This is a genomic window from Agrobacterium sp. 10MFCol1.1 (assembly GCF_000381165.1).
Classification (GTDB): Bacteria; Pseudomonadota; Alphaproteobacteria; order Rhizobiales; family Rhizobiaceae; genus Agrobacterium; species Agrobacterium tumefaciens.
On record NZ_KB906073.1, the window covers coordinates 690,320 to 747,990 of the forward strand.

The window sequence follows — 57,671 nt, forward strand, 5'->3', positions numbered from 1 at the left end:
GTCGATCTTGTCGCCGATATGACGGTTTACAATCCGTTCGATTTCTTCGTTGAGGAAGAGGCGACCAAGTGGCCGTTCGATTATCCGCAGGAGCTGCGGGAAGATCTGTCCATCTACATGAAACCGGAACCGACCGGCCCCCTGCTTTCCGCCTTCATGGCCACCGTGGACCACACACCCGGGCAGCCGACGGTGGATATGGTCGTTGGCCTCAATGCCCGTCTGCAGCAGGAAATCGGTTACGTCATCCGCATGGAACCGGGTGTTCAGACGCCGGAAGAAACGCTGGCTTCCGGCAAGGGTTCATGCCGCGACACCAGCTGGCTGTTCGTCCAGATCTTGAGACATCTCGGCCTTGCCGCACGTTTCGTGTCGGGATACCTCATCCAGCTGACACCGGATCTCAAGGCATTGGATGGCCCGTCAGGGACAGAGGTCGATTTCACCGATCTGCATGCCTGGGCCGAGGTCTATATGCCGGGCGCCGGCTGGGTCGGTCTCGACCCCACTTCGGGGCTTTTGACCGGCGAGAGCCATATTCCGCTGGCGGCAACGCCGCATTTCCGCAATGCCGCACCGATTTCCGGCGGTTATTTCGGCGAGGCCAATACGGAATTCGCTTTCGACATGCAGGTTCGGCGCGTTGCCGAGACCCCGCGCATCACCAAACCCTTCTCCGATGAGAGCTGGGAGAGCCTCAATGCACTCGGCGAAAAGGTCGATCAGGTTCTGAACGCCCATGACGTCAGGCTGACCATGGGCGGCGAGCCGACCTTCGTTTCCATCGACGATTTCGAATCCGAGGAATGGAACACCGGCGCGGTTGGACCGACGAAACGCGAAAAAGCGGACGTGTTGATCCGCCGCCTGCGCGAACGTTTCGCGCCCGGCGGCTTCCTGCACTACGGGCAGGGAAAATGGTATCCGGGCGAAAGCCTACCGCGCTGGACATTTTCGCTCTACTGGCGAAAGGACGGTCTGCCGATCTGGCAGAACCCTGCGCTGATTGCCGAAGAAGGCGCAAATACCGGTGTTGCGGCCGACGACGCGCAAAAGCTACTGAGCGGTATCGCCACTCATCTCGGTGTGGAGCCGGATCTGGTGCTTCCGGCCTATGAGGATCCGGCCGAATGGATCATCAAGGAAGGTAGTCTTCCCGAAAATGTCGATCCGTCCAACTCGAAACTGAAAGACCCGGAAGAACGCAATCGCCTTGCCCGCGTGTTCGAACGCGGGCTGACGACACCGACGGGTTATATTCTTCCGGTGCAGGCGTGGAACGCTAAGCCCACCACAGACAAACGCTGGGTCAGCGAGAAATGGAAAACACGGCGCGGCAAGATTTTCCTCGTTCCGGGTGATAGCCCGGTAGGCTACCGCCTGCCGCTTGGCACCCTGCCCCATGTGCCGCCATCCGCTTATCCTTATATCCATGAAGCTGACCCTTCGATCCCGCGAGGGCCGCTTCCCGAGAAATTCCAGCCCTCCGGACGCACCATGCCGGAAGCGTCTTTCCATGCGGATGAGGCATCCGGCCAGGAACGCATCGAGCAGACGCTTGGTGAAATCGGCGGCGCGGTGCGCACAGCCATGTCGGTGGAACCGCGCGATGGACGGCTCTGCGTCTTCATGCCGCCTGTCGAACGCATCGAGGATTATCTGGAACTGGTCGCAGCGGCAGAAGCGGCAGCGGCCGAGCTCGGGCTGCCCGTCCATATCGAAGGTTATGCTCCACCGCATGACGAGCGTATCAATGTCATCCGTGTCGCGCCCGATCCCGGCGTCATCGAGGTCAACATCCACCCGGCCGCAAGCTGGAAGGATTGTGTCGACATCACCACGGCGGTCTATGAAGAGGCGCGACAGACGCGTCTGGGCGCTGACAAATTCATGATCGATGGCCGTCACACCGGCACCGGTGGTGGCAACCATGTGGTCGTGGGCGGGGCCAACCCGAATGACAGCCCTTTCCTGCGCCGTCCCGACCTTCTGAAAAGCCTTGTCTTGCACTGGCAGCGGCACCCGTCGCTTTCCTACCTGTTCTCCGGCCTGTTCATCGGACCGACGAGTCAGGCGCCCCGCATCGACGAAGCCCGCCACGACAGTCTTTACGAACTGGAGATCGCGCTGGCGCAGGTGCCTGCCCCTGGCCAGGGTGCGCCGCCGCTGCCATGGCTGGTCGACCGCCTGTTCCGCAACCTCCTGACGGATGTGACGGGCAACACCCACCGCGCCGAAATCTGCATCGACAAGCTGTTTTCTCCGGATGGGCCGACCGGCCGCCTTGGCCTTGTGGAGTTCCGCGGCTTCGAAATGCCGCCGAATGCCCGCATGTCGCTCGCCCAGCAATTGCTGGTGCGCGCCCTCATCGCCCGTTTCTGGAAAAACCCCGCCGCCGGCAAATTCGTGCGCTGGGGCACGGCACTTGCAGACCGATTCATGCTGCCGCACTACATCTGGGCGGACTTTATGGACGTGCTCGGAGACCTGAGGGAAAATGGCTTCGACCTGAAGCCGGAATGGTTCACAGCCCAGCAGGAGTTCCGTTTCCCCTTCTTCGGTGAGGTGGAATACGAAGGCGCGAAGCTGGAATTGCGCCAGGCTCTGGAGCCCTGGCATGTTATGGGCGAACAGGGTGCCATCGGGGGAACCGTGCGTTTTGTCGACAGCTCCGTCGAGCGTATGCAGGTCCGCCTCGAAACCTCCAACCCTGCGCGCTATACCGTGGCGTGCAACGGTCGCGCCGTTCCGCTAACTCCGACGGAAAACCGAAGCGTTGCGGTCGCCGGTGTTCGTTTCAAGGCGTGGCAGCCCTCTTCCGGCCTGCATCCCGTTCTGCCGGTCAATTCGCCCTTGACCTTTGACATTTATGATACATGGTCGGGACGATCGATCGGCGGATGCATCTACCATGTTGCTCATCCGGGTGGTCGCAATTACGAGACCTTTCCCGTCAACGGCAACGAGGCCGAGGCACGCCGCCTTGCCCGTTTCGAACCATGGGGACATACGGCCGGGCAATATCCGTTGATGGCGGAAACCGTGTCGCCAGAATTTCCGCTGACGCTCGATCTGCGCCGGCCATACGGAGTGTAAATTGTCCAAAGCCCCGGCCACGGAACGCAAGACGGAAACGAGCGCGCAATCGCGCGGGCTTGACTACTCCACCTTGCCCGGCGTGGCCGATGAGATGCTCGATACCAACGGCAAGGTCAGACCGGTCTGGAAAACCCTGCTCGGTGCCCTGTCGCGCATGTCGGAACGCGAACTGCATGAGCGCTTTGCCCGCACCGACCGCTATCTGCGCGATGCGGGCGTGTTTTACCGCGATTACAGCAAGGGCAGCAGCGAAAGAAACTGGCCGATCTCCCATATTCCGGTGCTGATCGACGACAAGGAATGGACGGTTCTTTCCGAAGGGCTTAAACAGCGCGCCAATCTTCTGGAAGCCATGGTCGCCGATTTTTACGGCGAAAACCGGCTGGTGAAGGAAGGTTACGTACCGCCGGCACTGATCGCCTCCAATCCGGAATATCTGCGGCCGATGGTCGGCGTAAAACCGGCAAGCGGCCATTATCTGCATTTCTGCTCGTTCGAGATTGGACGCGGACCTGATGGCAACTGGTGGGTACTGGCCGACAGGACACAGGCGCCTTCCGGCGCAGGCTTTGCGCTGGAAAACCGGGTGGCGACCACGCGCGCGCTTTCCGACATCTATGCCGAAACCCATGTTCACCGTCTCGCTTCATTCTTCGGCGCTTTCCGCGACACTTTGCAGTCGCACAGAAAACATCCGGATGACCGCATCGCCGTGCTGACGCCCGGCCCCGCCAACGAAACCTATTTCGAACACGCCTATATCGCCCGCTATCTCGGCTTCATGCTGCTAGAGGGTGAGGATCTGACCGTGGTCAACGGCCGCGTGATGGTAAGGACCGTGGCCGGACTGAAACCGATCGGCGTGCTTTGGCGGCGCCTCGATGCCTCCTATTCCGATCCGCTGGAACTGAACCAGCAATCCCACATCGGTACGCCCGGCATGGTGCAGGCGCTGCGCAATGAAGCACTGACAATCGTCAACGCGCTCGGCACCGGCATTCTCGAAACACGGGCCCTGCTGTCTTTCATGCCGCGCGTCTGTCGCCACCTGCTTGGCGAAGACCTGAAACTGCCGTCCATCGCGACCTGGTGGTGCGGACAGGAATCCGAGCGCCGCCACGTTGCCGGCAATATCGAGGGCATGGTCATCGGCCCGGCCTATTCCCGGCTGCCCTTCTTCGAAGACAACGGTCAGTCCGTGCTCGGCTCGTCCTTGCGTGAAACGGCGAAGGAATCGATCAGCGACTGGCTCGCTTCCGATGGCCACAGGCTTGTCGGCCAAGAGGTGGTGACGCTTTCCACCACGCCGGCCTATATCGACAACAAGCTCGTGCCGCGCCCGATGAGCCTTCGCGTTTTTGCCGCCCGCACCCAGGATGGCTGGCAGATCATGCCGGGCGGCTTTGCGCGGATCGGCAGCGGCAACGATGTATCGGCCATCGCCATGCAATCAGGCGGCAGTGCCGCGGATGTCTGGATCGTCAGCGACAAGCCGGTGGAACGCACCACGCTTTTACCGGCGGAAGAAAGCTTCACCCGCAATATGCCGGGCAGCCTGCCAAGCCGTGCGGCGGACAATCTCTTCTGGCTCGGCCGCTATATCGAACGTTCGGAAGGCGCATTGCGCATCTTGCGCGCCTGGCACGGACGTTATGCCGAATCCGCCGACCCACGTCAGCCCTTGCTTGCGCATGTGACGCGTTATCTCGAAGCGCTGGATGTGGAAATGAACGATGCCGTGCCGGAAAGCCTGCTGAACAACATCAACAGCGCGCTCTATTCCGCCAGCAACATCCGAGACCGTTTTTCGCCGGACGGATGGCTTGCTCTAAATGACCTTGCCAAGACTGCCCGTCGGTTCCACGCAAAGGTTTCGCCGGGGGACGACGCGACCCATGCCATGACGATCCTCCTTCGCAAGCTTGCAGGCTTCGCCGGTCTCGTGCACGAAAACATGTATCGTTTCACCGGCTGGCGTTTCCTGTCGATCGGCCGCTATCTCGAGCGTGGCCTGCATATGACAAGGCTTCTCGGCCATATGACCGGACCGGATGCGCCAGATGGATCCTATGACATGCTGCTCGAAATCGGTGATAGCGTCATGACCCATCGCCGCCGCTACAATGTCAGCACGGCGGGTCTGACCGTCACCGATCTTCTGGCGCTCGATCCGCTCAACCCACGGTCCATCCTGTTTCAGCTGAACGAGATTCGTACTGAGGTGGAGCAGCTGCCGAACGCCTTTACGAACGGCCAGATGTCGCCCTTTTACCGCGAGGCGATGCGGCTGCATTCCGGCCTTGCCGTCATGACGCCGGAAAACATGAACGGCGCGATCTACCGACAGCTCGAAACGGACATGGAACATCTCTCCGATGTTCTGGCCCAGACATATCTCGGATAACCCGATGCTTTATGACCTTTCCCTGCATATGGGTTACACCTACGACACGCCGGCCCATGGCGCGCGCCACATCATCCGCGTGCTGCCCCTGTCGATCCCGGGCCGTCAGCGCTTCATCGCCGGCACCATCGATGTTTCGCCGGTGCCGGAAGAACGGGCGGTCTTTGAGGATTTCTTTCATCAATCGGCCACCTCAGTGCATCTGCGCGCACCGCACGAAAAGCTGGATATCCGCATGCAGGCGCGTGTGATGGTGGAGGCACCTGCGCTGACGGCAGATTTTTCACCCGAGCTTTCACGCCTGCCGCAAGACCTTGCCGACGTCTGGTCGGTCGACTTCCAGTCACCGCATCACTTCATCGGCGCCAGCCCGAGACTGGGGACGGATACGGCGATATCGGCCTATGCGCGGGAATTGCTGAAGCCCGGAATGACCATTCGCGAAATCGCACTCTCGATGTGCAAACGCATACACAAGGACTTCACCTATGACGGTGAAGCGACGACTGTCGATACGACACCGTCGGAAGCCTTCAAGCTGAAACGCGGCGTATGCCAGGACTTTTCGCATATCATGATCATGGCGCTGCGCAGCCTCGGCATTCCCGCCGGTTACGTCAGCGGCTTCCTGCGCACCATCCCCCCGACGGGCAAGGAACGTCTGGAAGGTGCCGATGCGATGCATGCCTGGGTTCGCGTATGGTGCGGTGAGGCTGCCGGTTATCTGGAGCTCGACCCCACCAACGATATCGTTGCCGGCAGCGACCATATCGTCGTTGGCTATGGCCGGGACTATTCCGATGTCGCGCCGGTGATCGGCGTATTGAAGAGCTACGGCAACCAGCAGATCAAACAGGCCGTCGACGTCATTCCCGTCCAGTAATGATACATTACGTGTTATTATGAGCATACTCGAATTAATACTTGAAAAACTGCACCAATTTGAGCGACGTATAAAATTTAACCGTCTACATTAGTGGATTCTACATCGTTTGCGGGTTTCCTGCGCTCAGTCTAATGTTCTAATTAGTGAGCCCGTTATGATCTCCTCCGCATATCAAAAAATGACGCGCCGTTTCCTTGCCGATACGGGCGGCAATTTTGGCATGATGACGGCAATATTGCTGCCGGTGCTGCTTGGTTTTGCGGGAGCCGGCATGGAGCTGGCGAATGTGATGCAGGTGAAAGCGGACCTGCAGAACACGGCGGATTCGGCGGCTCTCGCGGCGGCGACCGAGGCCCGCTTGAAAGAAGGCGCTCTGACGGACGAACAAATCAAGGAAATCGCCAAGGCCTTCATCGCCAGCCAGATGGAAAAGACCCTGACCGAGGAGGAGAAGAAGGCGCTCGAGAAAAACTCTCCAGTCAATATTGGCACAACGGACGATGCGCGCGGCAAGACCTACACCATCCAGACCACGATAAACTACCAGATGCAGCTTAATCCGCTCTTGGGGTTCTTCGGGGCGAAAACACTCGATCTTGCCGCGACAGGCACCGCGGTAAGCACTGTCAACAAGGGCGCGCCGATCTCCATGTATCTGGTGCTCGACCGCTCGGGTTCGATGTCCTTCAAGACCGATACGCTCAACACCAAGAAAACGTCGTGCCAGAACTACACGGTCGATAACTGGGGGAGTTATCCCAATCTCAAAAATACATCGCCCTGCTACGTCAACAAGGCTACTTCACTAAAAACCGCGGTCGGCTATCTCGTCGCGACGTTGAACAAGGCCGATCCCACTTATACCGCCAACGGCGGTTCCGAACTGGTTCGAACAGGAGCCTCGGTCTATACGCATGAGACCTACGCGGCCCAGCCTATCACCTGGGGTACTAGCAGCGTTGCCACCTATGTCGACAAACAGATCCCGGAGTTTCCGTCTGGCGGTACGGATGCCCGCAGCAGTCTGAATGCCGCATACAACGCCCTTAAAAAAGCGAATATCGTTGAAGCGAAAGAACACAAGGACAAGAAAAGCGAATCCTTCGAGCGATACATCGTTCTCATGACGGATGGCGAAATGACGGGGAACAGCTCCTCCTGGAGTTCCAGCATCGACCAGACCGTGCGCAATACCTGCGATACGGCCAAGAAAGACGGTATCAAGATTTTCAGCGTCGCGTTCATGGCGCCGGACAAGGGCAAGTCGCTGCTGCAACATTGTGCGTCCAGTCTCGACAATTATTACGCGCCTGAAAATATGGAGCAGATCGTTACCGCCTTCGGCGAAATTGCCCGCAAGGCTGCCGGCAGTTTGGCAACGCTGACCAATTAACGGAAAATCAAGCCAGCTTCCCCGGAAACGACCTCGCTTCCGGGGAGCAATGTTCCCGGGGCGACCTTGCCGGGTTGCATGGCTGGCACGGCGTGCGCGGCAGGTGACAGCGCCGGCGACACATGGCATAGGAGAGCCGCTCCCATTCACAGGCCCCTGTCATGATCCGCATCGAAAATATCAGCAAGTCGAACAGTCACCGCATTCTCTACATCGAGGCCTCCGCTGCGCTCAATCGCGGCGAGAAGATCGGCCTTGTCGGCCCGAACGGCTCTGGCAAGACCACACTGTTCCGAATGATGACCGGCGAGGAACAGCCCGACGAGGGACAGGTCGTCGTCGAAAAGGGCATGACGGTCGGTTATTTCAACCAGGACGTCGGCGAAATGTCCGGCCGTTCCGCCGTGGCCGAAGTCATGGAAGGCGCCGGCCCGGTCAGCGAAGTCGCAGCCGAACTCCGGCAGCTGGAAGCCGCCATGTCCGATCCCGACCGGATGGACGAAATGGATGCCATCATCGAGCGTTACGGCGAAGTGCAGGCGCGGTATGAAGAACTGGACGGCTACGCGCTGGAGGGCCGCGCGCGCGAGGTTCTGGACGGGCTGAGCTTCAGTCAGGAAATGATGGATGGCGACGTCGCCAAACTTTCCGGCGGCTGGAAGATGCGCGTAGCGCTCGCCCGCATCCTTCTGATGCGCCCGGACGTGATGCTGCTTGACGAACCATCGAACCATCTCGATCTCGAAAGCCTGATCTGGCTCGAAGATTTTCTGAAGAACTACGACGGCGCGCTTTTGATGACCTCGCACGACCGCGAATTCATGAACCGCATCGTTACCAAGATCATCGAAATTGACGCTGGCAACCTCACCACCTATTCCGGCGACTACGGCTTTTACGAACAGCAGCGTGCGCAGAACGAAAAGCAGCAGCAGGCGCAGTTCGAACGCCAGCAGGCGATGCTCGCTAAGGAAATCAAGTTCATCGAGCGCTTCAAGGCGCGTGCCTCGCATGCCTCACAGGTGCAGAGCCGCGTCAAGAAACTCGAAAAGATTGACCGCGTCGAGCCGCCCAAGCGGCGCCAGACGGTCGCTTTCGAATTTGCGCCGGCGCCGAGATCTGGCGAAGATGTCGTCGCGCTGAAGAAAGTGAACAAGGCCTATGGCAGCCGCACGATCTATGGCGAGTTGGACTTCATGGTGCGGCGCAAGGAGCGCTGGTGCATCATGGGCGTCAATGGTGCCGGAAAATCCACCTTGCTGAAACTCGTGACTGGCACGACCACGCCGGATTCCGGCAATGTCACTCTCGGCGCCAGCGTCAAGCTTGGTTATTTCGCCCAGCACGCCATGGATGTTCTGGACGGCGACAGCACCATTCTGGAATGGCTGGAGGAACGTTTCCCGAAAGCCGGGCAGGCACCGCTGCGCGCCCTTGCCGGCTGCTTCGGTTTTTCCGGTGACGATGTGGAGAAGCGCTGCCGCGTTTTGTCCGGCGGTGAGAAGGCCCGTCTGGTCATGGCTGCCATGCTGTTCGACCCGCCGAATTTCCTCGTGCTGGACGAGCCGACGAACCATCTCGACCTCGACACCAAGGAAATGCTGATCAAGGCCCTGTCGGAATATGAAGGCACGATGCTTTTCGTTTCGCATGACCGCCATTTCCTGGCCGCCCTTTCCAACCGGGTGCTGGAACTGACGCCTGACGGTATCCACCAATTTGGCGGCGGATATACGGAATATGTAGAAAGCACCGGACAGGAAGCGCCGGGCCTGCGCAGCTGAGGCAGCTTGACGGACGTATGAGACGCAGAATTCCCGGGACAGGTTTCATCTTTTAACGTTTGCAGAGCGGATCGGTGGACTAACAAATGCAACTTAAAGACTGCTACAATTTCCACGATTTTCGCCGAATGGCAAAACAGCGTCTTCCCGGACCGATCTTCAACTACATCGACGGTGCTGCCGACGATGAGGTGACGTACCGGAGAAACACGACCGCCTTCGACAATTGCGATCTCGTTCCCGACGTGTTGCGGGGCGTGGCCGATGTGGACATGTCTGTCACCGTCATGGGGCAGAAGCTGGCGATGCCGGTCTATTGTTCCCCGACGGCGCTTCAGCGTCTCTTCCACCATCAGGGGGAGCGGGCGGTTGCGGCCGCAGCCGGAAAATTCGGCACGATGTTCGGCGTTTCTTCACTCGGCACCACCAGCCTCGAGGAAGCGCGCCGGATCAGCGGCGGCCCACAGGTCTATCAGTTTTATTTCCACAAGGACCGTGGTCTCAACCGCGATATGATGGCGCGCGCCAAGACTGCGGGTGTGCAGACGATGATGCTGACGGTGGACAGCATCACGGGTGGGAACCGTGAGCGCGACAAGCGCACCGGTTTTGCCATTCCGTTCAAGCTCAATCTTTCCGGCATTGCGCAATTCGCCATCAAGCCGGCCTGGGGGATCAATTATCTGACGCATGAGCGCTTCAGCCTGCCCCAGCTCGACGGCCACATCAAAATGGACGGCGGCGCGCTCTCCATCAGTCGCTATTTCACCGAAATGCTCGACCCATCCATGACATGGGACGACGTCGCACAGATGGTGCGTGAATGGGGCGGCCCTTTTTGTCTGAAGGGTGTCATGTCCGTGGAGGACGCCAGACGCGCCGTCGATATCGGTTGCAGCGGCATCGTGCTTTCCAATCACGGCGGTCGCCAGCTCGATGGTTCGCGTAGCGCCTTCGACCAACTGGCCGAGATTGTCGACGCAGTCGGTGACCGTATCGATGTCATGATGGATGGCGGGGTTCAGCGCGGAACGCACGTCCTCAAAGCCCTGTCTCTGGGGGCGAAGGCCGTCGGGCTTGGCCGCTATTACCTTTTCCCGCTTGCCGCCGCCGGACAGCCGGGTGTCGAGCGGGCGCTTGAGCTGATGCGCATCGAAATCGAGCGCGGCATGAAGCTGATGGGCTGCACCACCGTCGACCAACTGACACGCCGGAACCTGCGGTTTCGTAACTAGAGCGGTGTCAGCGCGAGAAAATCGAGGCCTGTCGAGCTTATCGACAATATAGTCGGATAATCACCCGTACCGAATGAACCCTTTGATACCACCAGCGGTTTCGAGAGGTTTTCACGCTATCGGCGCTGCGCAGTGGTGACCTTGGCAAGACCGATCGAATATGATTATGGTTGCATGATGCAACCATAATGGATTTTGGCATGTCCGAAAGACCCTTTCCCATAAACGATATCCGCTCCACCTCGCGTCGGCTCGTGCGCGAACTCGGCTTCATGGGTGGAGACTTTGCCGGCACCGATCTGCCGCCCTCCGCCGTGCACGCCCTGATCGAGATCGAGGCATGCCCACGCATTTCCGCACGCGATCTGGGAAAGATGCTTCGGCTTGAAAAGTCGAGCATCAGCCGCATGCTTCGCAAACTGGTTCTTTCGGGCGATGTTCTGGAAGAAACGGACGAAGAGGATAGTCGTATCAAGCGGTTGCGCCTCGCCGGGCGAGGGCAGAAGCGGGTCGAAGCCATCCACACCTTTGCCAACCGACAGGTATCAAACGCACTGTCGCGGCTCGCGCCTGCGGATGGCCAAAAAATCCTTGACGGGCTTCGCCTTTATGCCGACGCGCTGGGAGACCGGGCCGACGCCGCGGCTCCCCCGATCGAAATCGTCAGGGGCTACAGGCCCGGCCTTATTGCCCGTATCACGCAAATGCATGCGCTTTATTATGCCCGGACATCAGGCTTCGGCCAGCGCTTCGAATCCGTTGTTGCCGAAGGTCTGGCCTCCTTTTGCAACCGGCTCGAAAGCCCGCAAAATGCGATCTGGGTCGCAATGCGTGGAGACGATATCATCGGCTCCGTCGCAATCGACGGTGAAGATCTGGGACCGGGAACCGCGCATCTGCGCTGGTTCATCGTCGATGATGGCGTGCGTGGCGGCGGCGTCGGGCGAAGGCTGTTGGCAACCGCCCTTGCGTTCACGGACGAAAAAGTATTCGCCGAAACCCATCTGTGGACTTTCAACGGACTTTTGGCGGCACGGCATCTTTACGAGGCCCAGGGTTTTACCTGTGTAGAGGAACGTCCCGGCAGCCAGTGGGGAAGCGAGGTTCTGGAACAGCGCTTCGTCAGGCCGCTTCCTATGGTTGGCGACGCTGAACGTGAAGCGAACTAAACCCCGTGGCGGCCGATCAAGCCGCCTTGAGAGCCCCCCGATGAGCAAGTGCGCCTGAACCCAGCTCGAACTGGCCGAGCAACCGATTCAGCGCATCGACCTCGCCTGCAAGATTGTGGCTTGCGGCGGTCATTTCTTCCACCATCGCGGCATTTTTCTGCGTGTCCTGATCCATCTGATTCACGGCGGTATTGATCTGCTGAAGGCCGGACGACTGCTCTTGCGCGGATTCGACGATCGCGGCGACGTGCTGGTTGATCTCCTGCACTTCGGCGACAATCGCGTCGAGTGCCTTGCCGGTGTCGCCGACAAGATGCACGCCCTCTTCGACCTGCTGGTTCGATTTTGTGATCAGCGACTTTATTTCCTTCGCCGCGCCGGCAGAACGCTGTGCAAGTTCGCGCACCTCCTGCGCCACCACGGCAAAACCCTTGCCCGCCTCGCCGGCTCGCGCCGCTTCCACGCCGGCATTGAGCGCAAGCAAGTTGGTCTGGAAGGCAATCTCGTCGATCACACCGATGATACTGGAAATCTCGTTCGAGGATTTTTCGATCCGCTCCATCGCGATTACGGCCTGACGCACGACTTCGCCCGATCGTTCCGCACCGATGCGCGTGCGGGAAACCAGACGGCCCGCCTCGTGCGCACGGTTCGCGGCGTCTTTCACGGTTATTGTAATCTCTTCAAGAGCTGCGGCGGTTTCCTCCACGGCAGCAGCCTGCTGCTCCGTCCGCCTTGCCAGATCATCGGAGGCTGCCTTGATTTCATTAGCGCCGGCATCAATACCGGCGGCATTATCCGATACCCGCAGAAGCGCGTTCTGCAACTTCCCGGCAGAACCGTTAAAATCGTTGCGCACGGCATCGAACCGCTCGACAAAGGGATCGTTGATACGACAGGACACGTCGCCATCTGCGAGCCTGGCCAACGCCTGAGCCAGACTGTCAACCGCGAAACGGATGCCGCTCGCCTCATCGGCCGCCTTGTGTTCGCGGGCCACCCGCTCCTGTTCGCCAAGAGTTCGGTTGGCTTCCGCTTCCTGCTCCAGCAAGGCTTTTTCACGATTGTTTTCGCGCAAAACGTCAAGCGAGCGGGCAAGATCGCCGATCTCGTCCCTGGTCTCGATATCCTTCAATGTCAGCTGGAGATTTCCCCGAGCGATCTGGGCGGTCTCATCGATGACATTCGTGATGCGGTTGATGAACCGCCGTGCAATAAACCAGCCGGCCAACGCCAGCAGCACCGCCGCCGTTACGATCGTCAGGACGGCGTCACGCATCATTGCATGCAGCTGCGCAAAGACCGTGTCTTCCGGAACCGAGACGATTGCGTACCATTTCATGTCGCCGGTGAGCATGACCGGCAAGGCGACGGCGAGGGAAACCGTGCCGTCCTGTGCCGTCATTTCCAGCTCTTTTCCGGGATTGGCGATCAGTTTATCCCAGCCTGCAGTTTGTGCGCCGCCATCTGCGAGGTTCTTACCCATTATCGTCGCATCGGGATGGCTGATGATCTTGCCGCCGCCACTCACAAGGCTCATGAAGCCCGTTCCCATCGGCCGGACGGCTGACAACGCCTTGTTCGTTTCCTCCAGCGACAGATCGAGGCCGGCGACGCCCAGAGTTTTACCGTCGACGATGACAGGTTTCGCGACCGAGGTAATCAGAACCTCCTTGCCATCGATTGCGTAAGAATAGGGTTCGATGACGACTGTTTTCTTCAATGTGAAGGGCAACTGATAATAATCGCCTGGACCCGCGGTGGTATAATCCGTCAATGCGGTGTTGCTTATTTTGCCTCCGCTCCGCACCCAATAGGGTACATAACGACCAGTCGCATCATATCCCTCCTTGTTGACGAAGTCCGCATCCTTGCCATCGAAGGCATTGGGCTCCCATCCGGTCCAGAGACCAAGCAAATCGGGATTGTTCGCCAGCATGTGCCGGATAAGCTGATCGGCCTTGCTCCGATCGGCATCGCCCGACTGCTTCATCGATTCCAGAACCGAGCCGAGGCTATTGACGATGTGAATCATGCCGCCGATATTTTTCTCGGTCGTCAGGGCTTCGGCTTGCGCGATCTGCTGCATACGCTCCATACTGTTGGCCCTCGTATCCTCAAAGGACCGATAAAACAGCACGGCCGAAGCCGCGATCGTTGCAACGACGCCGCACGCGGCGACTGCGAAGATATTACGGCCCGTTGTCGATTTAAACAGCATGTCACATCCCCACAAAAAATCCCGGCCGCGACGGCTGAGGTCGCTGCGCGCAAGCCCAAAATGTCAGCAACCAGGCCAGACGATAATATTAGAAAACTATGCTTAAAAATTACTTTAATTCATATTTTTAGCGCAATTAAGAAAACAGAAATAAATTATAAAACCGTAATATTACAGTACAAACAAAATATTACGCGATATCCGAACCTTCCGAAACGCCAGCATATATTGCAAGCTACGAGCAAGCTCATGCGGCACGCATCATTGCGTGCCGCTGATCAGGAAAACCGGGGGCCTTTAGTCCTGCAAACGCAGATCACTCCAGAAGCCGCGCAACTGGTCGGTCAATTGTGTATAGAGGCCGTAGCGCCGCCTATAATGCGGGAGTTGCCCCGCATCCGGCCGGTAGGCACTGGCCACGCGGGTCATCGCTGCGACCGCCGCTTCATAGCCGGGATAGAGACCGACCGCCACGGCCGCGCCGATGGCCGCACCAAGCGCGCCGGTCTCGCGGGCCTCCGCGACACGCAGCGGGATTTCAAGAACGTCCGCCATGATCTGCGGCCAATGCTGGCTGCGGGAACCGCCGCCGGACATGACGGCACTGTCGACCGGCAGCCCCGCTTCCCTGAGAACGCCGATATGGCGGCGGTGTTCGAAACACACACCCTCGAACAGGGCTCTCAGCATGTGGCCTTCGCCATGCCATCCCGCCAGACCATAAAACCCACCCCGAAATTCCGCGCCCAGTCGCGAGCCGAAGATGAACGGGTGGAAGAACGGATCGTCGGCGCGTTGCGAAACGGAACCGACCAGATCGTTGCAGCGCTCGAAGGCATGGTCACCATGGTCACCGCGAACACGGTGCACGTACCATTCAAGATTGGCCGCAGAGGTGGCGCTGGACTCGATATTGACATAGCGGCCACGTCCAAAGGTCGTGACCATGAAGACATCGGGGCTGATGACCGGTTTATCCGCGAAAACCTGATTAATGCTCCAGGTGCCGGCGATGATAGAAGCCTCCCCGGCGTTGATGACGCCCGACCCCATGGCGCTGGAGACGACATCGAAAAAACCGCCGATAACAGGTGTGCCCTCGGAAAGCCCCGTCAGAGCCGAAGCCTCAGCTGTCACATGGCCGACGATATCCGCCGATTCTACGAGGCGCGGAAAAAAGGCGACGGCATCCTCAAGCCCGTAGAGCGACAGGAGTTCCCGGTCGAGCTTCGCTTCGGGGAAGGCAAGCAACCCCGCACCACTGAGATCGGAAATATCATTGGCAAGACAACCGGTCAGGCGGAAGTTCAGGAAATCCTTGCAGAACAGCACCTTTCCAATCTGGGCATATGTATCGGGCGCATGCCTTTTCACCCAGGCCAGCAGGCTGGGCGTTTGCGCGGGCCAAGGCCGTTGCAGACAACGGTTCTGTAGTTGCGCGCCGCTTTTCCGGTCAAGCTCTACCGCCACATCGGCGGCTCGGCTGTCAAGCGACTGGATACCGATCAGGGGCTGCTGATCCTTGTCCAGCAGGTAGAGACCGTTGCCGTGGCCGGCGCAACCGACGGCGAGGATGCTCCGGGGATCGACGGACGATTTTGCCAGAAGCTGGCGAATCGCCTCGCATCCGTTGCGCCACAACTCCTCCAGATCGCGCTCGACGTAACCGGGCTGCGGAAATGTCGAATGGCCGTCGATGGCGTGTTGCGCGACCTGCCGGCCGGCCGTGTCGAACAGCACCGCCTTGATCACCGTGTTGCCGACATCCAGACCCAATATATGATTTTTATCAGCCACGATTATAGATGTCCCATGCTTCTTCGCTGCCCGCACCCTGATGGACGATAGCCATCAAGGCGGCAACGACGGCCTTGGGGTTGTCATGCTGGTAGATATTCCGTCCATAGACCATCCCGTTCGCACCTTCGGCCACCAGTGCCGCTGATTTCGCCAGCACGTTGCGCAAGTCCTCACGCCCCCCGCCCCGCACCAGAACCGGGCACCGCGCTGCCTCGATGACCTTGTGAAAATCCAGCGGATTGCTGGTGGGATCGGCCTTGATGATATCGGCTCCCATTTCCGAGGCAAGACGCACCAGCGTGACGATCTTTTCAGCATCGCCATCCACCTGGTAACCGCCGCGCACGTCATTGGGCAACATCACCAGCGGTTCGATCATCAGCGGCATGCCGTAACGATGGCAATCGGCGCGCACGCGGCTGATATTCTCGACGCATTGGCGAAACAGTTCCGGCTCGTCCGGCAACATGAACAGGTTCGCGACGACGCAGGCGGCGTCCATCTCCAGCGCGCCGATGATCGGATCGTGATAATTCTGGAGCTGCGACCACATGGCTCTGTGGCGCGTTGAATTATAGGGGTTGCCCATGTCGATGCGCATGACGAGCGCCGGCTTGTCGCGCTGCGGCCTTTGCTGCAACAGGTCCGCCTGTCCGTAGGTCATCTGGATGGCATCGGGAGCTGCTTCCACCAGCCTGTCGACAGTTTGAGCCATATCCTCCAGCCCGACGAGGAAGCTCGGCTCGTTGCAAACCCCGTGATCAATGGCAACGTCCAAGCATCCACCATTGCGGAACAGCCGGTTCATGCGCGCCTTTTTCGAAATCCGCATCATCATGCATTCTCCTTGCATCTGTGTTTAAGCATTGCCGTCGTGACCCCGTAAAAGGTCTCCAGTTCATCAACGAGCCGCTGCCGTTCGTCCGCCGCCTGCTGTGGCGCCCATCCCAGCTCGCGCGCTGCGACGCCAAGGATCGCATCGATCAGATCGGCATCGATGACGCCGGTAATGGCAAGCGTCGTGCGGCGCAGGATGATATCCGTCAGATGGCGGACATGTTCGCAGCGGATCAGCCAGACCACCTCTGCCGCCGTGATCGGCGGTTTTTCGCAAAGCGGACTGTCATCCGGACGGCCCCGACAAAAACCCATCAACTCGAAGGCACGTGAACCATAGGCCGATGCCAGATACTCGGCCCGGTCCCGGTCGATCGAAAATTCCTCCGACAGCAGGGCCGGCAGGCGCCCGGCACCGCTGGGGAAGTTCCTGCCGCCGCCGATCGGGCGGTTCATTGTGCCAGTCAGCCGCTTGCGTCCGAGAAAGGCCAGAGCCTCGTCGGTCACCTGTTCGCCAAAGGCTCTGAACGTCGTCCACTTGCCGCCGATCATGCAGAGCTGCGGCGGATCGCCCTCCACGCGGTGGATGAAATGGCTGCGGGATATTCTTCCGGTAAAGGCCGCGTCGCTGCGCGGCAGCGGGCGTATGCCGCTGAAACTGTAGACGATGTCGGAATGGTCGATGGAAATATGCGGAAAGACCTGACGGACCGCATCGAGAATATAATCACGCTCTTCCGGTTCGCATCGCACCCGTTCGGGACGATCCACCTTGATATCTGTCGAACCGGCGAGAACCCGGCCAAGATAGGGAAAGAGTATACAGACACGGTTGTCGGCATTCTCGAAAAAAATCATATGGCCGTTCAAGGCCTTAAAGAGCGCCTCGTTGGCGAGGATCAGATGCGATCCCTTGGTGCCGGAAACGGTCGGTTTCGCCCTCCCCGCAGCCTGTGTGGTCGTTAGCGCTCCAATCGTCTCATCGATCCAGGCGCCCGTCGCATTGACGATGATGCGTGGCCGGACGGGCAAGGTTTCGTCCGTGCCCTCCACCTTAAGACCATAATCACCGCCAGCGCGGACAAACTCGGCATAGTTCAGCGCAATGCTTTGCGGCGCATCGGCCCGGGTGTCGATCAGAAGCTCCAGCGCAAGCCGTTCGGGCTGGCTGATCCACGCATCGTAATAGGTGGCCGAATATCTGATGCCTGGCGTCAGGCCCGGCCAGCGTTGCAACGTCTTGCGTGCGTTACGGAAGGTGTGTCGGGGAAGGATGCGATTTTTGCGGGTGACGAAATCATAGAGCATGAGGCCCGCCTTGATGGCCAGTGCCCCCCGGCTGGCGGGTTTTCCGCCGGAACCCACAAAGGTCGCAGCCGCATTGAACAGGCCGCTGAAGGTTGAAAATATCGGGATCGTCGTCGGCAGCGGATGAACCATATGCGGTGCCAGCGTCAGAAGCGCATCACGCTCCCGCAGCGATTCCGCCACAAGGCCGAATTCACCATTTTCGAGATACCGCAGGCCGCCGTGGATCATGCGCGAGGGTGCAGCACTGCAACCGGACGAGAAGTCGTTGCGCTCTACCAGAAGCACCCGCAGTCCCTGTAAAGCGAGATCGCGATAGGCGGCGATACCATTGATACCGCCACCGATGACGACGGCGTCGAAATCACCGTCTTGCCGGATGCGGCGTAGAGCGTCCTCGCGAAAACTGGGCATAGGAATACCGTTCGCTGGCTAACAACCAGCGTCCCAATGTTGTTAAACGTTTAAAGCGACGAGAGAGAGGGGTGGCGAAAATTATGCGATATTCGCCTGAAGCCCCGTCTCAGCTACATGATTTACCCATCGAGCCCCACGAGATGCTCGGCAACGCCGGCGCTGATAAGAGCCAGTTCATTTTCCGCGAGGCGCAGGCGGGCCGCAGCAGCGTTTTCAACCGCCTGAGCCGGATCGCGCGCCCCGCACAGCGAGAATGTTATGCCGGGCTGGGCAATCGTCCAGGCAATCACGACCTGCGCAATCGACGCGCCATGCGCGTTGGCCACCGGCTCCAGACCCCGCGTCAGCCGCGCGATCTTCTCGCGGTTTGCCTGGCTGAAACGCGGGTTGCCCTTGCGCTGATCATCACCTGCAAAAACCCGTTCGGGTCCGACCTTGCCGGACAGAAGACCGAGCGCCAGCGACGAGTAGCTCAGGACCGAAACAGCACTCGTGCGGCAAAGCGGCAGAAGTGTCGTCTCGATGTCCCGCCGCACCATTGAATATTCTTCCTGGATGGCATCCAGCGCGCCGGTGGCGATATAGGCTACCAAATCCTCCGGCGAGACGTTGCTCGCGCCGATCGAACGGATCTTGCCTTCGTCCTTTAGGCGCACAAGCGTTTCCACCGTCTCGGCAATCGGCGTCGTCGCATCCTGCCAGTGGGTGACATAGTGGTCGATATAGTCGGTTCCAAGCCGCTTCAGGCTCTCTTCGACCTCATGGCGAATCGAAGCGGCGCCGAGATAACGGTGAACGGGCTTGCCATCCTGGTGGAAGAAATAGGCGCCCTCGTTCACATGCCAGACCAGCCCGCATTTGGTGACCAGCACCACCTTGTCGCGCCGGCCGGCAATCGCCTTGCCGACGATGGTTTCCGCAAGACCCATCCCATAGGCCGGCGCGGTATCGATCAGGGAAATGCCCGCATCGATGGAGGCCTGGATAGCGGCGATGGACTGCCGCTCATCGGTGCCGCCCCACATCCAGCCGCCGATGGCCCAGGTGCCTAGCCCCACGGCTGATGCGCTGATACCGCTGCCCCCAATCGTCCGGGTCAATATTGAATTGTCCGTCACGAAGTTTCCCCCTCTTCCTGATCCAGTAAATAGCCGGCGATCGCCTCGTCCACGACGAGCGAGGTCAGATAGCGGCCGGCAAGCGTGGCTGCCACCGGTCCGGCCTTGATGGCCCCGGCCGCCACGCCGATGATGTTCGGGCACCGGGCAAGCTGCCCGGGGTCCAGCGCCACCACGCGCGAGTTGAGATCGATCCGCGCCAGTTGCCCATCCGCCATGGTGAGATGGGCAAGGAATTCCCCGGCAATGCCCGCATCCACCAGCGCCTGCCCGCCACGGGCCACATCCGGCAGCAGATCGTAATAACCGGAACCGGGCGCCTCCACGGAACCGATGCCAACCAGTGCCACCTGCGCCTGCCGCGCTAAGTCGAACACTTCACGGATCGAAGCGACATTCATCAGGAGATCACGCTGTTCCTCATCCTCGGCAAACAGCGGCGCATGAATGAGCGACGCGCTGCCGCCGAGCTTTTCCGCCAGTTGCGTGGCCAGATGATTGACATCCGTATAGTGCTTGCCCTGGACACCGCCGGTCAGCGGCACTACCCGCACATCGAAACGGCGCTCGGCCTCCAGATTATCGACGACGGCACTCACCGCCTTGCCGCCGGTAATCGCAATCACGTCGCCGTCGCGGATAGTCTCCAGCAAGTGGTTGGCGGCCACGCGTCCGACCATCTGCAGCGCGGTTTCCGGATTGTCGGACACCGTCGGTGTCACCACCGACTGTCTGAGGCCGAAGCGACGTGTGATCTCGTTTTCGAGGTCCACCAGCCTCTGATAGGGACTGGCGATAGTGATCTTTACCATGCCTGCCTTGCGGCCCGCCGCTATCATGCGGTTCACCTTGGTGTGGGAAAGATTGAGCCGCTCGGCAATTTCCGACTGCTTCACGCCCTCGATGAAATGCAGCACCAGGACGGAGTACATCTGCCTCTGTTGATCGAAATCGTCCTTGGTATCCAGCATGATCGTATATCTCCAATTACCACAGGCGCTCAGCGGCGACGCTTGACAAGATAGTGGTCGAACAGGACCGCCGTCAGCAATATGCTTCCCCTGATGATGTCCTGCCAGTAGACAGACACATTGAGCAAGGCAAGCGAACTGGAAACGACCGACAGAAGGATCGCCCCGAGGATTGCGCCGAGAATGGTGCCCGAGCCGCCCGAAAGGCTGGCGCCACCGATGACCGCGGCTGCAATCACGTTAAGTTCCATGCCGACTCCGAAGCTCGGCTGTGCTGACCCGAAGCGGGCCATGTAGATCACGCCTGCGACACCGCACAGCATCGAACAAAGCGTGGTGGTGGCAAACACCACCCGGCCGACGCGGATGCCGGAATAAGCCGCCGCTTTCGGATTGCTGCCGGTATAGAACACCTTACGGAATGCCGTCGTGCGCCGCAGCAAGAGATCGAAGCAGACGACCACCACCGCGAATATGATCAGCACCAGCGGAATGCCGCCAAGCGCGCCCTGGCCGATGAATTTGAATTCCGGCGGCAGCGAGTAGAGACCGAGCGGCCGGCCGCCCGTTGCGAGCAGGCAGACGCCGCGCGCAATCACCATGACGCCGAGCGATACGATGAAGTGATGCAGGCCGATGACCGTTGTCAGAAATCCCATGGCCATGCCGACCAATGTGGTGAGGCAGATTGCCAGCCCGGCCGCGACCCAGGGATCTACACCGTTGAGGAATAGCCAGCCAGCCGCAACCATCGCAAGCGCCGTGACGGAACCGACGGATAGATCAATGCCGCCCGAGATTAACAGGATCGTCATGCCGACCACGACGATGCTTTCGATGGCGAAAACCATCGCCATGGCCCGCAGATTGTCGACCGTCAGGAAATACGGGGATATGAAAGACATCACCGCGAAAAGGGCGAGGATGATGACGATAAGTCCGGTTTCCCGTGCCTTGAGCGCCGGTTCCCACCAGCCTGTGCGGCGAACCGCCACTTCTGCAATGCCCGAAGGTGTTTCCGATGTTGCCATTTTCCCGCTCCCTCAGGCCCCTGCCGGGCTCTCTGCAATATTGATCGATGCAAGCTGCATGATCTTTTCTTCCGTCATGTCCTCACCCTCAACCTCGCCGGCAATGCGCCCCTCGCGCACGACCAGTACGCGGTCGCTGACACCGATGAGTTCCGGCAATTCAGAGGATATGACGATCACGCCCACACCCTCGCGTGCCAATTCCCGGATCTGGCGGTGGATTTCGGCCTTTGCGCCCACATCCACCCCGCGTGTCGGCTCGTCGAGAAAGACGACCTGTGGCTCCACCGACAGCATCTTTGCCAGTGCCACCTTCTGCTGGTTGCCGCCGCTCAAGGTGGAGACAGCGTCACCGACGCTGTTTGCCCGCAATTTCAGCCGGCGTCCCAACTCGTCGGCGCGCTTAATTTCCTTGCGCCGTTCGATAAAGCCCATGCCGTTTGATATCCTGCCGACATCGAGCGCCGAGACATTCGCGGCAATGGACATGTTGAGAAACAGCCCGTCGCCCTTGCGGTCTTCTGACAGATAGACCAGCCCCTCGCGAATGCTGTCGCGATAGTCCTTGAGCCTCAACGGCCGGCCGCGCAACGTGACCTCGCCTTTTGGTTTTCCCTCCAGCCGGCAGACCGCACGGACAATTTCGCTTCGCCCTGCGCCGATCAGGCCGGCGAGCCCGAGGATTTCGCTCCGGCGCAGATCGAAATCGACATCGAAAACGCGCTTTCCCTCGTTCAGTCCCCGAACAGAGAGAATGACGTCATTCGATTTCTCTTCTTCTGCAAGTTTCGGTGGGTAGAGCTTGTCGAGCACCCGTCCCACCATGCTGTTGACGACTTCCTCCGGAGAAATCTCGGAGATATTCTCCGTCCTGATGTGGCAACCGTCGCGCATCACCGTGATGCGGTCGCAATGCTCAAAAATCTCCGCCATCCGGTGCGAGATATAGATGATCGCAATTCCGCGTTCCGCCAGCCGGTGCATGATCCGGAAAAGGGTCTGGGCCTCGGTTTCGGTCAAAGCCGCCGTCGGCTCATCAAGGATCAGGATACGGCAGTCCAGCGTCAGCGCCTTGGCAATCTCAACGATCTGCTGTTGCGAAATCGACAGATCACCGGCGCGGCTGGCGGGATCGATATCGCCGATTTCCTTCAGGATGGTTGCCGCCCGCTTGCCAAGGTCGCGATAATTCATGAACCAGGATTTGCTTTGGCCGGTCTCCGACATGAACATGTTTTCGGCAACCGAAATTTCCGGGCAAAGCGCAATCTCCTGATGCACGAAACCTATACCGAGGCGGTTCGCCGCATTGGGCGAGGATATTTTGACCGGTTTGCCGTCCAGCAGGATTTCGCCGCCATCAGGCTGCAAAATGCCATCGATAATATGCATCAGCGTCGATTTACCGGCGCCGTTTTCACCCGCGAGCGCATGGATTTCTCCCCGCCGCAGCTCAAAGGCAGCAGTGCGCAACGCCCGCACGGGCCCGAACGCCTTGTGAATATTCGTCATGTTGAGGATGACCTCGCCCATAACGCCCCTCCCGAACGTGGCTCCCCTTTGCCGGCGAGGCGTAAACCTCGCCGGTTTCAGGGCGGCGCGTCAGCGCCCCTTCATATAGTCATTGAGATCAAAGGAAGCGGCGTTCGCCTTGGTAATCACGGCGAAACCATTGTCCATCGAAGGAACCTGCATCGGGTTGAAGCCCGATACCTTGTAGTCGTTGAAGGGGTCGATCAGATCCGAATGGGCACCCAGAAAGGTGTTCATGAAACCCATGAAGCCCTGAACGCCCTGATTGGGATTGATGGACATGTAGATGTTGCCCTGCTTGATGTGCTCCAGCGTCGCCGGAGTAATATCCGCATGCAGGATCAGGACCTTCTTCTTGGCCTCGAGAACAGCGGTCGTTGCGCCTTCAGCCGAGCCGGCTTCAGGAATCCACAATGCGCCTAGATTGGGGTTGGCCTGCAACAGGGCGCCCACCGCCTGATAGGCGACGTTTGCATCCTGGTTGGTCGCCTGGCGGCCGACGAGCTTCATTTCCGGATAAGTGCGCCCCATGTAATCGATCAGTGCGGTGACGCGCAGATCATGGTTGCTTTGGCCCGGATTTTCGAGAACGGCATATTCGCCCTTCTTGCCCAGCTTCTTGACGATCTCGTCAGCCGCAAATTTCGCCTCGGCAACATTGTCCGAGGTGATATAGGCGGTGCGTTTTGACTTCGGCGAATCCGCCGCAAAAGTCGTCACCGAAACACCGGAGTCGATCGCCTTGTTGATCGGTTCGATAAAGGGATCGGCCTGCATCGGATGCAGCAATATACCCTTCGGCTTCTTCACCAGTTCCTGCTCGAAGGAAGCGATCTGCTTGGTGATGTCGTATTCGGGCGTACCGGTGAAAACGGCCTCGCAGCCCAAGGCCTTCGCGGCCTGCTTGAAACCTTCAAAGACCGGCACCCAATAGGGGTGGCTCGAAACCATGACGTTCATCACATAGGTCTCGCCCGGTTCACAGGCGAATTTGCCCGCAGCAGCGGCCTGAGAGCCGGCACCTGCGGAAATCGCCACGGCTAAAACACCCGCGGCAACGGTCGATTTCAGAAAAGCCAACATATTCCCCTCCCAAGGACAATGACCAATCCGCAATAAATTTTAAGTCGTGTAATTTATTGCATGACCTTTGAGATATCGGGAAACCGGGCAAGCGTCAATCCGGTTTGCATTTTATTTTTTCTAGTGAAATTTATTGCGGAGCGCATGGATAGTTTGGAGGCTGCCTCAGGATAGCCCGTCGCTCGAGCGAACTCAGTGGATCGAATAGGTAGTCAATAAACGTGCCTATACCAATCAGCTGGCGGCAGTCAGATGTCTTAAGACCAAGGGATGGCTAGGCGCGATGCACTCAGGACGCCAAATGGCGGGTAGCGCGTAAACGCTTCGGTTCATCACGCCCTCCTCCATGTCCATGCCGCATGGAAGGCCGCAAAGTCCTCCTGCCGATCCTCTTTGCCCTAGTTGGAGTGGTATTTATGATGGCGCCGCAGCGGGTTCCTGTGATGGGACCGTTGACGCATACTCCATAGGGGACAGGTTCGATTGACACTGGGGCCACTATGCAAAAAGGCCCTGCGATTTCTCGCAAGGCCTTGATATTTAAGAATTCGGATGGTGGGCGTGACAGGGATTGAACCTGTGACCCCTACGATGTCAACGTAGTGCTCTCCCGCTGAGCTACACGCCCTCCGTGGCGGCGGATAGACCACAAAACCGGTTCATGCGTCAACTGCTTTTTTTCGGTTTTGTGAAGGTTTTTTGAGACCCCTTACGCCACAAGGAGTTTGTTGACCTCATCCACCAGATCGCGAAGATGGAACGGCTTGGAAAGCACCTTGGCATCCTTTGGAGCCTTCGAATCGGCGTTCAGCGCGACGGCCGCAAAGCCGGTGATGAACATGACTTTCAGGTCGGGGTCGAGTTCAGTCGCGCGCCGCGCCAACTCGATGCCATCCATTTCGGGCATGACGATATCTGTCAGCAACAGCGAGAAAGGCTCTTCGCGAAGCCGGTCGTAAGCGCTTGCGCCATTATCGAAGGAAGAAACCTTGTAACCGGCTTTTTCCAGCGCCTTGACGAGAAAGCGGCGCATATCGTTATCGTCTTCAGCGAGAAGAATTTTCTGATTCATCATAAGTGACCGTAACTGCTCAATGTTTGAGATACCCTAGCCCGATTATAGGATTTTCACGGTAAATATCATGTGAACACAAGAATCGGTATAGCGCTGCATGGTCGATAGTATGGACTTGCCGCACCGTAACTGGCAACATGAACATCCTGATAGTTTACGACATGGTAAATGGCACTGAATGGACTGGATAACGGGTGAATACGAGCTGTTCGAAGTAACGGAACCTGCCGTTCAAACCCTGCCATTCGTCTATAATTCACCCCATAGCGGTCGCTGTTACCCCATCTCCTTTCTGGAATCGGCACGGCTTGATTCGCACGAGATCCGGCGCTCGGAAGATCACTTCGTTGACGAGCTGTTCGCCGCTGCGCCCGACATCGGTGCGCCGCTGCTGAAAGCCAATTTTCCCCGCGCGTATCTCGACGTCAATCGCGAGCCCTACGAGCTTGATCCGCGCATGTTCGAAGGCGCTCTGCCTCCCTATGCCAATATCGGCTCCATGCGGGTCGCCGGCGGCCTGGGAACGGTACCCCGTATCGTCGCCGAGAATATGGACATCTATGCCCACCGCCTGCCGGTGGACGAGGCGCTGTCACGGATCGAGACGATTTACAAACCCTACCACGCCTGCCTGCGCCGGCTGCTGTCACGCACCCACGCCAATTTCGGCATGGCGGTACTGATCGATTGCCATTCGATGCCGGGCAATATCCGCGTTGCCGGCTCGAACCTGCGGCCGGATGTCATTATAGGCGATCGCTACGGCACCAGTGCTTCCCAGGAGGTCTCCCGCGCCGCTCTGCATTTTCTTGAAGAACTGGGTTTCGTTGCGGTCTGCAACAAGCCCTATGCCGGCGGCTTCATCACGGAACATTACGGCCGACCGATCCGCTCTCTTCACGCGCTCCAGATCGAGGTCAATCGGGCGCTGTACGTCGATGAAAAAACGCTTTCGAAGAAAGCAGATTTTCCAGCCATTCAGGCATCGCTTGAAATCTTCATGCGCCAGCTCGGCGCTTTCGTTTCGGAATACGCGATCGAAACCTCGCTCGCCGCCGAATAACACATCAAATTCCAGGATATTTCAGATCCCTGTTCCAGACCGCCTGGCCACGCGCGGGCAAAAAAAACCGCGCCTTGGCGCGGTCAAGTCTAGGGAGGAAACACCCAAGGAGGGTATTTACAGTCAAAGACTGCAAGGTCACGCTACGCATTATATGCACAATTGTCAATCATTTTATTTTATGCACTTTTTTTAGGCTTATGCTGAAAATTTGGAATCGGCCGTGCCTGCATCCGTACGTGTGGACGGCGGGTGCAATTCCGGTCTATGCATTTCGCCATACAATTCAGGCCCAATAATTCAGGCAATGAGGTTTCGCATGCTGCCCGACCGGGATTTCTTCTTCAAACTTGCCGAAGCCGCCAGCGCTGAAACGCTTCCCCGCTTCCGCACAGGCATTGCCGTCACCAACAAGGAGGACGGCGGCTATGACCCGGTGACGGAAGGCGATCAGGCAGCAGAAAGCGCCATTCGCGCCCTCATCGAGGCACGTTTCCCGCAACACGGCATTCTTGGTGAAGAACACGGCAATGTCGGTCTCGATCGCGAACATATCTGGGTTATCGATCCGATTGACGGCACACGCGCCTTCATTTCCGGCGTGCCGGTCTGGGGCACGCTGATCGGCTTCCAGTCGGCCGGCCGCGCTTCGATGGGCATCATGGACCAGCCCTTCACGAAAGAGCGTTATTTCGCCGACGGCGAGGCCGCATGGTATTTCGGGCCGGATGGTGAGCGCAAGATCCGCACGCGCGAATGCGCTTCGCTATCGGATGCTGTGCTGTTCACCACGACACCCCATATCTTCACGGCGGAAGAAAAGCCCCTTTACGACAAGGTGCAGGATCAGGTGCGCCTTTTCCGTTATGGCGTGGATTGTTACGCCTATTGCCTGCTTGCCGCCGGCCATGTCGATCTGGTGATCGAATCGGGCCTGAAGCCCTATGATGTCGGCGCGCTCATTGCGGTGATTGAACAGGCGGGTGGCATCATCACCACCTGGGATGGGGGTCGTCCGGAAAATGGCGGCCGCATTCTGGCAGCCGGTTCCAAAGCCGTGCACGAACAGGCGCTCGCCATTCTTTCAAAACTGTAGATGGTGCGACTGACGGGGATGGCGCAAACCGCGCCATCCCCATCATCGCCGCGTCATTCCGGCGCGAAAAAGGCGTCGATGGCCGCCAGCGACTGTTTGCGGAAAACGTCGCGCTCATGCAGCAATTCATGGCGAGCACCGGTTATGGGAAGAAGCTGCGCCGCGCGGAAGTTGCGCGAGAGTTCCTCCTGCGCCTTATAGGGTGTGATCGTATCCAGCATCGGCGCAAGAATGAGGGTGGGAATGGTTATGTCCGTCAGATGGTCCTGACGGGTCACGCGACCCATTGTTTTCAGCGCTTCATAAACCCATCGCGCTGTCGGTGCGCCGATGAAGAGTTCCGGAAATTGCCGATGCAGCGCAAGATTTCTGGCAAAACGTCTGGCGTCAGAGGTCAGCGGGTTGCCATCGAAATCCCGTTCGCGCTGATCCCTGCCGAGCTGAAGCTTTCCAAGACCCAACAGGCTTAAAGCGGTCGCGACCAGCCGGATGACGGACGAAGGAACGGATTGCTGGCTGTCCAGCTCGATAAAGGGCGAGCAAAGCGCCAGACGGTCGATCCTGTTCGACAGGCCGGGTGCTGCGGCCAGTGCTGCAAGTGCGCCGGTTGAATGGGCGATCATGAAGAATGGCAGCCGGGTATCCGGCAGCACCACCTGTTCGAGAAACAAACTTATGTCGCGCTTGTAGTCGGAAAAACGTCGTACATGCCCGGCGCCTGGCTTCTTCAGCAGCCGTTCGGAACCGCCCTGCCCACGCGTATCGAAGGTCGCGACCCAGAATCCCATGGCCGTCAGATCGCTGACGGTCTCGAAATATTTCTCGATACATTCGTTGCGACCATGCAGCAGAACCACAGTTCCGCGCGCAATGTGTCGGCTGGCGCGGAAGATCGCGTATCGAAGCTGTTTGCCGCCGTGGCCGGTGAAATAACCGGCGGTATGGTTGCCGGGAACCGGGTTGTCTTCGCTCTCGCGCAATGTGGCTTCGATCATCGGTCTTTTCCGGCTTCTCTGCCTTTTCGGGATAGGTCGGCGGCGGCGGAAGGTCAAAGAAAAAATTGCCGGAACCGTCGGTTAAAGCAGTCGCGGTTCCGGCGAATAGGGCAGAAGAAGAAGGGACGTTATTGCTTCTGCCACGGAGCATGTCTCCGATGACGGATATTTATGGCTCTCAAACTGAACGATGCTGGAACCGGATGTTCAGCGATGGTTCATCTTGTTGTCGCCCTTTCCGCTTTAAAGCGCCCCCTTGACGGAGCGCCAAGCCATTCCCATCTCATTCATGCGGCAGCCAGAACGGGGCCGCGCCATATGTCCGGCCGTCGCCAGAACGGGACGCCGGATCAACCGCAAACAGTCGCTTCATAAGGAGGACACCATGCGTCACGTCGATTTTTCCCCCCTCTATCGCTCCACCGTCGGTTTCGATCGTCTTTTTTCGATGCTCGACGGCCTCGGCCAGCCCGAACAGGCCCAGTCCTATCCGCCCTATAACATCGAGCGGACGGGTGAAAACGCCTATCGTATAACCATGGCGGTTGCAGGTTTCGATGAAACGGAACTCAGCATAGAATCCCGTGCCAATACGCTGACGGTGAAAGCCGAGAAGGCTGCAGATGAGAAGTCGTCTGAAGGCGAGTTCCTGTATCGCGGCATTGCCACGCGCGCTTTCGAACGCCGCTTCCAGATGGCCGATCATGTCGAAGTCCAGACCGCTTCCCTGAAGAATGGCCTGCTTCACATCGATCTCGTCCGCAATATTCCGGAAGCCATGAAACCGCGCCGTATCGCGATCTCCTCCGACAGCGCAGATGCGCCGAAGACGATCGAAGCACAGATCACGCCGGCCCAGGTCAACTAAGCCGATCCGGATATCAAACGAACGGCCTCGTTAAGGGGCCGTTTTTGTTTGCCGAAAATTCATCCCTCAGCGGGTGGATACTGCCGCGCCTTCCGCAGCGACAGTTTCCGTTATCGCTGCTTTTTCATGGGCCTTGCGGGCATAACGCTGGGCCAGCACTGCGCAGACCATCAGCTGAATCTGATGGAAGAGCATGATTGGCAATACGATTGCGCCGATGCTCTGGCCGGCGAAGATCGCTCCTGCCATGGGCACGCCGCTGGCAAGGCTCTTCTTCGACCCGCAGAAGGTGATGGTGATTTCATCCGCCTTGTCGAAACCGAGCGCCCGGCTGCCGAACATCGTCACGCAGAGAACAAGCGCCAGAAGAACGATATTGATGCCGATGACAACGCCGATATCGCGCACGGAAAACGTCTGCCATATGCCTTCGATAACTGCTTCGGAGAAGGCAAGATAGACCACCATCAGGATGGAACCGCGATCGACCGGCGACAGCAATTTCTTGCGTGCCCTGATCCAGTCACCGATCCACGGCTGCAGCACCTGGCCGGCGAGGAAGGGCAAGAGCAGTTGCAGGAAGATTTGCAGGAACGCATCCAGCGAAAATCCACCACCATGGCCACCGACCGTGAACAGCAGCCCGACCAGCAGCGGCGTCAGCACCATACCGAAAATATTCGAGGCGGAGGCTGAACAGATCGCGGCAGGCACGTTTCCGCCTGCCATGGATGTGAAGGCGATGGACGATTGCACCGTCGACGGCAGGACGCAGAGAAACAGCACACCCATATAAAGCGGTGCCGGCAGAATGCTCTCGGGAATGAAACCGATCGCCACGCCCAGCAATGGGAAAAGGCCGAAGGTGACGAGAAGGATCGCCATGTGCAGGCGCCAGTGCAAGATACCCGCAATCACCACATCCCGCGACAGCCGCGCGCCGTGGAGAAAAAACAGCAATGCGATTGCCAGTTTCGTGGCAAGCCCGAAATACACCGCTGGCTGTCCGCTGATCGGCAAAAGGGAAGCCAGCATCACGGTGGCCACCAGCATCATGGTGAAACGGTCGGGCAGGAAGCGGGTCATGGGAGGTCTTTCCGACATCGGTTTTGCTTGAAATATCCCATACTATCGCTCATCATGAATTCGGATGCAAAGACTAACAGTTATCACGATATGAGATAAATGCTGAACCTTCAACATCTTGCCAGCTTCGTGATGCTTCAGCAAACCGGCAGCTTCACGCTGGCTGCCGAGCGGCTGGGCATCGGCCAATCCACCGTCAGCCAGCATATTCAGCGGCTTGAGGCGGCACTTGGCCGTCGGTTGATTGCGCGCAGCACCCATCAGGTGAAGCTGACGGGCGAAGGCGAGGCGCTGCTCGGTTATGCCCGCAATATGCTGGAGATCGACAGCAGGGTTTCATCGCTGTTCAGCGAAAACCGCCTGCGCGGGCGCTTAAGGCTCGGCGTTTCCGAGGATTTCGTCGCCAGCCGGCTCACCGCCATTCTGGAAGAATTCATCCGCCTCTATCCCTTGGTCGATCTGGAGCTGACGGTGTCGCTGAGCGGCGTGCTTTACCAGATGCAGGATAATGGCGAGTTGGACGTCGTGCTCGCGAAACGTCGACTCGGTGATAAGCTCGGCCACTTCCTGTACCGCGAACCTCTGGTATGGCTCGCGCGTGACCCGGAGCGAATGCTGAGCCAACCGGACGCCCTGCCGTTGATCGCCTTTCCGCCGCCAAGCATTACTCGAAAGGCGGCACAGGAAGCGCTGGATCGGGCAGGTCTCGCGTGGCGGATCGTCTGCACCTGTGGCAGCCTTAGCGGACTGACCGCTGCCGCAAGAGCGGGCATGGGCATCCTCGTGCAACCGCGCAGCATGGCGCCAGCCGGCCTCAGGGAGATTGCGGCTGATGTGCTGCCGGCGCTTGAAGACGTGGAATTCGTGCTTCAGCCAAGTAAGGGCGCGGACACAAAACTGGTGCGCGCCCTTTCCGATCTGGTATCCAGCAAGAGCATCGCACCGGGCAGTTTTGCGTAAAAAAGACGCTTGCTTGCGTCAATCTTCCCGTTTCGAGAGGCAGCGGCCAACACTATCACGCCACCCCGCGATGGCGCTCTCACGCTCCGTCTCATCCATATCTGGCAGAAAACGGCGATCCCGTTTCCAATGGGCGGCAAAGGCCTCCCGGTCCGGCCAGATGCCGGCGCGCGATGCTGCGAGCCATGCCGCACCGAGAATGGTGGTTTCCAGAAATACCGGCCGGTCAACCGGTGCAGCGAGAATGTCCGCCAGCCGCTGCATGGTCCAATCCGAGGCAACCATGCCGCCATCGACCCGGAGCACCGTCTTGCCATTGTCGCCCGCCCAGTCGTTGCGCATGGCGTCCAGAAGATCGAAAGTCTGATAGGCGACGCTTTCGAGTGCCGCGCGGGCGAACTCTGCAGGGCCGGTGCCGCGCGTCAGGCCGAAAATCGCGCCCCGCGCTTCGGCATCCCAATAGGGCGCGCCAAGGCCGGTGAAGGCCGGCACGAGATAAACCCGCTGCTTGGGATCAGCCTTTTCGGCAAGCGCGCTGACTTCAGACGCGACCGATATGAAACCGAGCTCGTCACGCAGCCATTGCACGGCGGCGCCGGCAATGAAGATCGAGCCTTCGAGTGCATAGGTCGTCACGCCATCGAGGCGATAGGCAATGGTCGTCAGCAACCGGTTTGTCGAGGCGACCCGGTCGGTGCCGGTATTGAGAAGCGCAAAGCAGCCGGTGCCATAGGTCGATTTCATCATGCCGGGTTCGAAGCAGGCGTTACCGATAACGGCAGCCTGCTGATCACCGGCGACGCCGAGGATCGGAATTTCCGCACCCAGAAGCGCCTTGTCCGTTACGCCGAAATCGGCAGCGCAATCAAGCACCTCCGGCAGCATGGCGCGGGGAATGTCGAGGATGGACAGCAATTCGTCATCCCAGGCATTGTCCTCGATATTGTAGATCAGCGTTCGCGAGGCATTGGTGGCGTCGGTCACATGGCGGCGACCGCCGGTGAGGCGATAGATCAGGAAACTGTCAACCGTGCCGAAGCAGATTTCGCCCTTCACGGCTTTTTCGCGAAGGCCGCTGACGCTGTCGAGAAGCCATTTCAGCTTCGTGCCGGAAAAGTAGGGGTCGAGCAGCAGACCGGTCTTTTTCGAAAAGAGCGGCTCCAGCCCCCTTCGTTTCAGATCCTCGCAAATTGGTGCAGCACGGCGATCCTGCCAGACAACGGCCCGATGCACGGCCTCACCCGTATTACGGTCCCACAGCACGGTCGTTTCGCGCTGGTTGGTGATGCCGATCGCCTCGATATCGGAAGCGGAGATACCGGCATCGGCAAGCGCCAGCCGGATTGTTTCAAGCACGCTCTTCCAGATATCCTCGGCGTCGTGTTCGACCCAGCCGGAGGCCGGGAAATGCTGCGGAAATTCTCGCTGGCCGACACCGATGACCCGCATGTCGCGATCAAAGACCATCGACCTTGTCGATGTCGTCCCCTGATCGATCGCCAGAATATAACCGCCCATTATGTCACTCCCTTTCAAACGCAATGACGGGGCGGCAAAGCCGCCCCGGTTTAAGATTTCACGCAGACATTACTTCTGCCAGCTTTTGACCAGCTCGTCGTAATTGACGGTGACCGGCTTTTCCTTTTCGTTGGCAATCTTCAGCTGCGGTGCCAGATTGCCCTTCGAAACGGCGTCCTTGTTCCAGTAGTCGATATCGTGTTCTTCCGCCAGTTTTGGGCCGATATCGCCCTGCACACCGGCGCGCTCGATACGGGCCATGACTTTTTCCTGCTCGGCGCAGAGCGAGTCCATTGCGGCTTGAGCGGTTTTGGCACCCGAAGATGCATCGCCAATTGCCTGCCACCAGAGCTGCGCCAGCTTCGGATAGTCAGGCACGTTGGTGCCGGTTGGCGACCATTGCACGCGAGCGGGCGAGCGATAGAACTCGATCAGACCACCAAGCTTGGCGGCCCGGTCCGTGAAGCTCTTGTGATGGATGGTGGTATCGCGAATGAAGGTCAGACCAACATGGCTCTTCTTCACATCCACGGTCTTGGAAGTTACGAACTGCGCATAAAGCCATGCGGCCTTGGCGCGATCGTCAGGGGTGGATTTCATCAGCGTCCACGAACCCACGTCCTGATAACCGAGCTTCATGCCGTCCTTCCAGTAGACGCCATGCGGGGAAGGTGCGACGCGCCATTTCGGCGAACCGTCCTCGTTCACGACAGGCAGGCCGGGCTTGGCCATATCTGCAGTGAAGGCTGTGTACCAGAAGATCTGCTGGGCAATGTTACCCTGCGCCGGCACCGGACCGGATTCGGAGAAGGTCATGCCCTGCGCTTCTGGCGGCGCAAATTTCTTCAGCCATTCGAGATATTTCTCGATGGAATAGACCGACGCCGGACCGTTGGTATCGCCGCCGCGTGCCACGCACGAGCCGACCGGCTGCGACTTGTCGTTGACCTTGATGCCCCATTCATCGACAGGCAGGCCGTTTGGCAGGCCCTTGTCGCCGTTGCCGGCCATGGAAAGCCAGGCATCGGTGAAGCGCCAGCCAAGCGACGGGTCCTTCTTGCCATAGTCCATATGGCCGAAGACCTTCTTGCCGCCGACATCACGGCCGGTGAAGAATTCGGCAATATCCTCATAAGCCGACCAGTTTACGGGCACACCAAGGTCGTAGCCGTATTTGGCCTTGAAATCGGCCTTGTTCTTGTCGTCGTTGAACCAGTCGTAGCGGAACCAGTACAGGTTCGCGAATTGCTGGTCGGGAAGCTGGTAGAGCTTCTTGTCCGGTGCCGTCGTAAAGGCGCTGCCGATGAAGTCCTTGAGATCCAGGCCGGGATTGGTGACGTCCTTGCCCTCATTGGCCATGAAATCCGTGAGGTTGCGCACCTGCTGGTAACGCCAATGCGTGCCGATGAGGTCGCTGTCATTCACCCAACCGTCATAGAGGTTCTGGCCGGTCTGCATCTGGGTCTGAATCTTTTCGACGACGTCACCTTCCTGGATGATGTCGTGCGTGACCTTGATGCCGGTAATAGCGGTAAACGCCGGAGCCAGGACCTTCGATTCATATTCATGTGTTGTCAGGGATTCGGAAACGACCTTGATGTCCATGCCAGCAAAAGGTTTCGCGGCATCGATAAACCATTGCAGTTCCTTTTCCTGATCTGCACGCGAAAGCGACGACATATCGCCGATTTCCTTGTCCAGAAATTGCTTTGCCTCCTCCATTCCGGCGAAAGCGGAACCTGTCATTGCCAGCAGCATGGCTGCCGTCGTCGTCATCAGATGCCGTCGCATATCAGTCCTCCCAAGGGTTGCGATTGCACGAAGTCTGCCGGGTGCGGTTTTCCTCCGCCGCACCGTTCTTCCTGCTCTAGACGAAACGGAAAACGCCAATTGCGTAAACCGCCGACAGAGCGAGAGCCCACCACAGGTTCGGGCCGACCAGCCCGAGCCATGCAAGATGAATGAAAGCGCTGCCGAGCAGCGAAATGAATAACCTGTCGCCACGCGTTGTCTCGAAACGCAGCAGGCCGAAGCGGGGGTTGCCGCCGGGCGAGAGCTGTTCCCAGAACCACATCCCAACCAGCAACACGGCGATGGCACCGAAAAACGCGGCCGTCTGCCAGGTCCATGCCATCCAGGTGAAATCGGGCATCTTCGTCATGTCAAACCCTCCCCAGCGCAAAGCCCTTGGCGATGTAATTGCGAACAAACCAGATCACCAGCGCACCGGGTATGAGTGTCAGCACGCCGGCGGCGGCAAGCAGGCCCCAGTCCATGCCGGCGGCAGAAACGGTTCTCGTCATGGTCGCGGCGATCGGCTTGGCGTCGGTCGTCGTCAGCGTGCGGGCGATCAGAAGCTCGACCCACGAGAACATGAAGCTGAAGAAACAGGCGACACCGATGCCGGAGGCAATGAGCGGCATGAAAATCTTCACGAAGAATTTCGGGAAGGAATAGCCGTCAATATAGGCGGTCTCGTCGATTTCCTTCGGCACACCCGACATGAAACCTTCGAGAATCCACACCGCCAGCGGCACGTTGAACAGGCAATGCGCCAGCGCCACGGCAATATGCGTGTCGATCAGCCCGAAAGCGGAATAGAGCTGGAAGAAGGGCAGCGCGAAGACGGCAGGTGGCGCCATGCGGTTGGTCAAAAGCCAGAAGAACAGGTGCTTGTCGCCCAGGAAGCGGTAACGCGAGAAGGCATAGGCCGCCGGGAGTGCCGCCGAGACCGAGATCACCATGTTCATGACGACGTAGATGATCGAGTTGATGTAACCCGAATACCAGGATGAATCCGTGAAGATCGTCCGATAATTCTGCAACGTCGGCTGGTGCGGATAAAGCGTCATCGACGAGACGATTTCCGTGTTCGTCTTGAAGCTCATATTGATAAGCCAGTAGATCGGCACGAGCAGCAGGATGATGTAGATCGTCGGCACCAGCCAGGAAAAGCGCGATGGCCCGTGGCGGCGGCGCGATCGCGAATTCGAAGCAAGGCCTGATATTCTCGCCGAACTGGCTCTTACCGGTGGATTGCCGATACCGTTGAGTTCCACGCTTGTGGTGACATCAGAGGCGCTCATGTCTCAAGTCTCCGCGTCGTGGCTGGTCATCACGGTGTAGAACACCCAGGACAACAGCAGGATGATGAGGAAGTAGATCAGCGACATGGCGGCCGCGGGACCCAGATCGAACTGGCCGAGCGCTACCTTGACGAGATCGATGGACAGGAAGGTGGTGGAATTTCCGGGGCCGCCGCCGGTGACGACGAAAGGCTCGGTGTAGATCATGAAGCTGTCCATGAAGCGCAGCAGGAATGCGATCAGCAGCACCCGCTTCATCTTCGGCAACTGAATGAACCGGAAAACCGCAAAACGCGATGCGCCATCGATCCTTGCTGCCTGATAATAGGCATCCGGAATGGAGACGAGGCTGGCGTAGCAAAGGAGGACGACGAGGCTTGTCCAGTGCCACACATCCATGATGACGACGGTGATCCATGCGTCGACGGGATCATTGACGTAGTTGTAATCAAGCCCAAGCTGATTGGCGTAATAACCCAGCAACCCGATATCGCTGCGACCGAACACCTGCCAGATCGTGCCTACCACATTCCATGGCACCAAAAGCGGCAGCGCCATGGTGACGAGGCAGACCGGCACGCCGATGCCGGATTTGGGCATCTTGAGCGCGATGAATATGCCGAGCGGAATTTCAATCGCCAATATGATGCCGGAAAATACCAGATTGCGTCCGAGCGCGTTCCAGAAACGGTCGGAGCCAAGAATTTCCTGAAACCATTGGGTTCCCGCCCAGAAGAACTGGTTGTTGCCGAAGGTATCCTGCACCGAATAGTTCACGACCGTCATCAGCGGGATGACGGCGGAAAAGGCGACCAGCACCAGAACCGGCAGCACCATGAACCACGCTTTGTTGTTCCAGGTCTTTTCCATGGTCAGGCCCCCATCTTCACACGCCAGGAATCGGCAAAGACACCGATAGCGGCCGGATCGAAGCGAACACCCGCTTCTGCCGGAATGTCCTCCTCCTCCGGAACGACAATCGCAAGCTTTTGGCCGGCGAACCGGGCGCGAACGATCTTTTGCCGGCCGATATCCTCGACCTTGTCGACGGTGATGGGCATGCCACCCCGCTCCAGCCGAACGAATTCCGGGCGGATGCCGATTTCGATCCGCTTCGATCCATCCACCACCGGCACGCCGGCAAGCGGAACGCCAAGGCCGCCGACAACCGCCGTTGCGCCATCGATGCTGGCAGGCATCACATTCATGCCGGGCGAACCGATGAAGTAACCGACGAACGTATGTCCCGGGCGTTCGAAAAGCTCGGCGGGTGTGCCGATCTGGACGATCTGTCCGTCATACATGACCACCACCTTGTCGGCGAAAGTCAGCGCTTCGGTCTGGTCGTGCGTGACGTAGACCATGGTGAAACCGGACTGGCGGTGGAGGCGCTTCAACTGCGAGCGCAGCACCCATTTCATATGCGGATCGATCACCGTCAGCGGCTCGTCGAAGAGGATGGCATTGACGTCGGATCGCACCAACCCGCGCGCCAGCGAAATTTTCTGCTTCTGGTCCGCCGTAAGTCCGCGCGCGTGGCGTTTGGCCATGCCGGAAAGATCGGTCATCTCGAGAATTTCCCGCACACGGCGGTCGACTTCGGCTTCCGGCACTTGCCGGTTGCGCAGCGGAAAAGCCAGATTGTCATAGACTGTCATCGTGTCGTAAACGACCGGGAACTGGAATACCTGGGCGATGTTGCGATCTTCGGTGGAAAGATCGGTGACATCCGTTCCGTCAAAGGCGATGCGGCCTTCCGAGGGGCGCAGCAAGCCGGAAATGATGTTGAGCAACGTGGTCTTGCCGCAGCCGGAAGGGCCAAGCAGCGCATAGGCACCGCCATCCTCCCATTCGTGATGAACTTCCTTCAGGGCATAATCACCTGCCGCCTGCGCCTTGGCGTTGTAAGCGTGGCGAATATGATCGAGCGTGATGCGTGCCATGATCGATCTCCCCTTAAGCCGCTTCGCCGATGGCGTGGCCGTGCGTATCGAAAGCCATCAGGTGCCGCGTATCGAGAAACAGTTCGATCTCCGTGTCCGGCTCGATGTCGTGAATGCCCTGCGCCAGCATCACCCAACGCTGGCCTGAAAATTCCACATGTACGAAGCTTTCCGATCCGGCGATCTCCGAGATCAGTGTCCGCGCCCGGATGGATTGCGCCGCCTGTCCCTTTTGCTGGGGGAAAAGATGATGTGGCTGGAAGGCAATGGTCACTGGACCGTCAGGCATGGCAGCAAGATGCGCCGGCACCGGCACAACCGCATGGTCGGCGCGCGTGAAGGCGCCGCCCGTCTTGATGACCTCGATGGTGTTGAGTGGCGGATCGGCAAATATTTTCGCGGTTACTATATCCACCGGACGCCTGTAAACTTCGATCGTGCGGCTGAATTGCGTTACCTTGCCCTCGTTCAGCGTCGCGGTATTGCCACCAAGCAGCAGAGCTTCGGAGGGTTCCGTCGTGGCGTAAACAAAGATCGCACCGGATTCGGCAAAGATGCGCGGCAATTCCTCACGCAACTCCTCACGCAGCTTGTAATCGAGATTTGCGAGCGGCTCGTCGAGGAGCACCAGATTGGCGTTTTTGACGATGGCGCGGGCAAGTGCCGTGCGTTGTTGCTGGCCACCGGAGAGGTTGAGAGGCGTACGATCGAGATAGGGCGTCAGCCTCAGAAGCTCGGCGGCCTTCCTCACCTCCCTGTCGATCGTTGCCTTGTCCTTGCCGGCAACGCGCATCGGCGAGGCGATGTTTTCATAAACGCTGAGCGCCGGATAATTGATGAACTGCTGATAGACCATGGCGACGTTGCGCTTCTGAACCGGCCAGCCCGTCACGTCCTCCCCATTAAAGAGAATCGTACCGCCACTTGGCTTGTCCAGCCCGGCCATCAGCCGCATGAGTGTCGTCTTGCCCGAAAGTGTCGGTCCAAGCAGGACGTTCAGGCTTCCGCGCTGCAACGTCAGATCGGTCGGGTGAATATGATATTCACCGCCGGCCATCTTCGAGACGTTTCGCAATTCAAGCATGGTGATCCAAAGCCTCCTCCGCTTTTTGATTCGGATCGTCAGATTGCCTTCAAGCGTCCACCTGCAATGTCATCGATATAATCCTCCAGCCCGCGCACCTCTTCTTGGGTAAAGAAAAGCCCCTGCTTGGTGCGGCGCCACAGAATATCCTCCGCCGTCAGCGCCCATTCCCGGGCCATCAGCCAGCGCACCTCGGCCTCATAAAGCGTGCCGCCGAAATGCCGTCCCAGCCCTGCCATGTCCCCGGCATTGCCAATAATCGACGCGGCGTCCGTTCCGTAGCAGCGGATGAGCCGCTTCGCATGCCGCTCATCGAGGAAAGGATAACGCGACCGCAGGGCCGTGACCTCTCCCGCATAAGCCTCGGCACCGAAATTTCCGCCCGGCAAATGTGAACCTGCCGTCCACGGCGAGCCCTTTTCACCCAGCGCATCACCGATTTTTTCAAGAGCATGTTCGGCAAGCCGCCGATAGGTGGTGAGCTTGCCACCGAAGATATTGAGAAGCGGTGCTTCGCCTTCAGCTCCTTCGGTTTTCAGCACATAATCGCGGGTTGCCTCCTGCGCCTTCGATGCGCCGTCGTCAAAGAGCGGCCGCACGCCGGAATAGGTCCAGACGATATCGGCCGACGTCACCGGTTCAGCGAAATATTCGCTCGCCGCGTTGCAAAGATAGCTGATCTCCTCGTCGCTGATCTTAACAGCCCGGGGGTCCGCGGTATAGTCGCGATCCGTCGTGCCGATCAGGGTAAAATCCTGCTCATAAGGGATTGCGAAGATGATGCGCCCGTCCGGGTTCTGGAAAAAATAGGCGCGCGGATCGGAAAACTTCTTGCGCACGATGATGTGGCTGCCCTGCACGAGGCGGACGTTGTGGACATTGTTTTTACCGAACGTCGCAGCCAGAACCTTGTCCACCCAGGGGCCTGCCGCATTTACCAGCATGCGCGCCCGGTAGGTCGCGGTTTCTCCGGCACCATTTTTCGTTTCGACCCGCCAGAAGGCGCCTTCGCGGCGTGCCGAAACGACCTGCGTGCGGTTGAGGATCAAGGCGCCGCGATCGGCGGCATCGCGGGCGTTCAGCACCACAAGACGGGCATCGTCCACCCAGCCGTCAGAATATTCGAAAGCCCGGGCAAAAATCGGCTTCAGCGGTTTCCCTGCGGGATCACGGCGCAGATCGAGCGAGCGGGTGGCGGGCAAAAGCTTGCGGCCGCCGAGATGGTCATAAAGAAAAAGCCCGAGACGCACGAGCCAGGCCGGGCGCACGCCGCCCTTCTGGAATGGCAGAACAAAGCGCATAGGCCAGATGATGTGCGGCGCCATGGCCCACAACACCTCGCGCTCCATCAGCGCTTCTCGCACCAGACGAAATTCGTAATGTTCGAGATAACGCAAACCGCCATGAATGAGCTTTGTGGCGGCCGAAGAGGTGCCGGAGGCAAAATCGTTCATTTCCGCAAGCGCAACGGAATAACCCCTGCCGACAGCGTCACGCGCGATGCCGCAGCCGTTGATGCCGCCGCCGATCACGAAAACATCGTGGATTGCCTCGTCAGACATGGACCCTCCCGCGCTTTCATCGACGCTCTCCTCATCGATATATTGAAAGCAAGGACATCTAATTTGAAGACAAAACGAATGTCAAACGAAATTCCGGGGCGGTTCGTATCAAGGCTCCCCAACCTCGGTTTCAATCAACCTGACGTCATGATCGGCACAGATGGATCGGATCGAATCGACCGGACAATGATCGGTAATGAAGGTGTGCACCTGTGAAAGATGGCCGATGCGCACCGGCGCCGTCCGCTCGAACTTCAGTGAATCCGATACAAGAATGACGTGGCGAGCGTTGGACATGATCGCCTGGGCAACCTTGACCTCGCGAAAGTCGAAATCCAGCAAAGCGCCGTCCTCATCGATCGCAGAAACGCCGATGACGGCGAAATCGACCTTGAACTGGCGGATAAAATCCACTGCGGCCTCACCGACGATGCCGCCATCGGAACCGCGCACGACGCCGCCAGCGATCACCACCTCGATGCCCGGAAAAACCCGTAACCTATTGGCAACATTAATATTGTTGGTGATGACCATCAGCTCGTGATGATCCGCCAGCGCTTCGCCCACCGCCTCGGTCGTCGTACCTATATTGATGAAAAGCGAGGAGTTGTTGGGGATGAGGGCAGCGGCAGCGGCGCCGATCGCCTGCTTTTCGGAGGAGGCGATCGCACGGCGTGCCTCGTATTTGACGTTTTCGTTGCCGCTCGGAAAAAGTGCGCCGCCATGGATGCGCGTCAGCACCCGCGTATCGCAGAGATCGTTGAGGTCCTTGCGGATCGTCTGTGGCGTTACCGAAAACCGCGTGGCCAACTCGTCCACCAGCACACGCCCGCTTGCTTTCGCCAGCGCAACGATTTCATCCTGACGCGGTGTGAGCATCATTTCAGCCTCCCTCCTCTTTCAATTTTTTCGTTTTATTGAAGAGCGAACGAAAAACCAATGTCAAGGGACGGTTTTGTGGCGCCGATCAGGTCCACTTGCGGAGGTATGCGAAAAACGTATCCGCACGGACCAGCAAGATTATTAGCCGGCTTTCTGAATTGACATCGGGACCGGCTCCGGCAGGCCGATCTCGGAAAACGCGGAGATTGCCGCACCAAACGCATCACCGATGCCGATCAATATAGGCTCGTTCACGCCCATTCGCTCAACCGCCGCAGCCAGTTGCACGAGCGAACCGCACCAGCGCTGCTCATTTTCGCGGCTGACGGAAATCATGATGGCGACGGGCGTCGAGGCCGGCATGCCATGCGCCAGAAGGGCTTCCTCGATGCTGGTAGCGGTTCGCCCGCCCATGTAAAAAACCGTGGTCACAGAAGGGTTCGACAGCGACTGCCAGTCGATATTCTCCGGCAGCTTGCCCTGTCTGGAGTGCCCGGTGACGAAGCGGACCGACTGGGCGTGATCGCGGTGGGTGAGGGAAACGCCGAGCCGCGAAGCCATGGCGCTTGCCGCGGTGATGCCGGGTACGATTTCGACCGGGATATTTTCAGCCTCCAGCGCCGCGATCTCCTCGCCGGCGCGTCCGAAAATCATCGGATCGCCGGATTTCAGCCGCACGACCCTTTTGCCGGCCTTGGCAAGGCGGATCATCATGTCGTTAATATCTTCCTGCTTGCAGCTTTCCCGGCCGCCGCGCTTGCCAACCAGCATGCGCTTCGCCTCCCGCCGCGCCAGTTCCAGCACCTCGGATGAAACGAGATCGTCGAACAGAATGACATCCGCCGCCTGCAGGGCGCGTACCGCTTTCAGCGTCAGCAGCTCGGCATCGCCCGGTCCGGCACCGACCAGCGTCACAAGGCCACGTCCCGATCCTCTCCGACCGGCCTGCGTGCCGATGTCTGTCAGCAGCCTTCCTTCGCTGCCCTCATCCAGCCTTTCGGTAAACGCTAGATCGACAAATTTCTCCCAGAATGATCGCCGCGCCGTGCCGGGCGCGAGGCGTATATTGACCCGCTCTCGGATGGTCTGGGCAAGCGCCCCCCAATCCTTGAGAGCGAGCGGCAGCAAAGTCTCGATGCGCCGGCGAATGGCCTGCGCCAGAATGGGTGCGGCGCCATCGGTGGAGATCGACACCACCACCGGCGAACGATTGACGATGGAGCCAAACTGGAACTGGCAGAATTCCGGCTTGTCGATGACATTGACAGGCACGCCGGCTGAGCGCGCGGCATTGTAAAATCTTCCCGCCTCTTCGTCGGTCTCACAATCCGCCAGCGCCAGTTCCGCGCCTTTGAAACTATCTGGACCCCAGGAACGGTCATGCCATGTCAGCATCTGGCTTGTCGAGACGAGCGCCGCAAAGCATTCCGAAAGCTCGCTTTCCTCGCAATAGAGGTGAAGTTCCGCCCCGCAGGCAAGCAGCAGTTCCGCTTTCCATGCGGCCCCATCCGATCCGCCCGCCAGCACCACGCGCTTGCCCTCAAGCCCCCAGAAGACCGGCAACTTGGCGAGCTTCTCCATGCGGTTCGGTTCATTCCGCTGCGGTTTTAAGGCATCCATCGATGATCCCCCTGATCTCGGCGCGGCAGGAGCCGCAATTGGTTCCGGCATTCAACGCAGCACCTATGGCTTCGACGCTGTGGCAGCCATTGCGGATCGAGACCGTGATCTGGTTGACCCCGACATTGAAGCAGGAGCAGACCGTCGCCCCCGGATCGGCGCGACCGGCACTGGGACGCCCGGCGACCAGCGCAAAACGCATGCGCAAATCCTCATGGCGTTCGTTCAGCTGTGAAATCGCCCAGTTGCGGGCAACGGCCACCGGCTCTCTGGCGACGAACAGCGCTGCCAGCAAGGTATTAACGTCGAAGAAAGCAAGCCGCAGATCGCCCGTCTGCCGGTCGCTGTAACCCAGAGGCTCAACCCTGATATCGATGCCGAAAACCCGTCGCGCCCAGAGCGTCCAGTCCTGCGGCTGTTCCTCGAAGGCAAGCTCCATGCGGTAGCCGCCATCCGCCTTCGCAACTGCCCAATAGGCGCAGTCCGGCGCATCAGGCCGGGTGCGGGCAATCGCAAATCCATAGGCTTTCGCTACAAAACGTCGTGCACTCACGCCGACATTCTTCGAAGCGGGTTGGCCGGAATGCGGGTCCGTGACCGCTGGCACGAGCATATCGATGCGGGCCTGCGAGGCGAACTGGTCGTTCCAGTGCATCGGCGCAAACACAGCTCCCCGTGCCTGCCTCGCGCTGACCAGAGCCCGCAGCAGGACCTTGCCGTGCGGGCTTTCAATCTCCACCAGATCGGCGCTTTCGATTCCCAGCAACTGTGCATCGCGCGGGTGAAGTTCGGCAAAGGGTTCAGCGATATGGGCAGTGAGCCGCGCGCTTTTGCCGGTGCGGGTCATGGTGTGCCATTGGTCGCGGATGCGGCCGGTGTTCAGCGTCAGCGGGTAGTCCGCCGATGTCCTGCGGGTCTCCGGCAGTGCCGTGGCGATGAAACGGGCCTTGCCATCCGCATGGAAAAAGCGGCCATCCGCGAAAAAGCGGGTATTGGCGGCTTCACCGGGTCCGGCTTTTGGCCATTGAAACGGTGTCATCGTATCGTAGGAATCACGGTCGATCCCGCCGATATCGAAATCGCGGCTTCCGGCGTTCTCGAAGCCGGAGAGAGCGGCATGCTCGGCGAAAACCTCAGAAGGTTGCCGGAAGCCGAAGGCGGCGTCAAAACCCATGCGCCGTCCAACTTCGGCGAATTGCCACCAGTCGGCCTTTGCTTCGCCGGGCGCGTCAAGAAAACCGCGCTGGCGGGAAATACGTCGTTCGGAATTGGTGACCGTGCCGTCCTTTTCCCCCCAGCCGAGCGATGGCAACAGCACATGGGCGTGGCGGGCGGTATCGGTATTGGCGATGAGATCGGACACCACGACAAAGGGACAGGCCTTGATAGCCTCTTCGACGGCACCGGCATCCGGCATGGAAACGACGGGGTTGGTGGCCATGATCCACAGCGCCTTGATGCGGCCATCGGCAACCGCCCGGAACATATCCACGGCCTTGAGGCCAGGCTTCTGCGCAATCGCCGGCGAGGCCCAGAAGCGCTGCACGCGGTCGCGGTCTTCAGCGCTCTCGATGGCCATATGGGCCGCCAGCATATTGGCAAGCCCGCCCACCTCGCGTCCGCCCATGGCGTTGGGCTGGCCGGTCAGCGAAAACGGCCCCATGCCCGGCCGGCCGATGCGGCCTGTGGCGAGATGGCAATTGATGATGGCGTTGACCTTGTCGGTGCCGCTTTGCGACTGGTTGACACCCTGACTGTAGCAGGTGACGGTTTTTTGCGTGCGTTCGAACAATTCGTAAAAGGAAATCAATTCCACGATTGTCAGACCGGTCTTGTCGGCAATCTCCGGCAGGCTGTGCCCGGTCGCTGCCTGCATCGCGGCATCGAGGCCTACAGTGTGGTTTCCAACATAAGCATTATCGAACGCGGAACTGCCGGAAAGATGGGCCAGAAGACCGGTAAACAGCGCCACATCTCCATCCGGGCGGATGGCGAGGTGCATATCGGCAATATCTGCGCTCATCGTCCGGCGCGGATCGATGACCACCACCTTCATGTCCGGCCGCGCCGCCTTTGCGGCAGCAAGCCGTTGATAGAGGACGGGATGACACCAGGCGAGATTGGATCCGGTGAGGATTACCAGATCGGCAAGCTCCATATCCTCATAGGTGCCGGGCACCGTATCGGCCCCGAAGGCGCGGCGATGGCCGGCGACCGAAGACGACATGCAAAGCCGTGAATTCGTATCGATATTGGCCGATCCGATGAAACCCTTCATCAGCTTGTTGGCGAGGTAATAATCCTCCGTCAGCAATTGGCCGGAAACGTAAAAGGCAACCGAATCCGGGCCGTGCTCGGAAATGGCCTCGGAAAATCTTGAAGCAACGAGTTGAAGCGCTTCGTCCCATGCCACCCGCTTTCCGTGGATTTCGGGATGGAGCAGCCGTCCGTCGAGGTCGATGGTCTCGGCCAGAGCCGAACCCTTGGAACACAGCCGGCCGAAATTGGCGGGGTGGTCCGGATCGCCTTTGACGGAAACGATGCCGTCATCGGCAACGGTGGCGATGACACCGCAGCCGACACCGCAATAGGGACAGGTGGTTTTCGTTTCAACGGGCATGGGTTTGCCCCCTGAGCAAGTGGCGTTCACCCCTCTCTGCCCTGCCGGACATCTGCCCCTCAAAAGGGTAGATCAATTGCGGCACCGGCTCTATTTCACAGCTTGCGTCTCCGACAACAGAGATGAAGCGAGAAGCGTGCCACTTGTCGATCTTGCCCCTCGAGGGGGAGATGTCCGGCAGGACAGAGGGGGGTATCGTCGCCAACATCTGATATCACTCCGCCGCAATCATCAAAGTTTCGAGCGCAATCGAAAGCCGCCCGTCGAGATTGCGGAGAGGAATGGTCCTCACCTCACCCTCATCCGCCCCCAACGCCTTGCCGGTCTCCAGCGAAATGACCCAATTGTGCAAAGGACATGTCACCGAAGCCCCGTGCACGATGCCCTGAGACAGCGGGCCGCCTTTGTGCGGGCAATGATCCTCGATGGCGAAGACCTGATTTTCAGCCGTGCGAAACACGGCGATCTTGCCCATAGGCGTTTTCACGCAGCGCGCGCCGCGCAGCGGGATGTCGGAAATGTCGCCAATATCGATCCAGTTGCTGTCCATCGTTCTCACTCCGCTGCCTCGTTGAAACCGATTGCCGCCATCGGCCTGAATTCGTGCTTGTCGTGGCCGGACACACGTTCCGACCAAGGATCGACCTGCGCGAATTTCTGGCTGAAGACGAAGCGGTCAAAATAGGCCCGGCGCTTGTCGGCATCGTCCATGATCTGGCGGCGGACTTCGTCGTAACCGATGCGCTTGGCCCATTTATAGATGCGCTCGAGGTAGCGCGCCTGCTCGCGGTACATCTGGGTCAACGCCACGATATGCTCCAGCGCCTCATCCTCGGTATGGACGAGGCCCAGCACTTCCGTACCCTTGATGTCGAGACCAGCGGCACCGGCGAAGTGGATTTCGAAACCGGAATCGACGCAGATGACGCCGATATCCTTGCATGTCGCCTCAGCGCAGTTTCGCGGACAGCCGGAAACGGCAAGCTTCAGCTTGGCGGGCGTCCATGAGCCCCACATGAATTTTTCGATACGGATGCCGAGGCCGGTGGAATCCTGCGTGCCGAAGCGGCACCATTGTTCTCCAACGCAGGTCTTCACGGTGCGAAGCCCCTTGGCATAGGCCTGGCCGGAAATGAAACCGGCCTTGCCGAGATCGGCCCAGACCGCCGGCAAATCCTCCTTCTCGATGCCGAGAAGATCGATGCGTTGCCCGCCTGTCACCTTCACCATCGGGATTTCGAACTTGTCGACCACATCCGCAATCGCCCGCAGTTCGGAGGAAGATGTGACGCCGCCCCACATGCGCGGAACGACGGAATAGGTGCCGTCCTTCTGGATATTGGCATGGACGCGCTCATTGATATAACGCGACTGGTAGTCGTCGGCATATTCGTCGGGAAAATCGCAAACGAGATAGTAGTTGAGCGCCGGTCTGCACTTGGCGCAGCCGCAGGAGGTCTTCCATTCCAGTTCCTGCATCACGGCGGGAATGGTCTTCAGGCTCTTGGCCTTGATGAGACGGCGCACATCATCGTGGCCGAGATCTGTGCATTTGCACATGGGCTGCACGGCAGCGGGATTGTAGCTGTCGCCAAGCGTCAGCGTCATGAGCTGTTCGACAAGGCCGGTGCAATTGCCGCAGGAGGCGGATGCCTTGGTATGGGCGCGCACATCATCCAGCGAGGTCAGCCCCTTCGAGGTGATGACCGAGGTGATCTTGCCCTTGCAGACGCCGTTGCAGCCGCAGATTTCCGCATCATCCGGCAAGGCTGCAACGGCCGCCATAGGGTCCAGCGGGGACCCTCCCTGATAGGCCTGGCCGAAGATCAGGGTTTCGCGCATGGCGGAAATGTCGGTCGATTTCTTCATCAGGTCGAAGAACCACGAACCATCCGCCGTCTCGCCGTAAAGAACCGCGCCGATGATGCGATTTTCCTTGAGGATCAGGCGCTTGTAGACACCGGCGGTGGCATCGCGCAGCACGATTTCCTCGCGGTCGTCGCCCTCGGCAAAATCGCCGGCGGAAAACAGGTTGATGCCGGTGACCTTCAGTTTGGTATTGGTGACAGACCCATGATACTCGGCTGAACCGCCGCAAAGCCGGTCCGCCAGCACCCGCGCAGATTCATAAAGCGGCGCGACCAGCCCGTAGCACATGCCGCGATGCTCGGCGCATTCGCCAAGCGCATATATCGAGGCATCCGACGTCATCATGCCATCATCCACGACGATGCCGCGATTGACGGCGATGCCGGCTTCCTTGGCGAGACCCGAGGCGGGACGGATGCCGACCGCCATCACCACCATGTCGCCTTTAACGACGCGACCGTCTTCCAACTCGATGCCTTCGACCTTCTCCGCGCCGAGAATGCATTTGGTATTGGCCTTGGTGATGATGTCGATGCCGCGCTCGTTTAGCGCCTTTTCCAGAAGATAGGCCGCTGCCGGATCGAGCTGCCGCTCCATGATCGTCGGCATCAGATGGATGACGGTGACGTCCATTCCCTGGCGCTTCAGCCCATAAGCTGCTTCCAGACCCAGAAGGCCGGCGCCGATGACGATGGCGCGACCCTTGCCTTCGGCGATTTCAAGCATCTTCGTGACATCGTCGAGATCGCGATAGGCGAGAACGCCCGGCAATTGATGGCCAGGGACGGGAATGATGAAGGGCAGGGAACCGGTGGCGATCACCAGCCTGTCGTAGGAAACGGTGATGCCGTTTTCGCTGGTTACGGTCTTGTTGTCGCGGTCGATGCCGGTGACCTTGGCGCCCTTGTGCAGCGTCACATTGTTGGCCGCGTACCATTCGTCATTGTGGATGACGATATCTTCATAGCTCTTTTCGCCTGAGAGTACTGGCGAGAGCATGATGCGGTCGTAATTGACGCGCGGCTCGGCGTTGAAAATGGTGACGTCGTAGAGGCCGGGGGCGGTTTCGAAAAGGTTTTCCAGCATGCGCCCCGGCGCCATGCCATTGCCGATGATGACGAGTTTTTGCGCCATAGTGGTTACTCCGCAGCTTCGACGAAGCGGTGACGTTCGTAAAGGAACTTCAGCACGGCCTCGCGGCATTTGAGGTAGGTCTTGTCGGATGCAAGCTCGATGCGGTTGCGCGGGCGCGGCAGCGGCACGTCAAGCACTTCGCCGATATGGGCGGCGGGACCGTTGGTCATCATTACGATACGGTCGGACAGCAGCACCGCCTCATCCACATCGTGGGTGATCATGACCATGGTGTTGCCAAGCCGGGCGTGGATTTCCATCACGGCGTCCTGAAGGTGGGCGCGAGTCAGCGCATCCAGTGCGCCGAAAGGCTCGTCCAGCAGCAGGATTTTCGGCTCCATGGCGAGCGCCCGGGCGATGCCGACGCGCTGTTTCATGCCACCGGAAATTTCAGACGGTTTCTTGTCCTTGGCATGGGCCATCTGCACGAGATCCAGATTGCGCATGACCCAGTCGTGGCGTTCCGCTTTGGTCTTGGTACTGCTGAAGACCTTCGCGACGGCCAGGTTGACGTTTTCATAAACCGAAAGCCAGGGGAGCAGGCTGTGGTTCTGGAATACGACGGCGCGTTCCGGGCCAGGTTCGTTGACCTCGCGGTTTTCCAGAAGCACGACGCCTGCTGAGACTTTGGTCAGCCCGGCGATGAGGTTGAGCATGGTGGACTTGCCGCAGCCGGAATGCCCGATGACTGAGACGAATTCGCCCTTGCCGATGGTCAGGTTGATGCCTTTCAGCACCTCGGCGCGCGAACCGCCCTTGTCGAAATATTTGTCGATATGATCGAGTTTCAGATAAGCGTTCATAATGGTCGCCCTTTTAGTTGGCCGCAGCGCCGCGGGTGATGACCTTGCCGAGCGCCGCTACCAGCTTGTCGAGCATGAAGCCGACAACGCCGATGTAAGCGAGTGCCACGATGATGTCGGGCAGGCGCGAGGAGTTCCACGCATCCCAGATGAAGAAGCCGATACCGACGCCGCCGGTCAGCATTTCCGCCGCCACGATGGCGAGCCAGGAGAGGCCGATGCCTATGCGCAGGCCGGTGAAGATGTAGGGGGCGGCCGACGGCAGCATGATCTTGAAGAAGAATTCGATCTGGTTGAGCCGCAGCACCTTCGCAACGTTGCGATAATCCTGCGGAATGTTGCGCACGCCGACCGCCGTATTGATGATGACGGGCCAGATGGAGGTGATGAAGATCACGAAAATGGCCGACGGATTGCTGTCCTGAAAGGCGGCAAGTGAAAGCGGCAGCCAGGCGAGCGGCGGCACGGTGCGCAGGACCTGAAAAATCGGGTCGAGGCCGCGCATTGCCCAGACCGACTGGCCGATGACCGCACCGAGAATGATGCCGGCGATAGCCGCAAGGCCGAAACCGTATGCCACGCGCTCCAGCGAGACCAGCACGCGCAAGCCGAGGCCGATATCCTGCGAACCATTATGGAAGAACGGCGATACGATGAGATCGTAGCTTTCCTCGAATACCTGGCTTGGCGGCGGCAGGGACGAGCCGGGGGCGGAACAGAGCATTTGCCAGACGCCCAGCAGAACGGCGAGGACGACAAATGGCGGTATGATATTGCGGGCCGCCGCAGCACCCAGTTTACGCAGATTGAACCGCGAGGGATGTTTGGGCGGAAGGGTCACGACGTTTGCCTTTTGTACCACCGGTTGCTGCGGCTGTTCCTTGAAATTTCGAGCCAATGCGGACATGGCGTTTCCTTTGGATTTCGGTTGCGGTCAGGGTCTCGCCCCTCATCCGGCCTTTGGTGTCCATCATTAAATGGCAACCCGGCGGAGGAGGGGCGACACCCGTGTCTCCTCCTCAGGAGGCTGCCTTGATGGAAAGACTTTCGAGATAGGCCGACGGGTTTTCCGGGTCGAAGACCTTGCCGTCAAAGAAGGTTTCCTTGCCGCGCGACGTGGAGGCGGGAATATCGGCAACACCGAGATCCTTTGCAGCGTCGCGCCAGATGTCCTCACGGTTGACCTTGGCAACCAGCGCCTTCACGTCCGTATCGGGTGCAAATTTACCCCAGCGGATGTTTTCCGTGATGAACCAGCTGTCGTGGCTGCGGAAGGGATAGGACGCGTGATCCTGCCAGAACTTCATCTGCAGACCGGTATTTTCCAGCACGCGGCCGTTGCCGTAATTGATATTGCCCTTGAGGCGGCCAAGAACGTCCTTCGGTGGCACGTTGAACCATTGGCGCTTGCCGAGGATCGTGGACATCTCCTCCTTGTTCGCCATCTCATCGCACCATTGCTGGGCCTCCATCACGGCCATCAGCAATGCCTTGGTGGCGTTGGGGTTCTTTTCCACCCAGTCGGCGCGCATGCCGAGCGCCTTCTCGGGATGCCCTTTCCAGAGTTCCCCGGTGGTACAGGCAGTGAAGCCGATGCCCTGATTGACGAGTTGCTCGTTCCAGGGTTCGCCCACACAGAAGACGTCCATATTGCCGACCTTCATGTTGGCGACCATTTGCGGCGGCGGAACGACGATGGTGGAGACGTCCTTGTCCGGGTCGATGCCGCCGGCGGCCAGCCAATAGCGGATCCACAGATCATGCGTGCCGCCGGGAAATGTCATGGCAGCCTTTATTTCCTTGCCTTCTGCCTTCTTCTTCTCGAAAGCTGCCTTCAGCTTGGACGCGTCGAGCTGAACGCCGGTTTCAGCATATTCCTTGGCGACGGAAATACCCTGGCTGTCGAGATTGAGGCGGGCGATAAGCGCCATCGGCACAGGCACGTTGTTCTGCGTCACCTTGCCGGTATGCATGAGATAGGGCATCGGGGTCAGGATATGCGCGCCATCAATGCCGTTCGATGCGCCGCCGAGCACGAGATTGTCACGTGTCGCACCCCAGGATGCCTGTTTGAGAACCTCGACATCCGGCATGCCATGCTTGGCGAACAGTCCCTTTTCCGCCGCGATGATAAGCGGGGCGGCGTCGGTCAGCGCGATGAAGCCGATTTTCGCGCCCTTCACTTCCGGCTCAGCCGTGGCTGCGAAAGCGCCTGACGGAAAAGCGGTGCGCACGGCGGTAACAAGGGCTGCGGTGGCTGTCGTCTTCAGTATGGTGCGGCGGCTGACATCGCCCGAGAATATCTTTTTCATTCGCATCTTCCCCTTATTGGACCACCGCACGGGTGGCGCGTTCGCTTGCGAAAAAACCTGAAAATAAAAAAAACGCCGCTCGGTGTTTGCGCCTTCGGAACGGGAGGTGTTCCGGGCAGCAAAACCTTGCGACGTCTATGTCTGTGAAAGCGCTTATGCCGCGCCCTGCTCGCCCCGATCGCCGTTGACCAGTGCAAAGACGAAGACGCAAGAGGCGTGCCAGTTTTACTTGTGGAAGCTATCGCCTTGGAAAAAAACGGAATTTCCGAGATTGGATCGGACGATTAAATTTTAATCAGTAGAAATTTTGTCTATGGTTTGCGCAGATGGATAAATTCCGAGCTTGAAATTTGCGCAGCTTGCCCGGCCGACGGCTGTCAGACCTCGCCTTGGGAGATGGAAAACGGGGCAGAACTGCGCACGGAAAAGCCATTCACATAGCCAGCAATGTCTGCGGGATCGAAAACAAAACCGTCCACGAACCGGTCACCCGCCTCCTGCCCTTCGACTCGAATATCGGCATCATCTGGCGCATTGGCATCGCCCAGTGCCGCCCGATAAATATCTGGACGGTAAGCGGACAGGGTGGCCTCCACACCACCTTGCGAAAACTCCGTCTGCCCCCAGCGGATCATCTGGCTGTAAATCCACAATGCCTGGCTCTGGCGCGGATAATTGGCATGGCCGCCGTGGAAGAGGAAATATTTGTCGATGACCCGGCGGTTGCCATGGCTGTCGATGTTGAATTCACCGGCAAGCACATGGCGGATGATGCTTTGCGGCGCACCGATATAACGCGGATCGGCAAGTGTCCTGCTCAGATCATCGTGATTTTCCGCAAGGTCGCACCAACGTGCGGCGGCATCGAGCGCCGTCAACAGCCGGCTGACCGTTTCCTGCTGGTTTTCGGCCCATTCAGGCCGCATCCCGATCACTTTTTCCGGCGCAGACGGCCACAAATCCTGCTTGGCAGCGACGATCCTGCCTACACCGCGCTCGGCAGCAACGATGTTCCACGGCGCACCGACACAGAAACCATCGATGGCGCCCGCCGCCAATGCATCCGACGTCAATGGCGGTGGTACGACCACCAGTTTGACGTCGTGATCGGGATGAATGCCACCAGCGGCGAGCCAATAGCGAAATTCGTAATTGTGCGAGGAAAACGGGTAGGTCATGCCGAGCGTCGGTGTAGCTTCGCCCCGCGCTCGCATGTCATCCAGCACCTGCTTTAAGGCCTTCGCATTTTCCAGCGCCCCCGCCGTTTCGGAAAGCCCCGTCAACGCCCTCATCCGGGCAAAAAGCCGCGTCGAAAGCGTTATCGCATTGCCGCCGCGCCCAAGTGAAAACGGCGTGATCGTCGGCGAAGGGTTGGAGCCGAGTCCGAGCATGGAGGCAACGGGCATCGGCGACAGCATATGGGCAATGTCGAATTGCCGGAATGCCAGCCGGTCGCGCACATTCGCCCAGGACACATCCTTGACGAGATCGAGCGTCAGGCCTTCGCGCTCGGCAAAGCCGAATTCCGCCGCAGCAATGAGGACGGACGCATCGACAAGAGGAATAAAACCTGCCCGCAGGATTTTTTGCCGGTCGCTGCCAACAATTGCCGGCGCGCCCGCTTTTGAACCGGCCGATTTTTCCTGTGCCGCCATATCATACACTCCTCGACTGTCCCGCCGGCGGGTTCGTTACATCAACAGACCGGCCGCGGTGACCACGCTTTGCGCGATCTCGGATATTTTCTTTTTCTCGTTCATCGCCGTTTGCCGCAGAAGCGCAAAAGCCTCCTCTTCGGACAGGCCACGCATTTTCATCAAAATGCCTTTGGCGCGCTCGATGACCTTGCGCTCCTCAAGCGCCGATTTTGCTTCGGCAAGTTCCTGTCGCAGACGGCTGAAAGCGTTGAAGCGGCTGACCGCCATATCGAGGATGGGTTTGACGCGCTCTTTCTTCAGCCCGTCAACGACATAGGCGGAAACACCGGCCTCAACGGCCGCCTCGATGGACGCGGTATCGGAGCGGTCGACAAACATGGCGATCGGCCGGCCGACCGTGCGTGTCAACTGAAACAGATGCTCCATCATGTCGCGGTTGGGATTTTCAAGGTCGATGAAGATGACATCGGGCTGCAGCGTCTCGATGGTCCGCGCCACGCCGTGCACCTCATGGATGACCGTCACGCGATGATACCCGGCCTCGCGCAGCCCCTCCTCGATGATCGAGGCGCGGATCGCGTTTTCGTCTATAACGAGAATGGTGAGGTCGCGAAGCGTCATGTCGGCATTGATGACGCACCGCAACAAACTTGGCAATCAGGCGCCGATATAAAAATGGAGCGGACGTGAAAGGGACGTTTTCATCCCGCTCCGCCTGATTTCTCAGGACGCACGTTCGAGCGCCTTCAAAACCGTCCGCTCGGAAAGATTGAGATAGATTTCCATCTCGTCACCGGCCTCAGCCGCCTTGCCCTCTTCCATCAGTGACAGGATCTTGCTGTTCATGTCCACAAAGGGGGAATGGAGCTGTTCCGGGTCTTTCAGCAGGCCGAAACAAAGCCTGAGCTCAGCGGCGATTCGCTCGTAAAAATCGCTGAGACGAGCGCTGTCGAGAAGGTCGACCACGGCGGCGTGAAACTTCATGTTGGCGCTGCCCACGCCTAACCAGTCTGCCTGGTCGCGCTTTATCCTGGCATCATCGACCGCCGTGCGCATTGTGCGGATGGCCGGGTGCTTGTGCCAGGCCTGACGCAGCGCCCCGCATTCCACCATGCGCCGCACCCTGTAAATATCAATCACCGAAGCCAGGGTGGGAACGGCGACAAAAACGCCGCGATTGGCCTCGTGACGCAGCAGACCATCCTTGGTCAGGAGACGAAAGGCTTCACGCAGCGAATTGCGGGAGACCTCGAAACGTTCGCTGAAGGCTGCTTCCGAAAGACGCTGGCCCGGCATCAGTTCACCGGAGATCAGCAGGGTGCGAATACCCTTTGCCAATCGATCCGCAAGCGGCAGACCCTCTATCGTTTCCGTCATGGCGCTTTCCTTAAGAGCAATGCAACATTGGGAATTCCGTGACAGGCATGTTCGGACACGGCATGATTGCCCATAGCACAAAGCTTCAGCAAAGCGCCAAAAAAACGTGATGAATTCATACTCATAACGTCCAACAAATAGACAAAATAAAAGAACGATTATCATTTATTGTTGAACAATATTGACAATCTCACGGAACAAGACAAGATCGGTGTCATAAAGCATCCGCGAGGGGCGGATTGCGACAGGAGCGGAGAAAATCCATGGAGCAGAAAAAGCTCACCCCGACTGCCGATCTCAAAATGTCAAAACGTGCATCTCTTCTGGGAGCAATCTTCCTGATGGCAACATCTGCCATCGGTCCCGGCTTCATCACGCAGACGGCGACATTCACCATGCAGCTTGGTGCCGCATTCGCCTTCGGCATTCTTGCTTCCATCCTCATAGACTTCGTTGTTCAGCTCAACATCTGGCGCATCGTAACGCTGACGCGCATGCGTGCGTCCGACATCGCCAATGCTGCCATTCCGGGTTCCGGCTATCTTCTCGCCATTCTCGTCATCATCGGCGGCCTTTTCTTTAATATCGGCAATATTGGCGGCACCGGCCTCGGCCTGAACGCCATCTTCGGGCTCGATCCGAAAATCGGCGGCGCCATCAGCGCAATCTTCTCCATCGCCATCTTCGTTTCCAAACGGGCTGGCCTCGCCGTCGACCGGTTCATCATTTTCGCCGGTATCCTGATGATCGTGCTGACGCTCTACGTTGCATTCGTATCCGCGCCTCCGGTCGGTGATGCCTTCCGCCAGACCTTCCTGCCGGACACGATCAATTTCGCGACCATCACCACCATCGTCGGCGGCACCGTTGGCGGCTACATCACCTATTCCGGCGCGCACCGCCTGCTGGACCGGGGAATGGTCGGCATTGAAAACCTGCCCGCCGTCAACCGCGCCGCTCTGACCGGCATCGCTGTCACCGGCATCATGCGTTACGTGCTGTTCCTCGCCATTCTCGGCGTTGTCGCCAGCGGCGTCGTCATCGATACATCGGGCCAGGCCGCCAATCCCGCCGCACAGGCTTTCCGGTCGGCCGCGGGCGATCTCGGCTTCCGCCTATTCGGCATCATCTTCTGGGCTGCGGCCATCACAAGCGTCATCGGCGCGGCGTATACCTCCGTCTCGTTCCTGCCCGTGTTCAAGCAGGACATGACCGAACGCGCCCGCAACATGGCGACGGTCATCTTCATCGCTGTCTCGCTCGTCTGCTACCTGCTCATCACGACGCCGCCCGCCGCCATGCTGGTCTTCGTCGGCGGCCTGAACGGTCTTATCCTGCCCATCGGCCTCAGCATCTTCCTGTTTGCCGCATGGAAGCGCGAAGACCTGATGGGCGGCCATCGCTACTCGCGCATTCTGCTCGGCCTTGGCGTTCTGACATGCGCATTGACGTGGTACATGGGCTACAAGTCCGCCGGCACCATTTTTGGCCTGCTCGGCCTGTAATAAACTAGAGCGTTTCCGCATTTCGGAGAAAAGCGGAAACGCTCTATATATTTGTTATTACGCATTTTCCCGACGCAAAACCGCTACGCACTTTTGCTGGAAATGCTCTAAAGGGAGGCAAACATGGCCGCTATCGATCTCAACAGTGATCTTGGCGAAAGTTACGGCGCGTGGCGCATGGGAGATGACGAGGCGATGCTTGCCATCGTTTCCAGCGCCAATATCGCCTGCGGATTTCACGCAGGTGACCCGGCCGGCATCTACCGGACCGTCAAGGCCGCTGCCGAAAAAGGCGTGGTCGTCGGCGCCCATGTTTCCTACCCGGACCGCGTCGGCTTTGGCCGCCGCGATCTGGATGTGACCTCCGAAGAGCTGATCGCCGATGTCATCTACCAGATAGGCGCACTGAAGGGTGTTGCCGCCGCTGCCGGAACCACGGTGCGTTACGTGAAGCCGCATGGCGCGCTTTACAACCGCATCGCCAATGACGCGAAACAGGGACAAGCGGTCATCGACGGTATAAAGGCCGTCGATGCCTTGCTGGTGCTGATGGGTCTTGCCAATGCGCCCATCCTCGATCTCGCCCGCAAGGCAGGCCTTGCTGTCGTCGCGGAAGCCTTCGCTGACCGCGCCTACACGCCCGAAGGCCAACTCGTCTCGCGCCGTGAGGCGGGCGCCGTACTGCACGACGCTGCCAAAATCGCCGACCGGATGGTGCAGCTTGCCCGCGAAGGAACACTCGAAGCCATCGACGGCAGCAGCATCAAGATCGAAGCACAATCCATCTGCGTGCATGGCGACAGCCCCGGCGCGGTGGCGATCGCCCAGGAAATCCGCCGCCGTTTCGAAGCCGAGGGCATCGAAATCCGCTCTTTTGCATCCATTCTCTAAAAGGGCGACCAATGACGATACCCTTATCCTTTCTGAGCCACACCAATGCGCATGCCGCCCGGACGGCCCGCGCCGATTATCGTGGCGGCCTCGTTGCGCCGACCTCCGGCATCGCTCCCGGTTTCACACAGGCCAACATGATCGTGCTGCCGCGCGACTGGGCCTTCGATTTCCTGCTTTATGCGCAGCGTAATCCCAAGCCCTGCCCGGTGCTCGATGTTTCAGATCCCGGCTCACCAACCACGCTTCTTGCCCCCGGTGCCGATCTCAGGACCGACCTGCCGCTTTACCGTATCTGGCGGGACGGCAAACTTGCCGAGGAAACGGCGGATGCGACCGCCGCCTGGGCAGAGCGTGACGATCTCGTCGCTTTCC

General features: G+C 59.1%; 45 protein-coding genes and 1 tRNA gene (2 of these 46 running past the window's edge). 14 read left to right on the forward strand and 32 right to left on the reverse strand.

Features of this window, described 5'->3' with window-relative positions:
* The 7 genes from F617_RS0107960 to F617_RS0107990 form a co-directional block, all read left to right on the forward strand.
* On the forward strand, positions 1-3,096 hold the 3' portion of the coding sequence (locus F617_RS0107960; protein ID WP_003511533.1) for a DUF2126 domain-containing protein. It extends 234 nt beyond the left edge of the window; the window shows 3,096 of its 3,330 coding nt (coding positions 235-3,330); its start codon lies beyond the left edge, outside the window; the stop codon is at positions 3,094-3,096.
* 1 nt (position 3,097) lies between these two features.
* On the forward strand, positions 3,098-5,503 hold the full coding sequence (locus F617_RS0107965) for a circularly permuted type 2 ATP-grasp protein (protein WP_019564974.1): 2,406 nt from the start codon (positions 3,098-3,100) through the stop codon (positions 5,501-5,503).
* 4 nt (positions 5,504-5,507) lie between these two features.
* Positions 5,508-6,386 carry a transglutaminase family protein gene (locus F617_RS0107970; RefSeq protein WP_019564975.1) on the forward strand — a complete coding sequence of 293 codons (879 nt, stop codon included), beginning with the start codon at positions 5,508-5,510 and terminating at the stop codon, positions 6,384-6,386.
* A gap of 157 nt (positions 6,387-6,543) precedes the next feature.
* Positions 6,544-7,782, forward strand: a complete 1,239-nt coding sequence (locus F617_RS0107975) for a TadE/TadG family type IV pilus assembly protein (RefSeq protein WP_003511537.1) — start codon at positions 6,544-6,546, stop codon at positions 7,780-7,782.
* A 161-nt stretch (positions 7,783-7,943) separates the two neighbouring features.
* Entirely contained in the window at positions 7,944-9,566 is a 1,623-nt protein-coding gene (locus F617_RS0107980) for an ABC-F family ATP-binding cassette domain-containing protein (RefSeq protein WP_003511539.1), read from the forward strand.
* An 86-nt stretch (positions 9,567-9,652) separates the two neighbouring features.
* The gene (locus F617_RS0107985; RefSeq protein WP_003511540.1) at positions 9,653-10,801 is read left to right on the forward strand and encodes an alpha-hydroxy acid oxidase; all 1,149 of its coding nucleotides are present in this window, start codon (positions 9,653-9,655) and stop codon (positions 10,799-10,801) included.
* A gap of 200 nt (positions 10,802-11,001) precedes the next feature.
* Positions 11,002-11,970 (forward strand): MarR family winged helix-turn-helix transcriptional regulator, encoded by a 969-nt coding sequence (locus tag F617_RS0107990; protein WP_080802077.1) that lies wholly within the window; start codon positions 11,002-11,004, stop codon positions 11,968-11,970.
* A gap of 16 nt (positions 11,971-11,986) precedes the next feature.
* On the opposite strand, the gene F617_RS0107995 is transcribed toward F617_RS0107990, so the two are convergent.
* The 11 genes from F617_RS0107995 to cpdR form a co-directional block, all read right to left on the reverse strand.
* Complete coding sequence (locus F617_RS0107995; protein ID WP_019564977.1) at positions 11,987-14,191, reverse strand: methyl-accepting chemotaxis protein; 2,205 nt, start codon at positions 14,189-14,191, stop codon at positions 11,987-11,989.
* Positions 14,192-14,488: 297 nt separating this feature from the next.
* Positions 14,489-15,988, reverse strand: a complete 1,500-nt coding sequence (locus F617_RS0108000; RefSeq protein WP_019564978.1) for an FGGY-family carbohydrate kinase — start codon at positions 15,986-15,988, stop codon at positions 14,489-14,491.
* Positions 15,981-16,823, reverse strand: a complete 843-nt coding sequence (locus F617_RS0108005) for a class I fructose-bisphosphate aldolase (RefSeq protein ID WP_026330724.1) — start codon at positions 16,821-16,823, stop codon at positions 15,981-15,983. Before F617_RS0108005 ends, F617_RS0108000 begins: the two co-directional genes overlap by 8 nt.
* A gap of 2 nt (positions 16,824-16,825) precedes the next feature.
* Positions 16,826-18,550, reverse strand: coding sequence for a glycerol-3-phosphate dehydrogenase/oxidase (locus F617_RS0108010; RefSeq protein ID WP_019564980.1), 1,725 nt, complete (start codon positions 18,548-18,550; stop codon positions 16,826-16,828).
* A gap of 122 nt (positions 18,551-18,672) precedes the next feature.
* Positions 18,673-19,671, reverse strand: coding sequence for an aldo/keto reductase (locus F617_RS0108015; RefSeq protein WP_019564981.1), 999 nt, complete (start codon positions 19,669-19,671; stop codon positions 18,673-18,675).
* Positions 19,668-20,642: a sugar-binding transcriptional regulator gene (locus F617_RS0108020; protein ID WP_019564982.1), complete on the reverse strand. Its 975-nt coding sequence runs from the start codon at positions 20,640-20,642 to the stop codon at positions 19,668-19,670. Before F617_RS0108020 ends, F617_RS0108015 begins: the two co-directional genes overlap by 4 nt.
* Positions 20,643-20,671: 29 nt before the next feature.
* Positions 20,672-21,673 carry an ABC transporter permease gene (locus F617_RS0108025; protein ID WP_003511562.1) on the reverse strand — a complete coding sequence of 334 codons (1,002 nt, stop codon included), beginning with the start codon at positions 21,671-21,673 and terminating at the stop codon, positions 20,672-20,674.
* A gap of 12 nt (positions 21,674-21,685) precedes the next feature.
* Positions 21,686-23,206, reverse strand: a complete 1,521-nt coding sequence (locus F617_RS0108030; protein ID WP_019564983.1) for a sugar ABC transporter ATP-binding protein — start codon at positions 23,204-23,206, stop codon at positions 21,686-21,688.
* A 69-nt stretch (positions 23,207-23,275) separates the two neighbouring features.
* On the reverse strand, positions 23,276-24,289 hold the full coding sequence (locus F617_RS0108035) for a substrate-binding domain-containing protein (protein ID WP_003511565.1): 1,014 nt from the start codon (positions 24,287-24,289) through the stop codon (positions 23,276-23,278).
* Positions 24,290-24,842: 553 nt separating this feature from the next.
* Positions 24,843-24,917 (reverse strand) — tRNA-Val (locus tag F617_RS0108040).
* An 81-nt stretch (positions 24,918-24,998) separates the two neighbouring features.
* On the reverse strand, positions 24,999-25,361 hold the full coding sequence (gene cpdR / locus F617_RS0108045; RefSeq protein ID WP_003497910.1) for a cell cycle two-component system response regulator CpdR: 363 nt from the start codon (positions 25,359-25,361) through the stop codon (positions 24,999-25,001).
* A gap of 181 nt (positions 25,362-25,542) precedes the next feature.
* On the opposite strand from cpdR, the gene F617_RS0108050 reads away from it, so the two are divergent.
* Together F617_RS0108050 and hisN are read left to right on the forward strand one after the other, a co-directional pair.
* Complete coding sequence (locus F617_RS0108050) at positions 25,543-26,427, forward strand: N-formylglutamate amidohydrolase (protein ID WP_019564984.1); 885 nt, start codon at positions 25,543-25,545, stop codon at positions 26,425-26,427.
* 319 nt (positions 26,428-26,746) lie between these two features.
* Positions 26,747-27,523, forward strand: a complete 777-nt coding sequence (gene hisN / locus F617_RS0108055) for a histidinol-phosphatase (protein ID WP_019564985.1) — start codon at positions 26,747-26,749, stop codon at positions 27,521-27,523.
* Positions 27,524-27,576: 53 nt separating this feature from the next.
* Here hisN and F617_RS0108060 read toward each other — a convergent pair whose 3' ends face one another.
* Positions 27,577-28,518 (reverse strand): alpha/beta fold hydrolase, encoded by a 942-nt coding sequence (locus F617_RS0108060; protein ID WP_019564986.1) that lies wholly within the window; start codon positions 28,516-28,518, stop codon positions 27,577-27,579.
* A gap of 385 nt (positions 28,519-28,903) precedes the next feature.
* On the opposite strand from F617_RS0108060, the gene hspL reads away from it, so the two are divergent.
* A complete protein-coding gene (gene hspL / locus F617_RS0108070) occupies positions 28,904-29,386 on the forward strand; it encodes a heat shock protein HspL (RefSeq protein WP_019564988.1) in 483 nt (160 codons plus the stop codon).
* A 66-nt stretch (positions 29,387-29,452) separates the two neighbouring features.
* Here the strand turns inward: hspL and F617_RS0108075 are convergent, their stop codons facing one another.
* Positions 29,453-30,472 carry a bile acid:sodium symporter family protein gene (locus F617_RS0108075; RefSeq protein ID WP_019564989.1) on the reverse strand — a complete coding sequence of 340 codons (1,020 nt, stop codon included), beginning with the start codon at positions 30,470-30,472 and terminating at the stop codon, positions 29,453-29,455.
* A gap of 99 nt (positions 30,473-30,571) precedes the next feature.
* On the opposite strand from F617_RS0108075, the gene F617_RS0108080 reads away from it, so the two are divergent.
* Positions 30,572-31,432, forward strand: coding sequence for a LysR substrate-binding domain-containing protein (locus F617_RS0108080; protein ID WP_003511576.1), 861 nt, complete (start codon positions 30,572-30,574; stop codon positions 31,430-31,432).
* Between the two features lie 18 nt (positions 31,433-31,450).
* On the opposite strand, the gene glpK is transcribed toward F617_RS0108080, so the two are convergent.
* From glpK to F617_RS0108180, 19 genes are all read right to left on the reverse strand, one after another.
* A complete protein-coding gene (gene glpK / locus F617_RS0108085; protein WP_019564990.1) occupies positions 31,451-32,950 on the reverse strand; it encodes a glycerol kinase GlpK in 1,500 nt (499 codons plus the stop codon).
* A 69-nt stretch (positions 32,951-33,019) separates the two neighbouring features.
* A complete protein-coding gene (locus F617_RS0108090; protein ID WP_003511579.1) occupies positions 33,020-34,741 on the reverse strand; it encodes an ABC transporter substrate-binding protein in 1,722 nt (573 codons plus the stop codon).
* Between the two features lie 76 nt (positions 34,742-34,817).
* Positions 34,818-35,111, reverse strand: a complete 294-nt coding sequence (locus F617_RS0108095; RefSeq protein WP_003511580.1) for a DUF2160 domain-containing protein — start codon at positions 35,109-35,111, stop codon at positions 34,818-34,820.
* Between the two features lies 1 nt (position 35,112).
* Entirely contained in the window at positions 35,113-36,036 is a 924-nt protein-coding gene (locus F617_RS0108100) for a carbohydrate ABC transporter permease (RefSeq protein WP_019564991.1), read from the reverse strand.
* A gap of 3 nt (positions 36,037-36,039) precedes the next feature.
* Positions 36,040-36,906, reverse strand: a complete 867-nt coding sequence (locus F617_RS0108105; RefSeq protein WP_003511582.1) for a carbohydrate ABC transporter permease — start codon at positions 36,904-36,906, stop codon at positions 36,040-36,042.
* 2 nt (positions 36,907-36,908) lie between these two features.
* A complete protein-coding gene (locus F617_RS0108110; protein ID WP_013761936.1) occupies positions 36,909-37,979 on the reverse strand; it encodes an ABC transporter ATP-binding protein in 1,071 nt (356 codons plus the stop codon).
* 13 nt (positions 37,980-37,992) lie between these two features.
* Positions 37,993-39,063 (reverse strand): ABC transporter ATP-binding protein, encoded by a 1,071-nt coding sequence (locus F617_RS0108115; RefSeq protein ID WP_013761937.1) that lies wholly within the window; start codon positions 39,061-39,063, stop codon positions 37,993-37,995.
* A 38-nt stretch (positions 39,064-39,101) separates the two neighbouring features.
* Positions 39,102-40,625, reverse strand: coding sequence for a glycerol-3-phosphate dehydrogenase (locus F617_RS0108120; protein WP_019564992.1), 1,524 nt, complete (start codon positions 40,623-40,625; stop codon positions 39,102-39,104).
* A gap of 108 nt (positions 40,626-40,733) precedes the next feature.
* Positions 40,734-41,507 carry a DeoR/GlpR family DNA-binding transcription regulator gene (locus F617_RS0108125; protein WP_003511588.1) on the reverse strand — a complete coding sequence of 258 codons (774 nt, stop codon included), beginning with the start codon at positions 41,505-41,507 and terminating at the stop codon, positions 40,734-40,736.
* A 141-nt stretch (positions 41,508-41,648) separates the two neighbouring features.
* On the reverse strand, positions 41,649-43,127 hold the full coding sequence (gene cysG / locus F617_RS0108130) for a siroheme synthase CysG (RefSeq protein WP_019564993.1): 1,479 nt from the start codon (positions 43,125-43,127) through the stop codon (positions 41,649-41,651).
* Positions 43,099-45,747, reverse strand: a complete 2,649-nt coding sequence (locus F617_RS0108135; protein WP_019564994.1) for a nitrate reductase — start codon at positions 45,745-45,747, stop codon at positions 43,099-43,101. Before F617_RS0108135 ends, cysG begins: the two co-directional genes overlap by 29 nt.
* Positions 45,748-45,961: 214 nt before the next feature.
* A complete protein-coding gene (gene nirD / locus F617_RS0108145; RefSeq protein ID WP_003511593.1) occupies positions 45,962-46,297 on the reverse strand; it encodes a nitrite reductase small subunit NirD in 336 nt (111 codons plus the stop codon).
* 5 nt (positions 46,298-46,302) lie between these two features.
* Positions 46,303-48,750, reverse strand: coding sequence for a nitrite reductase large subunit NirB (gene nirB / locus F617_RS0108150; protein ID WP_019564996.1), 2,448 nt, complete (start codon positions 48,748-48,750; stop codon positions 46,303-46,305).
* 5 nt (positions 48,751-48,755) lie between these two features.
* Positions 48,756-49,553, reverse strand: a complete 798-nt coding sequence (locus F617_RS0108155) for an ABC transporter ATP-binding protein (RefSeq protein ID WP_003511595.1) — start codon at positions 49,551-49,553, stop codon at positions 48,756-48,758.
* 13 nt (positions 49,554-49,566) lie between these two features.
* Positions 49,567-50,460: a nitrate ABC transporter permease gene (ntrB, locus tag F617_RS0108160; protein WP_003511597.1), complete on the reverse strand. Its 894-nt coding sequence runs from the start codon at positions 50,458-50,460 to the stop codon at positions 49,567-49,569.
* A 112-nt stretch (positions 50,461-50,572) separates the two neighbouring features.
* Positions 50,573-51,865 (reverse strand): CmpA/NrtA family ABC transporter substrate-binding protein, encoded by a 1,293-nt coding sequence (locus tag F617_RS0108165; RefSeq protein ID WP_019564997.1) that lies wholly within the window; start codon positions 51,863-51,865, stop codon positions 50,573-50,575.
* 377 nt (positions 51,866-52,242) lie between these two features.
* A complete protein-coding gene (locus F617_RS0108170; RefSeq protein ID WP_019564998.1) occupies positions 52,243-53,520 on the reverse strand; it encodes a CmpA/NrtA family ABC transporter substrate-binding protein in 1,278 nt (425 codons plus the stop codon).
* A 36-nt stretch (positions 53,521-53,556) separates the two neighbouring features.
* Complete coding sequence (locus tag F617_RS0108175) at positions 53,557-54,144, reverse strand: ANTAR domain-containing response regulator (RefSeq protein ID WP_013761946.1); 588 nt, start codon at positions 54,142-54,144, stop codon at positions 53,557-53,559.
* Positions 54,145-54,246: 102 nt separating this feature from the next.
* Entirely contained in the window at positions 54,247-54,900 is a 654-nt protein-coding gene (locus F617_RS0108180; protein WP_003511611.1) for a GntR family transcriptional regulator, read from the reverse strand.
* Between the two features lie 263 nt (positions 54,901-55,163).
* On the opposite strand from F617_RS0108180, the gene F617_RS0108185 reads away from it, so the two are divergent.
* The 3 genes from F617_RS0108185 to F617_RS0108195 form a co-directional block, all read left to right on the forward strand.
* Complete coding sequence (locus F617_RS0108185; protein ID WP_003511614.1) at positions 55,164-56,405, forward strand: NRAMP family divalent metal transporter; 1,242 nt, start codon at positions 55,164-55,166, stop codon at positions 56,403-56,405.
* A gap of 123 nt (positions 56,406-56,528) precedes the next feature.
* Positions 56,529-57,296, forward strand: coding sequence for a LamB/YcsF family protein (locus F617_RS0108190; protein ID WP_019565000.1), 768 nt, complete (start codon positions 56,529-56,531; stop codon positions 57,294-57,296).
* A gap of 11 nt (positions 57,297-57,307) precedes the next feature.
* On the forward strand, positions 57,308-57,671 hold the 5' portion of the coding sequence (locus tag F617_RS0108195) for a putative hydro-lyase (RefSeq protein ID WP_019565001.1). Its footprint extends 446 nt past the window's final position; 364 of the gene's 810 nt are visible here — the first part of the coding sequence; its start codon is at positions 57,308-57,310; the stop codon falls past the right edge of the window.

Excerpts from the sequence above, each read along its gene's own strand:
- F617_RS0107970 (WP_019564975.1), top strand. The coding sequence starts at position 5,508 with ATGCTTTATGACCTTTCCCTGCATATGGGTTACACCTACGACACGCCG.
- F617_RS0107975 (WP_003511537.1), top strand. The coding sequence starts at position 6,544 with ATGATCTCCTCCGCATATCAAAAAATGACGCGCCGTTTCCTTGCCGAT.
- F617_RS0107980 (WP_003511539.1), top strand. The coding sequence starts at position 7,944 with ATGATCCGCATCGAAAATATCAGCAAGTCGAACAGTCACCGCATTCTC.
- F617_RS0107985 (WP_003511540.1), top strand. The coding sequence starts at position 9,653 with ATGCAACTTAAAGACTGCTACAATTTCCACGATTTTCGCCGAATGGCA.
- F617_RS0107990 (WP_080802077.1), top strand. The coding sequence starts at position 11,002 with ATGTCCGAAAGACCCTTTCCCATAAACGATATCCGCTCCACCTCGCGT.
- F617_RS0107995 (WP_019564977.1), bottom strand. The coding sequence starts at position 14,191 with ATGCTGTTTAAATCGACAACGGGCCGTAATATCTTCGCAGTCGCCGCG.
- F617_RS0108005 (WP_026330724.1), bottom strand. The coding sequence starts at position 16,823 with ATGCGGATTTCGAAAAAGGCGCGCATGAACCGGCTGTTCCGCAATGGT.
- F617_RS0108010 (WP_019564980.1), bottom strand. The coding sequence starts at position 18,550 with ATGCCCAGTTTTCGCGAGGACGCTCTACGCCGCATCCGGCAAGACGGT.
- F617_RS0108020 (WP_019564982.1), bottom strand. The coding sequence starts at position 20,642 with ATGCTGGATACCAAGGACGATTTCGATCAACAGAGGCAGATGTACTCC.
- F617_RS0108025 (WP_003511562.1), bottom strand. The coding sequence starts at position 21,673 with ATGGCAACATCGGAAACACCTTCGGGCATTGCAGAAGTGGCGGTTCGC.
- F617_RS0108030 (WP_019564983.1), bottom strand. The coding sequence starts at position 23,206 with ATGGGCGAGGTCATCCTCAACATGACGAATATTCACAAGGCGTTCGGG.
- F617_RS0108035 (WP_003511565.1), bottom strand. The coding sequence starts at position 24,289 with ATGTTGGCTTTTCTGAAATCGACCGTTGCCGCGGGTGTTTTAGCCGTG.
- cpdR (WP_003497910.1), bottom strand. The coding sequence starts at position 25,361 with ATGAATCAGAAAATTCTTCTCGCTGAAGACGATAACGATATGCGCCGC.
- F617_RS0108050 (WP_019564984.1), top strand. The coding sequence starts at position 25,543 with ATGGACTGGATAACGGGTGAATACGAGCTGTTCGAAGTAACGGAACCT.
- hisN (WP_019564985.1), top strand. The coding sequence starts at position 26,747 with ATGCTGCCCGACCGGGATTTCTTCTTCAAACTTGCCGAAGCCGCCAGC.
- F617_RS0108060 (WP_019564986.1), bottom strand. The coding sequence starts at position 28,518 with ATGATCGAAGCCACATTGCGCGAGAGCGAAGACAACCCGGTTCCCGGC.
- hspL (WP_019564988.1), top strand. The coding sequence starts at position 28,904 with ATGCGTCACGTCGATTTTTCCCCCCTCTATCGCTCCACCGTCGGTTTC.
- F617_RS0108075 (WP_019564989.1), bottom strand. The coding sequence starts at position 30,472 with ATGACCCGCTTCCTGCCCGACCGTTTCACCATGATGCTGGTGGCCACC.
- F617_RS0108080 (WP_003511576.1), top strand. The coding sequence starts at position 30,572 with ATGCTGAACCTTCAACATCTTGCCAGCTTCGTGATGCTTCAGCAAACC.
- glpK (WP_019564990.1), bottom strand. The coding sequence starts at position 32,950 with ATGGGCGGTTATATTCTGGCGATCGATCAGGGGACGACATCGACAAGG.
- F617_RS0108090 (WP_003511579.1), bottom strand. The coding sequence starts at position 34,741 with ATGCGACGGCATCTGATGACGACGACGGCAGCCATGCTGCTGGCAATG.
- F617_RS0108095 (WP_003511580.1), bottom strand. The coding sequence starts at position 35,111 with ATGACGAAGATGCCCGATTTCACCTGGATGGCATGGACCTGGCAGACG.
- F617_RS0108100 (WP_019564991.1), bottom strand. The coding sequence starts at position 36,036 with ATGAGCGCCTCTGATGTCACCACAAGCGTGGAACTCAACGGTATCGGC.
- F617_RS0108105 (WP_003511582.1), bottom strand. The coding sequence starts at position 36,906 with ATGGAAAAGACCTGGAACAACAAAGCGTGGTTCATGGTGCTGCCGGTT.
- F617_RS0108110 (WP_013761936.1), bottom strand. The coding sequence starts at position 37,979 with ATGGCACGCATCACGCTCGATCATATTCGCCACGCTTACAACGCCAAG.
- F617_RS0108115 (WP_013761937.1), bottom strand. The coding sequence starts at position 39,063 with ATGCTTGAATTGCGAAACGTCTCGAAGATGGCCGGCGGTGAATATCAT.
- F617_RS0108120 (WP_019564992.1), bottom strand. The coding sequence starts at position 40,625 with ATGTCTGACGAGGCAATCCACGATGTTTTCGTGATCGGCGGCGGCATC.
- F617_RS0108125 (WP_003511588.1), bottom strand. The coding sequence starts at position 41,507 with ATGATGCTCACACCGCGTCAGGATGAAATCGTTGCGCTGGCGAAAGCA.
- cysG (WP_019564993.1), bottom strand. The coding sequence starts at position 43,127 with ATGGATGCCTTAAAACCGCAGCGGAATGAACCGAACCGCATGGAGAAG.
- F617_RS0108135 (WP_019564994.1), bottom strand. The coding sequence starts at position 45,747 with ATGCCCGTTGAAACGAAAACCACCTGTCCCTATTGCGGTGTCGGCTGC.
- nirD (WP_003511593.1), bottom strand. The coding sequence starts at position 46,297 with ATGGACAGCAACTGGATCGATATTGGCGACATTTCCGACATCCCGCTG.
- nirB (WP_019564996.1), bottom strand. The coding sequence starts at position 48,750 with ATGGCGCAAAAACTCGTCATCATCGGCAATGGCATGGCGCCGGGGCGC.
- F617_RS0108155 (WP_003511595.1), bottom strand. The coding sequence starts at position 49,553 with ATGAACGCTTATCTGAAACTCGATCATATCGACAAATATTTCGACAAG.
- ntrB (WP_003511597.1), bottom strand. The coding sequence starts at position 50,460 with ATGTCCGCATTGGCTCGAAATTTCAAGGAACAGCCGCAGCAACCGGTG.
- F617_RS0108165 (WP_019564997.1), bottom strand. The coding sequence starts at position 51,865 with ATGAAAAAGATATTCTCGGGCGATGTCAGCCGCCGCACCATACTGAAG.
- F617_RS0108170 (WP_019564998.1), bottom strand. The coding sequence starts at position 53,520 with ATGGCGGCACAGGAAAAATCGGCCGGTTCAAAAGCGGGCGCGCCGGCA.
- F617_RS0108175 (WP_013761946.1), bottom strand. The coding sequence starts at position 54,144 with ATGACGCTTCGCGACCTCACCATTCTCGTTATAGACGAAAACGCGATC.
- F617_RS0108180 (WP_003511611.1), bottom strand. The coding sequence starts at position 54,900 with ATGACGGAAACGATAGAGGGTCTGCCGCTTGCGGATCGATTGGCAAAG.
- F617_RS0108185 (WP_003511614.1), top strand. The coding sequence starts at position 55,164 with ATGGAGCAGAAAAAGCTCACCCCGACTGCCGATCTCAAAATGTCAAAA.
- F617_RS0108190 (WP_019565000.1), top strand. The coding sequence starts at position 56,529 with ATGGCCGCTATCGATCTCAACAGTGATCTTGGCGAAAGTTACGGCGCG.